The organism is Saccharomonospora sp., from assembly GCF_027317685.1.
Taxonomy (GTDB): Bacteria; Actinomycetota; Actinomycetes; order Mycobacteriales; family Pseudonocardiaceae; genus Saccharomonospora.
In genome coordinates this window covers 1-46,297 of record NZ_DAHVQP010000113.1, presented here as the reverse complement: position 1 = coordinate 46,297, position 46,297 = coordinate 1, and the positions used below count along the sequence as shown (strand labels likewise).

General features: G+C 67.2%; 42 protein-coding genes and 1 pseudogene. 23 read left to right on the top strand and 20 right to left on the bottom strand.

What is annotated here, in order from left to right:
- Positions 1-167: 167 nt before the first annotated feature.
- The 6 genes from rplI to M7H19_RS13030 all read right to left on the bottom strand — a co-directional run bounded on the left by rplI (position 168) and on the right by M7H19_RS13030 (position 3,907).
- On the bottom strand, positions 168-623 hold the full coding sequence (gene rplI / locus M7H19_RS13055; protein WP_298181076.1) for a 50S ribosomal protein L9: 456 nt from the start codon (positions 621-623) through the stop codon (positions 168-170).
- A gap of 14 nt (positions 624-637) precedes the next feature.
- Positions 638-886: a 30S ribosomal protein S18 gene (gene rpsR / locus M7H19_RS13050; RefSeq protein WP_298181075.1), complete on the bottom strand. Its 249-nt coding sequence runs from the start codon at positions 884-886 to the stop codon at positions 638-640.
- A gap of 50 nt (positions 887-936) precedes the next feature.
- A complete protein-coding gene (locus M7H19_RS13045) occupies positions 937-1,407 on the bottom strand; it encodes a single-stranded DNA-binding protein (protein ID WP_298181073.1) in 471 nt (156 codons plus the stop codon).
- A gap of 12 nt (positions 1,408-1,419) precedes the next feature.
- The gene (gene rpsF, locus M7H19_RS13040; protein ID WP_298181071.1) at positions 1,420-1,755 is read right to left on the bottom strand and encodes a 30S ribosomal protein S6; all 336 of its coding nucleotides are present in this window, start codon (positions 1,753-1,755) and stop codon (positions 1,420-1,422) included.
- Between the two features lie 115 nt (positions 1,756-1,870).
- Positions 1,871-2,833, bottom strand: coding sequence for a hypothetical protein (locus tag M7H19_RS13035; RefSeq protein WP_298181070.1), 963 nt, complete (start codon positions 2,831-2,833; stop codon positions 1,871-1,873).
- 240 nt (positions 2,834-3,073) lie between these two features.
- Complete coding sequence (locus M7H19_RS13030) at positions 3,074-3,907, bottom strand: hypothetical protein (RefSeq protein WP_298181069.1); 834 nt, start codon at positions 3,905-3,907, stop codon at positions 3,074-3,076.
- Positions 3,908-3,967: 60 nt separating this feature from the next.
- Between M7H19_RS13030 and M7H19_RS13025 the strand changes: the two genes are divergently transcribed.
- Complete coding sequence (locus tag M7H19_RS13025; RefSeq protein WP_298181067.1) at positions 3,968-4,738, top strand: deoxyribonuclease IV; 771 nt, start codon at positions 3,968-3,970, stop codon at positions 4,736-4,738.
- Here M7H19_RS13025 and M7H19_RS13020 read toward each other — a convergent pair.
- The 3 genes from M7H19_RS13020 to M7H19_RS13010 form a co-directional block, all read right to left on the bottom strand.
- Entirely contained in the window at positions 4,699-6,321 is a 1,623-nt protein-coding gene (locus M7H19_RS13020; RefSeq protein WP_298181065.1) for a glycosyltransferase 87 family protein, read from the bottom strand. The genes M7H19_RS13025 and M7H19_RS13020 overlap by 40 nt on opposite strands.
- A gap of 47 nt (positions 6,322-6,368) precedes the next feature.
- Positions 6,369-9,362 (bottom strand): transglycosylase domain-containing protein, encoded by a 2,994-nt coding sequence (locus M7H19_RS13015; RefSeq protein ID WP_298181064.1) that lies wholly within the window; start codon positions 9,360-9,362, stop codon positions 6,369-6,371.
- 106 nt (positions 9,363-9,468) lie between these two features.
- Entirely contained in the window at positions 9,469-9,867 is a 399-nt protein-coding gene (locus M7H19_RS13010; RefSeq protein ID WP_298181063.1) for a DUF5318 domain-containing protein, read from the bottom strand.
- Positions 9,868-10,149: 282 nt separating this feature from the next.
- Here M7H19_RS13010 and M7H19_RS13005 point away from each other — a divergent pair, with 282 nt between their 5' ends.
- Positions 10,150-10,695, top strand: a complete 546-nt coding sequence (locus M7H19_RS13005; RefSeq protein WP_298181061.1) for a PadR family transcriptional regulator — start codon at positions 10,150-10,152, stop codon at positions 10,693-10,695.
- An 82-nt stretch (positions 10,696-10,777) separates the two neighbouring features.
- Positions 10,778-11,866 (top strand): inositol-3-phosphate synthase, encoded by a 1,089-nt coding sequence (locus tag M7H19_RS13000; protein WP_298181060.1) that lies wholly within the window; start codon positions 10,778-10,780, stop codon positions 11,864-11,866.
- A gap of 84 nt (positions 11,867-11,950) precedes the next feature.
- On the opposite strand, the gene M7H19_RS12995 is transcribed toward M7H19_RS13000, so the two are convergent.
- Positions 11,951-12,598: an HAD family phosphatase gene (locus M7H19_RS12995; protein WP_298181058.1), complete on the bottom strand. Its 648-nt coding sequence runs from the start codon at positions 12,596-12,598 to the stop codon at positions 11,951-11,953.
- Positions 12,599-12,949: 351 nt separating this feature from the next.
- Between M7H19_RS12995 and M7H19_RS12990 the strand changes: the two genes are divergently transcribed.
- The 9 genes from M7H19_RS12990 (at position 12,950) to M7H19_RS12950 (ending at position 21,736) form a co-directional block, all read left to right on the top strand.
- Positions 12,950-14,173, top strand: coding sequence for an MFS transporter (locus M7H19_RS12990; protein ID WP_298181057.1), 1,224 nt, complete (start codon positions 12,950-12,952; stop codon positions 14,171-14,173).
- Positions 14,174-14,317: 144 nt separating this feature from the next.
- The gene (locus tag M7H19_RS12985; RefSeq protein ID WP_298181055.1) at positions 14,318-16,399 is read left to right on the top strand and encodes a PhoX family phosphatase; all 2,082 of its coding nucleotides are present in this window, start codon (positions 14,318-14,320) and stop codon (positions 16,397-16,399) included.
- A gap of 83 nt (positions 16,400-16,482) precedes the next feature.
- Entirely contained in the window at positions 16,483-17,175 is a 693-nt protein-coding gene (locus M7H19_RS12980; RefSeq protein WP_298181054.1) for an SDR family oxidoreductase, read from the top strand.
- Positions 17,176-17,204: 29 nt separating this feature from the next.
- Positions 17,205-17,786, top strand: coding sequence for a hypothetical protein (locus tag M7H19_RS12975; protein ID WP_298181053.1), 582 nt, complete (start codon positions 17,205-17,207; stop codon positions 17,784-17,786).
- A gap of 102 nt (positions 17,787-17,888) precedes the next feature.
- Positions 17,889-18,449, top strand: a complete 561-nt coding sequence (locus M7H19_RS12970; protein WP_298181052.1) for a copper chaperone PCu(A)C — start codon at positions 17,889-17,891, stop codon at positions 18,447-18,449.
- A complete protein-coding gene (locus tag M7H19_RS12965; RefSeq protein ID WP_298181051.1) occupies positions 18,449-19,654 on the top strand; it encodes a Dyp-type peroxidase in 1,206 nt (401 codons plus the stop codon). The genes M7H19_RS12970 and M7H19_RS12965 overlap by 1 nt, the downstream gene beginning before the upstream one ends.
- Positions 19,655-19,785: 131 nt before the next feature.
- Positions 19,786-20,145: a GntR family transcriptional regulator gene (locus M7H19_RS12960; protein WP_298181050.1), complete on the top strand. Its 360-nt coding sequence runs from the start codon at positions 19,786-19,788 to the stop codon at positions 20,143-20,145.
- Entirely contained in the window at positions 20,142-21,041 is a 900-nt protein-coding gene (locus tag M7H19_RS12955) for an ABC transporter ATP-binding protein (protein ID WP_298181049.1), read from the top strand. Before M7H19_RS12960 ends, M7H19_RS12955 begins: the two co-directional genes overlap by 4 nt.
- Positions 21,041-21,736: a hypothetical protein gene (locus M7H19_RS12950; RefSeq protein WP_298181078.1), complete on the top strand. Its 696-nt coding sequence runs from the start codon at positions 21,041-21,043 to the stop codon at positions 21,734-21,736. The genes M7H19_RS12955 and M7H19_RS12950 overlap by 1 nt, the downstream gene beginning before the upstream one ends.
- 14 nt (positions 21,737-21,750) lie before the next feature.
- Here the strand turns inward: M7H19_RS12950 and M7H19_RS12945 are convergent, their stop codons facing one another.
- Genes M7H19_RS12945 through M7H19_RS12935 form a run of 3 tightly spaced genes read right to left on the bottom strand, consistent with a single transcriptional unit; the run spans position 21,751 to position 25,556 of the window.
- On the bottom strand, positions 21,751-23,064 hold the full coding sequence (locus tag M7H19_RS12945; protein WP_298181048.1) for an amidohydrolase: 1,314 nt from the start codon (positions 23,062-23,064) through the stop codon (positions 21,751-21,753).
- A gap of 15 nt (positions 23,065-23,079) precedes the next feature.
- Positions 23,080-23,736 (bottom strand): response regulator transcription factor, encoded by a 657-nt coding sequence (locus M7H19_RS12940; RefSeq protein ID WP_298181047.1) that lies wholly within the window; start codon positions 23,734-23,736, stop codon positions 23,080-23,082.
- Entirely contained in the window at positions 23,733-25,556 is a 1,824-nt protein-coding gene (locus M7H19_RS12935) for a histidine kinase (protein WP_298181046.1), read from the bottom strand. Before M7H19_RS12935 ends, M7H19_RS12940 begins: the two co-directional genes overlap by 4 nt.
- A gap of 90 nt (positions 25,557-25,646) precedes the next feature.
- On the opposite strand from M7H19_RS12935, the gene M7H19_RS12930 reads away from it, so the two are divergent.
- Together M7H19_RS12930 and M7H19_RS12925 are read left to right on the top strand one after the other, a co-directional pair.
- Entirely contained in the window at positions 25,647-26,357 is a 711-nt protein-coding gene (locus M7H19_RS12930) for an ABC transporter ATP-binding protein (RefSeq protein WP_298181045.1), read from the top strand.
- Positions 26,354-28,582, top strand: a complete 2,229-nt coding sequence (locus tag M7H19_RS12925; protein ID WP_298181044.1) for an ABC transporter permease — start codon at positions 26,354-26,356, stop codon at positions 28,580-28,582. The genes M7H19_RS12930 and M7H19_RS12925 overlap by 4 nt, the downstream gene beginning before the upstream one ends.
- A gap of 63 nt (positions 28,583-28,645) precedes the next feature.
- Here M7H19_RS12925 and trmB read toward each other — a convergent pair whose 3' ends face one another.
- The 4 genes from trmB to M7H19_RS12905 all read right to left on the bottom strand — a co-directional run bounded on the left by trmB (position 28,646) and on the right by M7H19_RS12905 (position 31,817).
- The gene (trmB, locus tag M7H19_RS12920) at positions 28,646-29,344 is read right to left on the bottom strand and encodes a tRNA (guanosine(46)-N7)-methyltransferase TrmB (protein ID WP_298181043.1); all 699 of its coding nucleotides are present in this window, start codon (positions 29,342-29,344) and stop codon (positions 28,646-28,648) included.
- Between the two features lie 30 nt (positions 29,345-29,374).
- Entirely contained in the window at positions 29,375-29,869 is a 495-nt protein-coding gene (locus tag M7H19_RS12915) for a hypothetical protein (RefSeq protein WP_298181042.1), read from the bottom strand.
- Between the two features lie 212 nt (positions 29,870-30,081).
- Positions 30,082-30,849: an ABC transporter permease gene (locus tag M7H19_RS12910; protein ID WP_298181041.1), complete on the bottom strand. Its 768-nt coding sequence runs from the start codon at positions 30,847-30,849 to the stop codon at positions 30,082-30,084.
- A 14-nt stretch (positions 30,850-30,863) separates the two neighbouring features.
- Complete coding sequence (locus M7H19_RS12905; protein ID WP_298181040.1) at positions 30,864-31,817, bottom strand: ABC transporter ATP-binding protein; 954 nt, start codon at positions 31,815-31,817, stop codon at positions 30,864-30,866.
- 358 nt (positions 31,818-32,175) lie between these two features.
- Between M7H19_RS12905 and M7H19_RS12900 the strand changes: the two genes are divergently transcribed.
- The 7 genes from M7H19_RS12900 to M7H19_RS12870 all read left to right on the top strand — a co-directional run bounded on the left by M7H19_RS12900 (position 32,176) and on the right by M7H19_RS12870 (position 41,565).
- Positions 32,176-33,876 carry a dynamin family protein gene (locus tag M7H19_RS12900; protein WP_298181039.1) on the top strand — a complete coding sequence of 567 codons (1,701 nt, stop codon included), beginning with the start codon at positions 32,176-32,178 and terminating at the stop codon, positions 33,874-33,876.
- On the top strand, positions 33,873-34,322 hold the full coding sequence (gene grpE / locus M7H19_RS12895) for a nucleotide exchange factor GrpE (protein WP_298181038.1): 450 nt from the start codon (positions 33,873-33,875) through the stop codon (positions 34,320-34,322). The genes M7H19_RS12900 and grpE overlap by 4 nt, the downstream gene beginning before the upstream one ends.
- 57 nt (positions 34,323-34,379) lie before the next feature.
- Positions 34,380-36,233: a dynamin family protein gene (locus tag M7H19_RS12890; RefSeq protein ID WP_298181037.1), complete on the top strand. Its 1,854-nt coding sequence runs from the start codon at positions 34,380-34,382 to the stop codon at positions 36,231-36,233.
- A gap of 101 nt (positions 36,234-36,334) precedes the next feature.
- Positions 36,335-37,033, top strand: a complete 699-nt coding sequence (locus M7H19_RS12885) for a hypothetical protein (protein WP_298181036.1) — start codon at positions 36,335-36,337, stop codon at positions 37,031-37,033.
- Positions 37,034-37,356: 323 nt separating this feature from the next.
- Positions 37,357-39,183 (top strand): phosphoenolpyruvate carboxykinase (GTP), encoded by a 1,827-nt coding sequence (locus M7H19_RS12880; RefSeq protein WP_298181035.1) that lies wholly within the window; start codon positions 37,357-37,359, stop codon positions 39,181-39,183.
- A gap of 459 nt (positions 39,184-39,642) precedes the next feature.
- A complete protein-coding gene (locus tag M7H19_RS12875) occupies positions 39,643-40,659 on the top strand; it encodes an asparaginase (protein WP_298181034.1) in 1,017 nt (338 codons plus the stop codon).
- 18 nt (positions 40,660-40,677) lie between these two features.
- A complete protein-coding gene (locus tag M7H19_RS12870) occupies positions 40,678-41,565 on the top strand; it encodes a polysaccharide deacetylase (RefSeq protein ID WP_298181033.1) in 888 nt (295 codons plus the stop codon).
- A gap of 23 nt (positions 41,566-41,588) precedes the next feature.
- On the opposite strand, the gene M7H19_RS12865 is transcribed toward M7H19_RS12870, so the two are convergent.
- On the bottom strand, positions 41,589-42,878 hold the full coding sequence (locus M7H19_RS12865) for an Nramp family divalent metal transporter (RefSeq protein ID WP_298181032.1): 1,290 nt from the start codon (positions 42,876-42,878) through the stop codon (positions 41,589-41,591).
- A gap of 73 nt (positions 42,879-42,951) precedes the next feature.
- Positions 42,952-43,869: a septum formation family protein gene (locus M7H19_RS12860; RefSeq protein ID WP_298181031.1), complete on the bottom strand. Its 918-nt coding sequence runs from the start codon at positions 43,867-43,869 to the stop codon at positions 42,952-42,954.
- A gap of 401 nt (positions 43,870-44,270) precedes the next feature.
- Here M7H19_RS12860 and M7H19_RS12855 point away from each other — a divergent pair, with 401 nt between their 5' ends.
- Both M7H19_RS12855 and M7H19_RS12850 read left to right on the top strand, forming a co-directional pair.
- On the top strand, positions 44,271-45,341 hold the full coding sequence (locus M7H19_RS12855; RefSeq protein ID WP_298181030.1) for a glycerophosphodiester phosphodiesterase: 1,071 nt from the start codon (positions 44,271-44,273) through the stop codon (positions 45,339-45,341).
- Positions 45,342-45,408: 67 nt separating this feature from the next.
- Complete coding sequence (locus M7H19_RS12850) at positions 45,409-46,125, top strand: DoxX family protein (protein WP_298181029.1); 717 nt, start codon at positions 45,409-45,411, stop codon at positions 46,123-46,125.
- A gap of 27 nt (positions 46,126-46,152) precedes the next feature.
- Here M7H19_RS12850 and M7H19_RS12845 read toward each other — a convergent pair.
- Positions 46,153-46,297 (bottom strand): annotated as a pseudogene (locus M7H19_RS12845) (ABC transporter permease); the annotation flags it as partial.

Genomic DNA, 46,297 nt, shown 5'->3' with positions numbered 1-46,297 from the left:
GTGAGAAGCAGTCTGCTCAGGGCGGTCGAAGCGCGTCAAGCTTGTTGTGTTCGCCCGATAAGTCCGACGTGGCAGGGGGGACCCGGGTTCCCGCTTTGGGTCTCGAAATGGCAACGGCGGGACCTCATGTACGAGATCCCGCCGTTGCCGTCGAAGAGGTAAGACCCCTACTGGGACACGACCTCCAGCTGCAGGTCCACCGTCACCTCGGGGTGCAGGCGGGCCTGAACCTGGTGCTTGCCCAGCGTCTTGATGTGCTTGCCCGTGTCGATGATCCGCTTGTCGAGCTGCGGGCCACCGGCGGAGGAGATGGCACCGACGATGTCGGCCGCCGTGATCGAGCCGAACAGCTTCTTCGAGCCCTCGGCAGCCTTGCCCTGAACCTGGATGGTGCCGAGGTTCTTCAACGTGGAGCGAATCTCCTTGGCGTGGTCGAGGTCGCGGATGCGCCGCGCCTCCTGGGCCCGCTGGATGGTGCGGATGTTCTTCTCCGCGCCCTTGGTCGCCGTGATCGCGAGGCCACGCGGCAGCAGGTAGTTACGCGCGTAACCGTCCTTGACCTCGACGATGTCACCGGGGCCGCCGAGGTTCGCCACGTCGGTCGTCAGGATGATCTTCGCCATGTCTGACTTCCTCCTCAGCGAGCCGTCGACGTGTAGGGCAGCAGCGCCATCTCCCGCGAGTTCTTGACCGCGATGGCGATGTCGCGCTGGTGCTGGCTGCAGTTACCAGTGACCCGGCGGGCACGGATCTTGCCGCGGTCGGAGATGTACTTCCGCAGCATGTTCGTGTCCTTGTAGTCGATCGGCTCGGGGTGGCCCTGCTTCTCGGCCTTGCAGAACACGCAGACCTTCTTCTTCGGCTTGCGAACGGGTGGCTTCGCCACGATGTACTCCTGAGGAACGTCGTGTGTGGTTGCTTTGCGATGTGAGGCCGCTAGAACGGCGGTTCGTCGGAGAAACCGCCCGCGCCGCCCGCGGGAGGTGCCGACCCCCACGGGTCGTCAGCGGGAGCGCTGCCGAATCCGCTACCGCCGCTGCCTCGACTGACCTTGTTGACCTTCGCCGTCGCGTAACGCAGTGAGGGACCGATCTCGTCGACCTCGAGCTCGACGACCGTGCGCTTCTCGCCTTCCTTGGTCTCGAACGACCGCTGCTTCAGCCTGCCCTGCACGATGACCCTGGCGCCCCTGGTCAGGGACTCGGCGACGTTCTCAGCCGCCTGGCGCCAGATGTTGCACCGCAGGAACAGTGCCTCGCCGTCCTTCCACTCGCCGGTCTGGCGGTCGAAGATGCGGGGCGTGGACGCGACCGTGAAGTTCGCGACAGCGGCGCCCGAAGGCGTGAACCGCAGCTCCGGGTCGGCGGTGAGGTTGCCGACCACAGTGATGATGGTGTCTCCGGCCATCCGGTATCAGCCTCAGGCCTTCGCGCCGGCCTTGGCGGCGGCCTTCTTCGCGCCGCGCGGCGGACGCCTGCGAACGACCTTGGTCCGCAGCACGGTCTCCTGGAGCGAGAGCTGACGGTCGAGCTCGGAGACGGCCTCGGGCTCGGCGAAGAGATCCAGAACGGCGTAGATGCCTTCGGAGTTCTTACCGATGTCGTAGGCCAGCCTGCGGCGACCCCACACGTCGACCTTCTCCACGTTGCCGCCGGACGAGCGGATGACCTCGAGGAACTTCTCCAGGTTCGGGGCGACGGTGCGCTCATCGAGCGATGGGTCGAAAATCACCATTATTTCGTAATGGCGTGACACAACCACTCACCTCCTATGGGCTCATGCGGTCACGGACGGTCCGTGACAGGAGGGTTGTTCGACCGCACAGTCTAATCGCGGGGCCCGACCAGGCACCTCGCGGGCAGGCGGTTTCTCAGGAGGCCCGGCGCAGCGCCCAGGTGCGGACGAGTCCCGCGGTGACGGCGGCGAGCGCCACGACGGCGAGCAGCATGGGCAGCTGTACCGCCTGCTGTCGGTCCTGCACCGCCAGCGCGTCGGCGTCACCGGCGTTCCGGAGATCGGAGCCGTGCGCGCTGTTTCCCGAGTCCTCGTCGCCGAGAGAACCGTACGAAGGAGTGAGGGGTTCGCCGGGGACACCGCTGGACGGGGCGTACTGCAGGTCCTCCGGCACGGAGATGCCCGCGCCCGGCGCTTCGGCGGCCGGGATGCCGTCGTAGTCCCTTCTCTTGGCCATGGCCTCGCCGGTGTTCTGGAAGCCGCCGTCCCGCCCGTCGGCGTCCGCGTCACCGGAGTGCGGGTGCGTGCCGGCGGAGTTCTCGTCCGAACGGTCGGGTGAGTCGGGAGTCGGTTCGGAGGAGGGCTTGGGCTGAGTGGACCGCTGGGTGTGGTTGGTGGCCTCCACCGTCAGTTGACATGCGGCCGAGACCGTCTCGGCGATGCTGTCGAGCGTGGTCCGCTGGGTGGACGGCAGGGCACCGAGCCCGGCCTTGCCTTCGAGTGCCTGCCGGACGGCCGCGCCGATCGCCTCGCCGCTGATGCTGCTGGTCGGGGCATCGGGGACGGTGCCGACCTCGACCTGGGTGTCGGAGATCTTCCTGGCCAGGTGGTTCGGCCAGATGGTGAGGTGGTGGACCACGACGATGGTCCTGGCTTCCTCGGCACCCGCTCTGACCAATTCGGACACCGATGCGCCGTCCAGGGCCACCATGTCGCCGACTCTGCCACCGACCGCGCCCGTGCAGTTGTCCGCTACCGCGGTCGCAGCCGCCGCCGTGCCCGCCGTGAGGACGGTCATGCCGCCGACCACCGCTGTCGCGGCGATCGTGGCGAGCGCTCTGCGGGCCACCCGGGAGAAAGCGGTGGGGCTGATCCGCACTGGACTGTCCTCCTCGTTGACTCCGTGTCGATTAGGAACAACGACGGAGGGACGTGGGAAGTGACGCGAATCGGGGAAGTGACCTGAACTACAGCGCCGGTCCCGGGTGAACGCCCGCAGCGTCCGGCGGTCCGGCGCTGTGTCGGTCCATCGCCGATGGCTTGCCGATGGATTCCCGACAGATCGACTTGTCGACATGTCGGCGTATCGGTTTGTCGGCGTGTCTGCGTGTCTGTCTTATCAATGGAGCAACTTACGGCGAGCCCACGTGTGCGCCAGCGCGGCGGCCACCACCACCAGCGAGATCACCGCGAGCAGGAACGGCAGTCGGTCCAGTGTTCCGGGCTCCTGCGCATCGTGGTTGGTGTGCTGTTGAGCGGCGAACGTGTCGCCACGGTCGCGCTCCGTCGTGGAGGGCGCCGAAGTGGTGCCTTCCAGCCGGTCGATCGTCGCCCGTGCCGGGCCTCCGCCCTGGGCGCCAGTACCCGGAGGCGACGCCGTGGGGGTGCCCGCCACCGAGGTGTCGGAGTCCTCGGCGCTCTGGGAGTCCTCGGTGTTCTCGGATGTGTCGGTGGACGGGGAAATCGTGTTTTGCGGAGGTGAGGTTGTGGTGGTCTCACTTTCACCGTCAATCTCACCTTGTTGTGTGTCACCTGAATCGGGATTCTTTGTTTCGTTTTCCCCGAGGATGTCCTGAAAGGGTTTCTTGATCGCGTCTACGGTGTTTTTCCCGGATTCGCACAAGGCACTCAACGCCTCGGCGAGCGACTCCGGCTGGTTGAGACCGAACTCGGCCCAGAGGTTGAGCACCTCCGCGTCCAACGCGAGCAGCTCGTCGTCCTCGTTCTTCTCGAGTTCTCTGCAGATACCAGCGTCGATGGGGTTGGAGTCCTGCGCGTACGCGTTGCCCGGGAAGAGCAGCAACGCCAGCAGGCCAGCCAGTGCCAACGTGGCGCTCGTCGAGCCGATATGCCTGTTGTTCCGGTCCACGCTTTCCATGAGCTTTTTCGCCCTCACTCCTCGGGTGCGGTCGAAGTCCCGCGCCTTTTCCCGCTGATATGTGATCTTGGTCAAATTCCTGGGACAGGGTCACGGTACTCGATTTTTCGGCGGATGAATCGTTACCCTCGCCGAATGCAGATCGGCGCGCATGTCCGTGATGACGCTCCTTTGTCGGCGGCCCGCGAACGAGCCGCGGACGCCGTACAGTTCTTCCTCGCGGATCCGCAGGGCTGGAAGAAGCCGCAGCCGCACCCACAGGCGGCCGACCTCGCCGACGCGGGTATCGCCGTCTACATCCATGCGCCGTACGTGCTCAACGTGGCGTCGCTGAACAACCGCATCCGCATCCCCTCGCGCAAGGCCGTGGCCCAGCACGCCGCCGCGGCGGCCGAGACGAAGGCGCGCGGCCTCGTCGTGCACGGCGGCCACGTCCGTCAGGGCGAGGACCCCGCGGAAGGGTTGGCGAACTGGCGCAAACTGTTCGAGCGGCAGGCCGAACAGGGCGGTTTCGAGGTGCCGTTGCTGATCGAGAACACCGCTGGTGGCGCGGGTGCGATGGCCCGCGAACTGGACATGATCGCGAGATTGTGGGACGAGGTCGCCGACTTCGGCGCCGGGTTCTGCCTGGACACCTGTCACGCGTACGCCGCGGGTTGGGACCTGGCCGAGACGGTGGAGCGCGTGCAGGCGATCACCGGCCGGATCGACCTGGTGCACCTCAACAACTCGCGCGACGCGTGGGGTTCACAACGCGATCGTCACGCGGGCATCGTCAGCGAGGCGGGAACCATCGACCCCGAGCTGTTGGTCGAGGTGGTTCGGGAAGCCGCGGCACCGGTGATCGTGGAGACGCCCCAGGACGATCAGGCCACCGACATCGAGTTCCTGCGCGAACGGCTCTGATCGGAATCGAGGTGCTCACCTCGCGACTTGTGCCGCTTCCTCTGTCCACGTCGGAGCCGGGGTAGGACGATGCGGTCCTCGGCCCCGTCGAGCACCCCGCCCGCGGGATCGTCCACACCGTGGATCCGCACCAGGTCCTGAGCCGGTCGGTAGATCTCTCGCAGGATCAACACACAGAGCAGGACCACCACGACGTCACGCACGACGACCGTGCCGAGGAACCAGCCCTCCGGCAGGCCCTTGTTGTCCATGCCGAGGTAGTAGAACATGCGCGGGGCCCACACGAGCGCGTCCACGACCATCCAACCGAGCAGCAGCCGCCACCGTGGGATGGCCAGCACGGCCAGCGGCACCAGCCACAGCGAGTACTGCGGGCTCCATACCTTGTTGGTCAACAGGAAGGCCGCCACGACGAGGAAGCACAGCTGCGCCACTCTTGGCCGGCGCGGGGCCGACAGCGCGACGTAGGCGATACCCGCGCACAACGCCAGGAACAGTGCGCCGCTGACGGTGTTCAAGATCGTCGGTGCCTGTCCCTGGGCGAGCGGGCCGTCGAAGCCCTGCCAACCCGTGAAGTACGAGACCACGTTGTACAGCGAGTCGGGGTCCATGTCCCGCTGGGTGTTGAGACGGAAGAACTCCGACCAGCCTTCCCGAAGGAAGATCATGAAAGGCAGGTTGAGGACACCCCACGTCACGGCCGCGGCTCCGGCCGTACGCGCCCACGCGCCGAGCTTCCCTGCCCGCAGACACAGCACGAGCAGCGGCCCGAGGAAGAACAACGGATAGAGCTTCGTCGCGGCCCCGACACCCAGTAATACGCCCGCGAGGACTGGTTTTCTGCGAGCCCAGGCCAACAGTCCCGTGGCCGCCGCGGCGGTGGCGAGCGCGTCGAAGTTCGTGAAGGCGTGCACCACCACCAGCGGTGACACGGCCACGAGCGCCGCATCCCAGACACGGCGCTGCGCGGTCCGGGCCACCGCCCAGACCGTGACCAGCCAGGCCGCGGACAGAAAGAACGCCGTGATGTTGAAATACACCGCGACGGGCAACGCGCCCGGTAACCAACCCGACTGGGCCGCGGCGCCCCAGCCGTGTGTGAGCGTGGCGTTGACCCACTGGAACAGCCCGCTGAGCACGGGATATTCCATGTAGCGGACCTGCTCGTGCTCGGTTCCCTCGTTTTCCACCCAACTGGTGGCGTACGGGAAGGTGTCCTCCTGGTCGAGCCGCTCGGCGGTGTAGAGCGGGACGATGTCCGAGTAACACATCGCCACGTACTGCCTGTCCGAGCGCCAGTCGAGCTCGACGTCGCCTTGCTCGGTGACGTACTGCTGGATACAGGCGGCCTTGCCGAACCAGCCCGCCGTCAGACCGAGGACCGCCAGCAGCAGACAGACGCGCAGCGGAGTCCAGAACCAGTGCCGACCCACGGCCGCGTGGCAGCCGAGCGGCCCGCCCACGGGGCGGGTGACCGCCTCCGCGAGCGGATCCGACCAGCTCGGAATCACCCGCTGTGATGCGTCCAGCGACGCGGTGTCGGGCGTCGAAGTCTGCTGCGAGCCATAACTATCGCTGGACACGTCGCGAATGTTACGTGTCGGTGCTCAGCGATGTGTGCGCAATCCCATCAGGACTCCTCGCGGTCCTGCCGATCGAACGGCCAACCGCCCGGATCTCCCGGATCCTCGTCGTCCCCGCCACCGTCACCCGGTGGCTCCGGGACCTCGGGGTTGCTCGGCATCTCCGGCACCGTGACGTCCGGGTCCTCGTCCTCCGGAGGCGCCGACGGATCGGTCGAGGGGGTCTCCGAGGTCTCGCTTTCCTCGGAGTCCTCGTCGGGCGTTTCGGTCGGCGACGCGTCGTCCTGCACCGGCGGGGGCGGAGGAACGGGCCTGCCGATCGGCTCGACCTGCTCGAACTGCTCCATGGGTTTGCCCTGGAGGTAGGAGTCCATGAAGGTCTTCCAGATCTCGCCGGGCAACCCACTGCCGTAGATCGGGGCGTTGTTCGCGTTCCGGATGGGTTGGTGTTCACCACTTCCCACCCAGACGGCCGCGGAGACCTGCGGGGTGTAGCCCACCATCCAGGCTTCGGAGTTCTCGTTCACCCGCATGCCGTTCTGGTCCTCGTACTGGTGCGTGCCGGTCTTACCCGCGCAGGGGCGTCCTCCGGCACAGGCCAGCCTCGAGTCGCCCTCCACGACCGGGATCAGCGACTTGGTGACGTTGCCCGCAATCCGCTTGCTCTCCTCGGGGTCGTCGGAGAAGGCGGGCTCGCCCTCGGTGGCCACCTCGGAGGTCTCGTCGAACACCACCTCGCCGTCCGCGGTGGTCAGTTTGGCGACGAAATGGGGCTCGTGTCGGATTCCGTCGGCGGCGAAGGTGGCGTACGCGGAAGCCATGTGCAGCGGCGACACCATGATGTCACCGCCGCCGATGGAGATGTTCCCGTCGAGCTTGTCCATCGTGGGCAGGGGGTTGACGCCGTCGCCCTTTTCGGGGATGCCGGCGTCCGAAGCCGCGTCGGCCACCGCCTGCGGACCCACTTCGTTGACGACGATGTCGAAGAACACCGTGTTGATGGACCGTTCCATCGCCTCGGCGACGGAACACGGGTATTCGCACTGGGCGTTTTCGGAGTTGCGTACCTCGCGGCCACCGAATTCCCTCGGGGAACTGCCGTCGTAGACCTCTCCGAGGCCCTTGCCCTGCTTCAGTAGCGCCACGAGGTCGAACGGTTTGAACGACGAGCCCGGGTTACGTTGCGCGGAGGCCCAGTCGTACTGGTTCCCGTCCGCCTCGTAGGGGCCGCCGTAGTAGGCCAGTACTCCGCCGGTGTCCGGGTCGACGGCCACCAATGCCTCTTTCAGCATGTCCGGCTGGCCTTGCATGACCTGTTCGACGGCCTTCTCGGCGGCTTCCTGCGCCTCCTTGTCGATGGTCAGGTGAACTCTGTAGCCACCCGACTGGAGATCCTCCTCCGGGTAGCCCTTGTCCTCCAGCTCCTGCTTGACCCGCTGCTGGATGTACTTCTTGGGACCGCTGATGGTCTCCGGCCTGGCCTCTTCGATCGGGATCAGCTCAGGCAGCGTCGCCTTGTCCCGCTCGGCCTGGCTGAGCCAGTTGTTGGCCACCATCTGGTCCATCACGTAGTTCCAGCGCTTTTCCCGTACCTCGGGGTTCTCCGACCGGCTGGGCTGCTGGATCATCCCGGCGAGCAGGGCGGCCTCGGAGGCGTTGAGGTCCACGGCGTCCTTACCGAAGTACGCCTGGGCGGCCGTCTGGATACCGGACGCGCCCCGACCGAAATAGATCGTGTTCAGGTAGGCGGTGATGATCTCGGACTTGGACTGCTCGTTGCTCATCTTGAAGGCCTTGACGATCTCAGTCCATTTCCGAGTGATCGAGTAATCGTCGTTCTCGGTGGCCACCTTGATGTACTGCTGGGTGATGGTGGAACCACCACCGACGCCCCCGGTCAACTGGTTGTACACCGCGCGCAGGATGCCGCTGATGTCGAAGCCGGGGTTGGTCTCGAACGTCGAGTCCTCGGCCGCGTAGACCGCGTGTTTCACCACGGGCGTGATCTCGTGGGGCTTGAGCAGGATGCGGTTACCGCCGTCGGCCGGGATATCGCGCCCCATCTCGGTCTCCCCGTCGGAGTAGAGGTAGGTCACGACCTTGTCCTGCTGTGCGGCCACGGACTCGGGCGTGGGGACGTCCACGAGGAAGTACGTGATCGCGAAGGCACTGGCCGGAAGCACGAAGAAGAGGCAGATGAAGGCGTAGAGACTCCGCCGGATGATCTTCCAGCGGCGTTTCCGGCGTTGCGCCGGAGTGAGCGCCTTGCCCTTCTTGCCCTTCTTGCCCTTCTTGCCGTTACTCGGGGCGGGCGTGTCGTTCGGGTCGTCGATTCCGGGTTCGTGCAGCCGGTCTCCGGACCTGGGACGGTCGGGGGCGTCGAAACGGTCGTAGCCGTCACCGTCGAACCCGCCGTCGGCCGTGCCGTTGTAGGCGCGGTGGGTGATCAGCTCGGGTTCGCGTTGCTCTGCCTCGTCCGGCGCGCCCGGCACCGCCGCGGCGGCCGCGACCGGTCGCTCACCGGGCCTGCGGGGTGGCCGTTGCCCACCGGGAGGCGGGGCCGGCCTGCGGGGCCCGCGCGGCGGCGCCTCCTCCCCGGAACGGGACGTGGGCTGCGGGTGCTGTCCGCGCCTTGCGGGAGGGCCCGGAGGATGCTCTCCCGGCGCTGCCTGGGGGCGGCGGGGCCGTTGGTCGGGCGAACGCCGACCGTGCGGGTCCGGCCCGCCGGGCCGCGGCGGCTGCTGTCCCCGGACGCCGGGTGGTGGCTGGGGCGAACGCTGTGGGTTCTGAGGGTTCTGTGGGTTCTGGGGCCTGCGAGGTCGTTCGGGGTGCCGGTTACCGGCGGGCGGGGGGCCTTGGGGCGGATGCGGACGTTGCCCGGGGTGTGCGGGGCGACGCTCCGGGGGACGGGGAGCGCGAGGCCGTTCATCGCCCGTCGGCCACTGCGGCCTGGCGGAGTGCCCTTCCGGACCACCGGAACCGGGCCAGCGCCTGTCGCCGGGTTCTTCCTCCGGCCAGGGGTGGTTTCTCTGGTCGTTCACTCAAGACCCTCCCAGATCGGCGCTTGCTGGCACGCCGTTCTGTGAACCGAACCTACGTGCACCGCGGCAACGCGTGTGGCCACAAGTGTGCAGCCGGTGTCGTGTGTCACTGCTCCGCCGTCCTCCGGGACGGCGGGTGCGGGGACCCGGTTCCGAGGACGTACGACTTGACGAGATGGTTCCAGCCGCACAGCCGACACACCTCGACCACATACACGGTGAACTCGCTGAACAGGTTGGCCATGCGGTCCAGCTCTTCCGGAGCCTTGGCCGAACCGGCCACATGCTTCAGTTCGTCGCCGTACACCCAGCGCACGTCGGTCAACACGTCCCGGTGACACACAGGACATGTCGCCGAGCTGGGAGTTCCGTGGAACTTGGCAGCTTTGAGCAGGTAAGGCGTGGCATCGCAGACGTCGAGAGTGCTGACCCTGCCGGAGTAGAACTCGGCCAGCACCGCGCGCCGCTGGAGCGCGTAGTCGACAACCTGCCGCTGGTTTCGCACGCTCACAGGGTACGGGCTTTTGATGGTCGGATGTCTGAGAGTCGCGAGAAGAACCGCGGCGGGAACTGCGAAGAGAACGATGCGTAACCGTGCAGACACGCCGACATCCGGGTAACGATTCGATGAACACCATCGGTGATGGCGGGTTCGATCCCCCGTTAGATCCGCCACTTCGATGTATCGGCTCGATATAATCGCGCTGTAGGTTGGGTAGTCGAGTAGCGGCGATCCACGATGGCCAACGCCGACGGTGTGGCCGACGTTCCCGGGAGGAGGTGCACTGTGCTGGAGCTCGCGATCCTCGGGCTGCTGCACGAGGCACCGATGCACGGGTACGTGCTGCGCAAACGTTTGCACGAAACGCTCGGCATGTTCCGCACCTTCTCGTACGGCTCCGTCTATCCGACTCTGCGGCGAATGCTGCGGGCCGGGTTGATCGTCGAGGAACCGGCTGAGGTGTCCACCGGTTGGAATCGCCGCGCGAAGCGCGTTTACAAGCTGACGGCCGAAGGGAAGGAACGCTTTTCCGAACTGTTGGCCGACGCCGGCCCGCAAACCTGGGACGACGAGGGATTCGGTGTCCACCTGACCTTCTTCTCCAGGACTCCGGCCGATGTGCGGATGCGGATCCTGGAAGGCAGGCGACGCCGTGTCGAGGAACGCCGCGAAGGTCTGAGGGCCGCGTTGGCGAAGGCCGAGGAGAAGATTGACCGCTACACCCGTGAGCTGCACCAGCTCGGGCTGGAGGCGAGCGAGCGGGAAGTGCGCTGGCTCAACGAGCTGATCGCACACGAACAGGCCGAGCAGCGAGGGCAGGAGCAAGGCTGACGTCCACCGACGTCGACCGACATCGCCATCGCCGCTCGACATCACCTACCACACCAGCAATGACAAGTAAGGAGATACCGGCATGGGCGACAACCGCCGCGTGAAGGTAGCCATCGTTGGCGTCGGCAACTGCGCGGCGTCGCTTGTTCAAGGCGTCCACTACTACCGCGACACGGACACGAACACGCGCGTGCCCGGCTTGATGCATGTGCAGTTCGGCGACTACCACGTGGGTGACGTCGAATTCGTCGCGGCGTTCGACGTGGACGCCAAGAAGGTGGGGCGGGACCTGTCCGAGGCGATCCTCGCCAGCGAGAACAACACGATCAAGATCTGTGACGTCCCGCCGCTGGGTGTGACCGTGCAGCGTGGACCCACGCTCGACGGGCTGGGCCGGTTCTACCAGGAGACGATCGAGGAGTCGGACGACAAGCCGGTCGACGTCGTGGAGGCACTGCGCGCCGTCGAGGCGGACGTGCTGGTGTCGTACCTGCCCGTCGGGTCCACGGAGGCGTCGCAGTACTACGCGCAGGCCGCGCTCGACGCGGGTGTGGCGTTCGTCAACGCCATCCCGGTGTTCATCGCCTCCGACCCGCAGTGGGCGGCGAAGTTCGAGCAGGCGGGTGTGCCGATCGTCGGTGACGACATCAAGTCGCAGGTCGGCGCCACGATCACCCACCGTGGGTTGGCGAAGCTGTTCGAGGACCGTGGGGTCCAGCTCGACCGCACCATGCAGCTCAACGTGGGCGGCAACATGGACTTCAAGAACATGAAGGAGCTGGACCGCCTGGAGTCGAAGAAGATCTCCAAGACTCAGGCCGTCACCTCGCAGATCGACCGCGACCTCGGCAAGGGCAACGTCCACGTGGGGCCGTCGGATCACGTGCAGTGGCTCGACGACCGCAAGTGGGCCTACGTCCGGTTGGAGGGGCGCGCGTTCGGTGACGCTCCGCTGAACCTGGAGTACAAGCTGGAGGTGTGGGACTCGCCGAACTCGGCCGGCATCATCATCGACGCCGTGCGCGCGGCCAAGATCGCGAAGGACCGCGGTGTCGGCGGCCCGCTGTTGTCGGCTTCGTCCTACTTCATGAAGTCGCCGCCGGAGCAGTACGACGACTCCACCGCCCGCGACTCCGTCGAGAAGTTCATCCAGGGCGAACTGGAGCGCTGAACCGCGTTCCGGACGCTTGCTCGATGATGTCGTGAAAGCGATGTCGCGAAGGCCACCTCGCGCGTATCCGCGGCGGGGTGGCCTTCACCGTATTCGGCGCAGGGCCTCCGGTAGTTCGGTGATGTCGTCGATGACGGCGGCGGCTTCGGCGAGGACGTTGGGGTCCGGCGGGAAGTGCGGATTGGGCACGGCGACCACCGCCATCCTGGCCGCCAGCGCGGCACGCAGGCCGTTGGTCGAGTCCTCGACGGCGGCGCAGCGCATGGGCGCGATGTCGAGCCGACGGGCCGCCTCCAGGTAGACGTCGGGCGAGGGTTTGCCCGCGTCGACCTGTTCGCTCGACACGGCCACCCGCACGAGGTCCGTGAGGCGGGCGGCGGAGAGAAAGGCCTCGATCAGCACCGGCGGTGACGAACTGGCGATGGCGACGGGGTGACGCTCGGCGACGGTCCGCACTGTTTCCTCGGCGCCCGCGAGGATGGGCGGCCCCGATTCGTACCTTGCCGCCATCCTGCCGATCACGGTGTCGGCGACCTCGTCCGCGGTGAGGCGGGTGCCGAGTTCCTCGACGAGGTAGCGCGCCCATTCCGGTGTGCTCATGCCCTGGATCGCCCGTGTGGCTTCTTCGCGCCACTGCCCGCCGTGTTCGGCGACCACGGCCCGGCGTACTTCGTCCCACATACGTTCGGAGTCCACGAGGACTCCGTCGAGGTCGAACACCACTGCATCCACCCGGATCACCGTACTCACGATGCCGCGGTCCGACACTTCGTGGAACTTCGGTTCCGCTCGCGGAGCATCACTTCGGCAGACGAGCGTTCTGTCGCCGGAGCCCGGTCGGACGCGTTCGGTACTCACGTGTCGGTACTCACCTGTCCACCTTCGGGCGTGAAGGTCACGGCGAGGTCGCACAGGGTGGCCAGACAGTGGCCGAACGGGGTGAGGACGACTCCGCCGAGGAATGAAGTCGACGAATACCGCTCAGATCCTTGCCTGAGCTAACTATTTTCCCTTGGCATGGCTAACGGAATCGCGGCGGAATGTCGTGAGTTACTCCGATGCGTACGAAGGATTTCGCTGTCTGTGAGTACTCGAAACCATTCGACTCTGTTCTCAGCCGTCAAAGAGCAACCGAAACAGGTATGGATCACCGCATTCGCGGCCGTCATCGCCTTCATGGGCATCGGGTTGGTCGACCCGATCCTGTTGTCCATCGCCGAGGGTCTGGACGCCTCACCGTCGCAGGTGACACTGCTGTTCTCCTCCTACCTCGGCATCCAGGTGCTCGCGATGCTCGTCACCAGCGCGTCCAGCGCGCGATTCGGTGCCAAACGCACGGTGCTCATCGGCCTCACCCTGATCGTGCTCGCCACATTCGCGTGTGGACTGGCGGGCAGTATCGAACAGCTGATCGGGCTACGGGCCGTGTGGGGACTGGGCAATGCCTTCTTCATCGCCACCGCCCTATCGGTGATCGTCGGCGCGGCCACCGGTGGCCAGGCCGGTGCCATCCTGTTGTATGAGGCAGCACTCGGCCTCGGACTGTCCGTGGGACCGTTGCTGGGCGCGTTCCTCGGTGACATCTCGTGGCGGGGCCCGTTCTTCGGCACGGCCGTTCTCATGTTGTTCGCTCTTGTGCTGTGCGCCGTGTTCCTACGTTCCGACGCACGGGAGGATCGTCCCCGCGTGCGCATCACCGATCCGCTCCGCGCGTTGGGGCATCCGGGCCTGCTCCGCGTGTCCGTCGGTTCCGCCCTCTACACGGCCGCGTTCTTCACGGTGCTCGCCTGGTCGCCGTTCGTACTGGAATGGGGCGCGATCGCGATCGGACTGGTGTTCTTCGGTTGGGGCGCGTGCGTGGCGGTGACCGGTGTGCTGTTGGCTCCGCGGTTGTCGGCCAGGCTCGGGGAGACGAGTGCCACTGTGGTGTCCGTACTCGGCTACGCCGTACTGCTGCTCGTCATGATCGTGCCCAGCAAGCCGTTGCTCGTGGTCGCCATCGTGGTCAGCGGTCTTGTCTCCGGTCTGTTGAACACTCTGTTCACCGGCACGGCGATGTCGATCAGCAGCGCGCCACGGCCCGTCGCCAGCGCCGGGTACAACTTCTGTCGCTGGCTCGGCGGGGCCGCCGCAGCCACGCTCGTGGGTCATATCGCCGAATGGTTCGGATTCGCCCAGGCGCCGTTCCTGGTCGCCGGGGTGCTGTGTGTGCTCTCGGCCGCTCTGCTCGCCGCGGGCCGAGGGGCGGACCGCGGTGCTGTGCCGAAGAGGGCCTCGTCCGCCGAGGGGGCAGCCGAGAAGGTCTAGATCCTTACGGTCCGTATGCGCGCAGCCGATTCGGCGGACCAGGGCTTAGACCGTTCGCCTGATGTTCACCGACAGGCATACCGTGGCTCGCTTTGAGCACTTAACGTCACCGGCGCTTGCCTTGTTCGAGTGACTGGAGGCCGTGTGTCCACAGAGCCGAGACGTCTGCTGCCCTTGCTGAGTTCTCATCGTCCTGGTCGTTCGGCCGTCACGTGCGAGTACCGCTGCGGCAACGCGTGCGCGCACCCCGCCCCGAACACGTCGGACAACACCTACTTCGGTGACGTCGCGAAGAGTGTGGTGTCGCGTCGGGGCGCACTCAAGGCGACCGCGGTGATGTCCGCGACCGCCGCGGGTTTCGCGGCTCTGTCCGGGACCGCGGCCGCCGAGGGCACCGTTCCTCCAGCCCTGGCGGGCCGGGGACGGGGCGGGAGGCCGTCGTGGCCGGTGCCGGGTACCGACTTCGAACCGGTCGAGCCCAACACCGCCGACGCGGTGGTGGTCCCCTCCGGCTACGACCAGGAAGTCGTGATCCGGTGGGGTGATCCGGTGTTGCCGGGCGCGCCGAAGTTCGACTTCCACAACCAGACCGCCGAGGCGCAGGCCAAACAGTTCGGCTACAACAACGACTTTGTCGGCCTGATCCCCCAGGACCCCTTCGGCCGGCGGAACCTCATGGTGGTGAACCACGAGTACACCACCGAGTCGCACATGTTCCCCGCCGGAACCTATGACGCCGAGAACCCGACCGAGGAACAGGTGCGGATCGGGTGGGCCGCACACGGCCTGTCCGTGGTCCAGACCGTGCGGGACCGGCGTGAAGGACTGCGGGTGGTGCCGAGCAGGTACAGCCGACGCATCACCACCGACACCGAGTTCGAGTTGCGTGGCCCGGTCGCGGGCTCGGACCACCTGAAGACCTCCGAGGACCCCGAGGGCCGCACGGTCCGCGGCACGTTGAACAACTGTGCCGGTTCGGTGACGCCGTGGGGCACGGTGCTGTCGGGTGAGGAGAACTTCAACCAGTACTTCGCGAACGCGGAAACCGTCACCGACCCCGTGCGGTCCGAGCGGTTGCAGCGGTACGGCATCTCGGGCGGTGCGACCACGCGGAAGTGGGAGCGGTTCGACAAGCGGTGGGACATCGCACAGGAACCCAACGAGTCGAACAGGTTCGGTTGGATCGTCGAGATCGACCCCAACGACCCGCACTCGACGCCGGTCAAGCACACCGCGCTCGGCCGGTTCAAGCACGAAGCCGGCAGCGTGAAGATCACCAAGGACCGTCGGGTCGCCGTGTACTCCGGTGATGACGAGCGGTTCGAATACATCTACAAGTTCGTCTCCAAAGGCAAGTACAAGCCGGGACGCAGCGCACACGCCCGTAAACACAACTCGCGCCTGCTCGACGACGGCACCCTCTACGTCGCGAGGTTCACGGGCAACAGCCCCGAAGAGGAGATCGACGGCAGCGGCGAACTGCCCTCGGACGGCCAGTTCGACGGTCGTGGCGAGTGGATCCCGCTGGCCAGCGGCAATACCTCGCACGTTCCGGGGATGACGGCGGAGGAGGTCTACGTCTTCACCCGTCTGGCGGCCGACAAGGTCGGTGCGACGAAGATGGACCGTCCCGAGGACATCGAACCCAACCCGCGCAACGGCAGGGTGTACGCGGCGCTGACCAACAACAGCGACCGTGGTGCCGCGGGCAAGGGCGCCGCTGACGAGGCCAACCCGCGTAACGGCAACCGCAACGGCCACGTGCTGGAGTGGGAGGAGGACCACGGCGACGCGGCGTCGACCACGTTCTCGTGGCGGCTGCTGCTGGTGTGTGGTGACCCGGCCGAGGCCGACACCTACTTCGGTGGTTTCGACAAAAGCCAAGTCAGCCCAATCTCGTGCCCGGACAACGTGGCTTTCGACAGCTACGGCAACCTGTGGATCTCCACCGACGGAAACGCCCTCGGCTCGAACGACGGCCTGTTCTCCGTGCCGGTCGAGGGCCGGGAACGGGGGAAGGTCAAGCAGTTCCTGACCGTCCCGATCGGAGCCGAGGCCTGTGGCCCCGTGGTCACCGACGACGTCGTGCTGGTCGCCGTGCAGCACCCCGGTGAGGGCGGAACCCCCGAAAACCCGCAGTCCCACTGGCCCGACGGCGGCGACTCGCCGGCGCGGCCCGCGATCGTGGCGGTGTGGAAGAAAGGTGGGGGCCGCATCGGTCGGTAGTCGCCGGTACGGCCGGTGACTACTGCCCGCCTTCGACCCGGTCCGCCAAGAGGTCGGTCGGCTTACGCGTTTACCGTAGACGCATGGCTGACCGACCTCTTGCTCTCGTCACAGGAGCCACCCGCGGTATCGGCGCGGCCGTGGCCGCTGCTTTGGCCCCCACGCATCGGCTGCTGCTCGGAGGGCGGGACGCCGACGCGTTGCGGGGGCGGGCGCGGGAGTTCCCGCAGGCGGAACCGTGGGTCGTGGACCTCATCGACGCCGACGCGCTGGCCGAGGCGACCACCTCCATCGGGAGTCTGGACGTGCTCGTGCACTCGGCCGGGGCGGCGAAGCTGGGTTCGGTGGCCGACTCGGAGGCCGCGGTGTGGCGGCACAACCTGGAGCTCAACATCGTGGCCGTGGCCGAGCTGACCCGACTGGTGTTGCCCGCGTTGCGTGAGGCCAAGGGGCACGTCGTCTTCATCAACTCCGGCCAGGGCCTGGCCGCGCGAGCGGGCTGGGGCCCGTACGCGGCGAGCAAGTTCGCCGTACGCGCCTACGCCGACGCGTTGCGGGCCGAGGAAGAGCCTCGGGGCGTGCGGGTCACCACGGTCTACCCGGGCCGCACCGACACCGACATGCAACGAGACGTCGTGGCGCACGAGGGTGGGCAGTACACGCCGGAGAAGTACCTGCGTCCGGAATCCGTGGCCGCGGCCGTGCGGGCCGCCGTGACCGCCGGTCCCGACGCGCATATGACCGAGGTGACCATTCGACCACGTCCCCACCGGTAGCCGGAATATTCCCTGGTAGCGTGCTTGTCGTGGGCGCGCACCGTGTTGGGACACCGCTCACCGGATCCCTGAGGTTCCTACGCGTCACCGTGGTGACGGTGACGGTGGTCGTGCTCGCCGCGGCCGCGCACCTGTTGGGCGGTGCGCCCGTCCCGTCCTCGGCCCTGTTCGCCGGGATGGCGATCGTGCTGCCGTCGGTACACGTCATGTCACGTCGGCGGTTGTCGGGCCGGACGTTGTTCCTGCTGCTTCTGGCAGGGCAGGTCGTGCTCCACCATGTGTTCTGCTCGGTGGGGGTACATCATGGCGTCGAACCGTCGATACTGGCGCCCGAGATGGCGGTCCCCCACCTCGCGGTGACCGGGTTGACCGCCGTGCTCCTGGCGCGTGGTGAGCACGTGCTGTGGGCTCTGTGGTCCTGGCTGCGGCGCACGGTCGCCGTCCGCGTGCCGCGGGTGTCGCCGTGCTCGCCGGTGATCTCCGTCCGTCCCCGGCCGCGTCGCGGGAGCTTCCGTGAGCTCCTGCTTCTGTCGACCACCGTCCTCAGGCGAGGACCTCCCGGGTTCATCTCCACCCACGCGGGCCGTGTCCGGATGACGCGGACCGCCTGAACCGTCGCGTCGATGACGGCACCGTCCGGACACGAACCGTCCGGACGGCTCGCGCGTGCTCGCGACGCATTTTCCGTATGCGCTTTTCCCAGGAGATGACCCATGCATTCCACCCGTTCCCGTATGCCCGGTTTCGTCGGCGGACTGGCGATCACCGTCGCCGCTTGCCTCGGCCTCGCCGGCTGCGGCTCCTCCGACAACGGTGAGGGGACCGACGAGGCCACCGCCACAGAGGTCACAGCCGGAGCCGAAGCGCTGTCGCTGAACGACGGCTGGGCCAAGGCCACCGAGAACGACGAGGACATGACAGCCGTCTTCGGCACCCTGACCAACGACTCCGACAAGGATGTCGTGGTGGTGGGCATGAGCTCGCCGGTGGCGGAATCGGGCGAGCTGCACGAGATGGCGGGCGGCGACAGCCTGGAGCCGACGATGCGCGAGAAGGAAGGCGGCATCGTCGTGCCCGCGGGTGGCGAGTACGAACTCGAACCCGGCGGGGACCACTTCATGTTGATGAACCTGAAGGAACCTGTGCTCCCGGGCCAGGACGTGCAGATCACCGTCACCGCGGAAGACGACTCGACCGTCGAGTTCACCGTGGTGGCGCGGTCGTTCAGCGGTGCACAGGAGGAGTACGAAGGCGATCACGAGGGTGATCACTGATGAAGGACCGGCGATTCGGACGCCGGGCGTTTCTGGCCACCGGTGCGGCGGCGCTGGGCGGCGCCGCCGCGCTGGGCGGTCGGGAACTGCTGGCCGACGATGACGGCGGTTCGAGCTCGGAATCGGTCGACATCGGAAGGGACACCGTCGCCTTCCACGGCGATCGGCAGGCCGGTATCGCGACACCGGCCCAGTCCTTCGCCACGTTCGTGGCGTTCGACCTGCTCGACGGGGTGGACCGGGAGGCGCTGGTGCGCCTGATGCGGGTGTGGACCGACGACATCGAACGGCTCACCCGTGGCGAGCCCGCGTTGACCGACACCGAGCCGGAACTGGCGTTGCTTCCGGCGCGGTTGACGGTGACGGCCGGTTTCGGCCCGGGCTTTCTCACCGCGGCGGGGCGGGAGGACCTGCGGCCGAGTTGGCTCGCGCCGCTGCCCGAGTTCTCCATCGACCGGCTTCGGGAGGAGTTCACCGGTGGTGATCTCGTGGCGCAGGTGTGCGCCAACGACGAGATCACGGTCGCGCACGCGGTGCGGGTACTCACCAAGCAGGCTCGTTCGTTCGCGCGGCCTCGCTGGGTGCAGAGAGGTTTCCAGAACGCGCCGGGAACGGTGCCCGAGGGTGCCACCATGCGTAACCTCATGGGCCAGTTGGACGGCACGCGGAACCTGCGGCCCGGTCCCGACGACCGGTTGATCTGGATCTCCGACGGGCCCGAGTGGTTGCGTGGCGGCACCGGGATGGTGGTGCGGCGCATCGCCATGAACCTCGACACCTGGGACGAGCTGGACCGGCCCGCCCGGGAACTGGTGGTGGGCCGACGGCTGGACAACGGCGCGCCGTTGACCGGGGAGAACGAGCACGACGAGCCGGACCTGGATGCGGTGGACGAACGGGGACTGTCGGTCATCCCCATGTTCGCGCACATCCGCCGAGCGCGTTCGGACAATCCCGATGAGCGGTTCCTGCGGCGTAGTTACAACTACGACGATCCGCCGCCTCCCGGGGAGCTGTCCAACAGCGGGCTGGTGTTCGTCACTTTCCAGGCCGACATCGAGGCCCAGTTCACGCCGATCCAGCGCAGGCTGGCCGAACTGGATTCGCTGAACGATTGGACCACGCCGATCGGCTCGGCCGTGTTCGCCGTTCCGCGTGGTTGCCGGCCCGGCGAGTACCTGGGGCAACCGTTGTTGGAGGCCTGACCTTTCGAGTGAGAACCGCCCTCGTCGTTCGCGGCGAGGGCGGTTTTTTCTTGACCCGACCACTCCATGGGTGGCATGGTTACCCACATGACTAATGAACCAACTGAGTGGTTCACCGGGTGGTCGCCTTGATGGATGACGGTCGCCCACTGTTCCTGCAGATCGCGGAGCAGATCGAGGACTCGATCATCGACGGCTCGTTGCCGGAGGAGGGCAAGGCGCCGTCGACCAACGAGCTCGCGGCCTTCCACCGGATCAACCCGGCCACGGCGGCGAACGGCATCAACAAGCTCGTGTCCGACGGACTGCTCTACAAGAAAAGGGGGGTCGGAATGTTCGTGGCAGCCGGTGCTCGCGAGACGTTGCTCGAACGCCGCCGCAGCGCATTCGCCGAGAAGTTCATCGCGCCACTGCTGACGGAGGCGCGCAGGCTCGGTATGGACACCGAGGACCTCAAGAAGATGATCGACACCTGGAGGGACGACGCATGACCGTGGCAAGCGTGCAAGGCGTGACCAAACGCTACGGGTCCCACACGGCCGTGTCCGACGTGTCCTTCGACCTGCACGCCAACCGCATCCACGGCCTGCTCGGCCGTAACGGTGCGGGCAAGAGCACCGTGATGCGTCTGCTCACCGGCCAGGACGTCGCGACCGAGGGCAAAATCGAGGTGTTCGGGGCCTCGCCGTACGAGAACGCCGACGTGCTGCGGCGGGTCTGCTTCATCAAGGAGTCGCAGAAGTACCCCGACACCTTCCGCGTACGGCACGCGTTCGAGGCCGCGAGCCTCATCTTCCCCAACTGGGACGCCGACTTCGCCGCGGAACTCGTCGACGAGTTCCACCTGCGCACCAACCAGCGGATCAAGAAGCTCTCCCGTGGCCAGCTCTCGGCCGTCGGCGTGATCATCGGGCTGGCGGCCCGGGCTCCGCTGACGCTGTTCGACGAGCCGTACCTCGGGCTGGACGCCGTGGCCAGGCAGTTGTTCTACGACCGGCTGCTGGCCGACTACGCGGAAAACCCCCGCACGATCGTGCTCTCCACACACCTCATCGACGAGGTCGCCGACCTCATCGAACGCGTCATCGTGATCGACTCCGGGCGCATCCTCATGGACGACAGCTCCGAGTCGCTGCGGTCGCAGGCGGTCACGGTGACCGGGCCGGCGCAGGCGGTGGAGCGCTTCGCCTCGGGGTACACCGAGCTGCACCGGGAGCAGCTCGGCGGCGTCCTGCGCCTCACGCTCCAGGGGGCGGCCCCGCAGCATGAGTCGGAGAACCTCCAGTTCGAGCCGGTCTCGCTTCAACAACTCGTGGTCCGAGCGACCCAGACGGCGGGCCGGGAACAGGCACTCGCCGGTACGGCCAACGGGAAGGAGGCCCGGTGATGGGTCAGCTCGTACGGGTAGCGAGGATCCAGCTCGTCAACGCGTTCTCGGTCCTCGTTCTCCCTCTGGTGATCGTCGCATCCATCCTGGTGGGCAACCTGCTGATCTCGATGATCAACAACACGGAAGGCGGTGAGGGTTTCGTCACCGGGGGGTTCCTCTCCCTTTACGTGATCATGCTCGCCGTCCACCTCCAGACGATGACGCAGATGTTTCCCTTCGCCCTCGGTCTCTCGGTGACGCGGAAGGCGTTCTTCGGTGCCACGACGCTCGTGGTGCTCGGCCAGGCGGCGGGTTACGGCTTGCTTCTCACAGTGGGCAGGTTCGTCGAGGAGGCCACCGACGGCTGGGGTGTTCAGCTCACGTTTCTCGCGCTGCCGTTCCTGACGCACGACAACGTGCTGTTGCAGTTCCTCGTCTACACGGTGCCGCTGGTGACGCTGTCGTTCCTCGGTGTCTGGTTCGGCATCGTGTTCAAGCGCTGGGGCCAGTACGGGGCATGGACGCTCGGCATTTCCCTCGGCGTGTTGCTCTTCGGAGTCGGATGGATCATCACCTGGCAGGACTGGTGGGACGCGGTCGGCCGGTTTTTCGCCTCCCAGCCCGTCATCGTGTTGCAGGCCGGCTATCCCACGGTGCTCGCGCTGTTGTTCGCCGGTGCCGCCTACCTGACCACGCGCCGCGCGGTTCCCTGATCCGGGGGGAGGGGTCAGCGCAGGCGGGCGGCGGCTTGGGCCACGTCCGCCTGCGCCTTGGCGCGGTCGACGCGGGTGGGCTCGCCGTCGGCGACCACGTGCTCGCCGGCGACCCACACGTCGGTGACCTTCCGCGACCCGGCCGCCCACACCAGGTTGGCCAGTAGCTGGTCGTCGGGCACGTCGAGGCCGGTGGCGAACGCGGGATCGTCCACATCGATGTGCACCAGGTCGGCCCAGCGGCCGGTTTCGAGCGCGCCGATGTCGTCACGGCCGAGTGCGTCGGCGCCGCTCCTGGTGGCCAACAGCAACGCGTCGGCGGCCCTCACCGCTGTAGCATCCTGAGTAGACAGACGTGCGAGCATGGCCGACAACTGGACCTCCTCCCACAGGTCGAGGTCGTCGTTGCTGGCGGGGCCGTCGGTTCCGAGGCCGACCGCGACGGAAGCCGCTCGCAGGTCGGTGAGCCTGGCGATGCCGGAGGCGAGCTTGGCGTTGGAACCGGGGCAGTGCGCCACCCCGGTGCCGTTCGCCGCGAACAAAGCGATGTCTGAATCGGACAAATGTACGGCATGTGCGGCGAGCAGCCTGCCGTCGAGCAGCCCCACCTTCTTCAACAACGCGGGCACAGATCCGTGCTCGGCGCGTTGGTCGGCGTCCTCGTCGGCGGCCTCGGCCACGTGGATCTGGACGAGCGCGCCACGCGCGGCGGCTGACTCCGCGATGGCCTCCAAAGCCTCGACGGGCAGCATGTACGCCGAGTGCGGCGCGTACGACAGCTCGACGCGGTCACCGTCGCCGAACCGCAATCCGTCGGTGTCGATCCAACGGTCGGTCGTGCGCAGCATCGCCCGCCAGTCGATTCCGGGCAGGTCGATGATCGGCCCGCCGAGCACCACGCGTGCGCCCGTGGCGAGCACACTCTCGGCGACCCGCTCGGGATGGAAGTACATCTCGGCGCTGGTGGTGACACCCCGGCACAGCATCTCCACCGAACCCAGCGTCATCCCCACCCCGATGTCGGTGGCGCTCAACTTGGCCTCGGTGGGCCAGATGACCTCACGCAACCAACGCAGCAGCGGCAGGTCACCGCCCATGCCGCGCAACAGCACCATCGGACTGTGGGCGTGGGCGTTGATCAGGCCGGGAAGCAGGATGCCGGGCAGGGTCCGGGCCTCGGTCGGGGCGTCGGCTCCCGTCGGAGCGGCGTCCGCGGGCCCGCAGTAGGCGATCCGCCCGTGCGCGTCGATGTCGACCACGGCGTCTCGGAGCACGGAGCAGTCGGGGTCTGCGGGCAGGACGACGGCGGAGCGGAGGCGGAGCGTCATGATTCGATCCTAGGGCTACGACACGTCGTCCATGATCCCGTTTCGCCACGCCCACGCCGCGATCTCCACCCGGTTGCGCACCCCGAGTTTCTGCTGCACCGACGCGAGATGGGTCTTCACCGTGGACAACGACAGGTACAGCTCGGCGCCGATCTCACCGTTGGTGAGTCCCCGCGCCGCGGCACGCACGACGTCCAGCTCGCGCTCCGTCAACTCCTCCGTCGCGGGGCGCCGGTCGGACCGCTGTTTGCGGCCGAAGTGCTTCAACAGCCGCACCGTCACCTGCGGCGACACCAGCGCGTCACCTCGGGCGGCCGCTCGCACGGCCTCGATCAGCAGCGTCGGACCCGCATCCTTGAGCAGGAACCCCGAAGCTCCGCCCTGCAACGCCGCGTGCACGTACTCGTCGAGATCGAACGTGGTCACCACGACGACCTTGAGCGGGTCCGCGGCGCCGGGACCGGCGAGTTGCCGGGTCACCTCCAACCCGTCGAGCCCCGGCATCCGGATGTCGAGCAGGCACACGTCCGGCCGAAGTTCCCGCGCCTGCCGCACGGCCTCCACCCCGTTGCTGACGTCGGCCACGACCTCGATGTCCTCCTGGGCACCGAGGATCATCCGAAAGCCCGCACGCACCATGTCCTGGTCGTCGGCGATCAGTACCCGGATCACTCGCCGTCCTTTCCGGTTATCGTCAGGGGGAGCCACGCTTCCACAAGCCAGCCGCCTTCCGGGGACGGCCCCGCCGACAACCGGCCGCGCAGGAGGTCGACCCGTTCCCGCATACCGATCAGACCGTATCCCGAGTCGTCGGACGGTCGCTTCGCTCGGGGCCTCTCCGGGTTTCCGGTGCCGTCGTCGCTGACCCGGATGTGGAGTTCGCCGTCCACCGTCTCGACGACGACGATCGCCTTGCTCGCGTCCTTGGCGTGCTTGCCCATGTTCGTCAGTGACTCCTGCACCAGGCGCAGCGCCGAGCGCGCCACCTCGGGTGGCAGTTCGCGGGGCACGTCGACGGTGAGTTCGGTGGTAACCCCGTGGTTTCCGGTGTCGACCAGCCGACGGAGGTCCGCGGCGAGGTCGGTGGTGGCCTGTTCGCTGAACTCGCTGGCACCGGCGGGGGCGTCGCTGCGCATGCTGCGAACCAGCCGTCGCATGGCGGTCATCGCGTCGGTGCCCGCGCGCTCGATCTGCGCTAGCGCGTCGGTGACCACCGCGGGATTCTGTTCGGCGAGCATCCGCGCGGCCTGGGCCTGCACCACGATGCCCGTCACGTGATGGGCCACGACGTCGTGCAGTTCTCGCGCCAACGCCATGCGTTCGGCGGTCTGGGCATCACCCACGGCCGTCTCGATGATCCGGTTCCGCTCGGAGTCCCTGGCCTTCAAGTACATGCCGATGGACACGCAGATGCCGAGGACGAGCAGGGCCTGGGCGAACGGCGTCCGCAGGGCGGGGAGGGAGAACGAGCCGTGCAGGGCGACGACGAAGCCGATGGCGACGGACTGGAGGCCGACCACCCAGGTCGCGCGCATCGTGGGTTCGTAACGGAAGACCTGTACGACCAGGATCATCCCGCTGGCGATCTGACTCAACGTGAGGCCGTAATGGGTGGAGTAGAGCGGCCCGGTGAACTGGTAGAGAATCCCCGAGACTGCGACGAGCGCGCAGTAGTACACCACCGTCTGAAAGGGGAACTTGGAACCCAACAGAGCGCTCAGGGCCGCCCCGCAGCTGCACAGCAGCACGAGGATGTCCAGGCTCGGTGGCGGCTCGACGTAGGAGAGTTCCATGAACAGCAGGACCGTCAGCAGGGTGACCAGCGGCCACCGGTGGCGCAGGAATGCCACGAGTTCGTTGTGCTCGCGGCCGGGAGCTCGACCCCTGTGGTTGTAAGCGCCCGCGAGCACGGTCAGGATGAGCAGCGCGGTGCCTCCGAAGGCGGTCGCCAGCAAGTTCTCGGAGCTGCCCCAAAGCCTCGACCGCAGGCCGGAGGAGACGACCGCGGCGAACATCAGCGCGACGGTGACGAACACCGCCCGGAACGGACGAAGCTTCGACACCGCGTAGTACACGAGCTGGACTCCCGCCACGGTCTCGCCGAAGGTGATCTTTTCCAGCAGTGCCGTGTACGAGGGAACGCCCACGACGACGGTCAGGGCGGTGGAGGTCAGCAATACGACGGAGCCGGTGAGTCCGGCCGGCAGCGGGTCGCGGTACGACCACACGGCACACGCCGCTAGCGCCACGATCCCCGGAAGCAACAGCAGGTCGATGCCCGTGGGACCTAGTTCGTCCACAGAGGACTTGACGATGATGGAAACGTCGCAGAGCACCGCGGCCAGCAGCACGATGCCGGGAAGCCCGATCTGTCTGAAGTGGGACGCGACGAAGTCGTGGACAGGCTGCGTGACGCGTTCGCGGAAGGACCGGGTGGGCACGACACGACGGTAGAGCAGTCGGGGCGCGTCCCAGCGCGGCCATTCGGTCATCTCTGTCTCGGTCGATCGGCCGAGACAGCGGCCCCGCTTCCGCCCGTTCGCCCGAGGTGGGGAAGGCCCGCCGCGCGGGAGGCTCCCGGTATGCGTTCGAAGACACAGACGATTCAGCCGCTCGGTGGGCAGGGCGGTGCCGGGCCCGTCCTCGTGGGCCGGGGACTGACCAAGACCTACGGCACCCAGCGTGCTCTCGACGGAGCGAACATCCAGATCAACGCGGGAGATGCCGTGGCGATCGTCGGACCGTCGGGGTCGGGCAAGAGCACGCTGCTGCACGTGCTCGCGGGCATCCTGCCCGCCGACTCCGGTGAGGTGTTCCTCGCCGGACAGCGGATCGACGAACTCGGCGAGGCCCCGCGTAGCGAACTGCGCCGCAAGGAGTTCGGGTTCGTCTTCCAGTCGGGCATGCTCGTGGCCGAGCTGACGGCCCTGGAGAACGCGGCGTTGCCGTTGCTGCTCGGCGGTGCATCACGGTCGGAGGCGATGGACACGGCGCGGGAGTGGCTCGGCAAGCTCGGGCTCGCGGGCAAGGAGAAACGGCTGCCGGGGCAGCTGTCCGGGGGTGAGGCCCAGCGCGTGGCCATCGCGCGGGCACTCGGACACCGGCCGAGCGTCATCTTCGCCGACGAGCCGACCGGCGCGCTCGACACCCGCACCGGGGCGGAGACCATGCAGGCACTGCTCGCCGCGGCCTCCGCCACCGATGCGGCGGTGGTTGTGGTGACCCACGACCGTGATCTCGCCGCGTCGATGCCGCGGATGGTGTCCATGCGTGACGGCAAGGTGCAGTTGTGATCACGTTCCGTATCGCGCTACGGGTGTTGCGCCGCGATCGGCGCACGAGAACGTCGGCGATCCTCATGGGGGTGGGGGTCGCGGTCGCCGCCGGGCTGATGCTCCTCCTCGTCTCACTGCCGGGAGCCGCGCAGGCCCGCGTCGACCGGGCCGCCTGGCAGGAGCTGGCCGCCGCCGACTTCGTGGAGAACGGCGAGGAGGCGGCGATGTCCCTGATGGTCGTCGAGGACTACTACGCCGACCGCACGATCACTCGGATCGACGTCGCCGCGCACGGCGACCCTTCCGCGATCGAGCTGCCGCCCGGCGTCGAACGTTTCCCCGCTCCCGGAGAGGTCCTCCTCTCACCCGCCCTGCGCAAGCTCAGCGGGAACCTGCCCGCCTCGGAACTCGCCGACCGGTTTCCGGGTGAGGTCGTCGGGACACTCGGCACCGAGGCGTTGACGCATCCCGACCAGCTCGTCGCGCTCGTGGGCCACACCCCGAGCGAGCTGGAGAACGTGGCCCCGCTGGTCGACGGCTTCGCCGAGGCGGGCACGGTGTGGAACCCGAACCTGGACCTCCTCGCCGGCGTGGGCGTGGTCGTGCTGTTGGTCCCGAGTCTCGTGCTGGTGGCCTCCGCCTCCCGGCTCACCGCCGCGCGTCGGGAACAGCGCCTCGCGGCGTTGCGGCTGGCGGGTGCGACACCGCGTCAGGTGGTGGCTGTGGTGGCGGGCGAGAACGCGATCGCCGCGGTCGGGGGCGCGCTGCTGGGATGGGCCGTGAGTCCGTTGGCCCGCTGGGCGGCGTCCCACGTGGAGTGGGAGGGGGGAACCTGGCAGGCGAGTGACTTCGTCACCTCGCCCGCGCTGACCCTCGCCGTGCTCGTGATGATTCCGCTGTTGGTACTGGCGGCCGCCGTGGTCGGGATCTGGCGGGTGGTGCGCAGCCCGTGGGGCGCCGCCCGTAGCGAGCGTCCCCGGCGACCGCACTGGCTCCGGCTGCTGACGTTGCCCGTCGCCGGGGCGGTGTTCTTCGTGCTCCTGCACAACATCAGCGGCGAGCTCGGGCTTTTGCTGTTGCTCGGTGCGTTGGGGCTGGTCGTCGCCTCGTGGATAGTCATAGGGCCGTTCCTCACGGCGGCGTTCGGGGCGTTGTTCTCCCGCGTCTGGCGCAAGCCGTCGATGCTCATGGCGGGACGCAGACTGCGGCACGATCCGAAGGGGGCCTTCCGGTCGTCGGCCGGGGTGGTGCTGGCGGTGTTCACCGGGTCGATGGCGCTGACGGTGCTGCCCTCGCTCGAAACCCTCGCCGGGTCGTCGTCGCCGTTTCGGGACTCGGTGCTGTACGTGTACGCCGATGCCGACGCCGACGCGGTGGCCGAGCGCACGGACGCGGCGCTGGCCCGATACGGCATCGAGCAGCGAGCCGAACGGATCGCGGCCGTGGAGCTGCGGACCGACGGCATGGGGTGGGAGGCTTTCGTCGTCGAGTGCGACTCCGCCGCGCGGCTGTTCAGCGTCGACATGGGACGGGCCTGTGAGGAACCGGGGATCGCCGTCACGGATTCGCCCGAACTCGTCGAGGGCACGGCCGTATCGAACTTCAAGGACCCCGATGTGGTCCTCCCGGAGGGCGTTCCGGTCCACGTGATCAGCTCCGAGAGCAGCAGGGCCACGATTCCGCCGCTGATCGACCCGGCGGCGTTGCCCGCCGGGCTGGAGACCGAGCCGTCGATCGTCGCGGTGTCCGTCACGCCCGAGACCGCCGAGGTCGTCCGCACGGCGCTCGCCGGCGCGGCGAGCGGACTGAAGGTGGAGAGCGTGTCCACCAGGCTCGCCTCCCAGCAGGCACAGCTCGACGACCTGCGCCGTGTCACCGTGATTGGTCTCCTGGCCGCCGCGCTGTTGAGCGGTTGCAGTGCTGCGATCACCACCGCAGGCTCGGTGATGGACCGGCGTCGCACCTTCGGCGCGCTCCTGGCAGCGGGCACTCCGGTGCGGTTGCTGGGCAGGGCGTTGCGCACGGAGGCCGCCATGCCCGCGCTCGTGGCGACCGTGGGCGCGGGAACGACCGGTGTCGTGGTCGGTGGGGGCCTGGCCGGGTTATTCACCCAGTCGTTGCCCGTGGTGACACCGTGGGTGCTGGCGCCCGTGGTGCTCGGCGCCCTCACCGCCCTGATCGCCGCGTCGGTGTGCGTGCCCGCGCTGAAGCGGGTGAGCAACGAACCGCTGTCCGACGACTGACGACGTAATGCGGTGACGCGTCGGGGCCGCCTCGGTTCGGGGCGGCCCCGCGTCAGGCTCTTCTCACGGCAGCTTCTCGAAGATCAGGTCGCGGCTTTCCCGGCCCTCCTCGCGGGCCCGCTGTTCGAACTTCGTCACCGGACGGAAGTCGGGTCGCGGCGACCAACCGTCGTAACGGTTGCGCAGCGTGGGTTCGGCCGAACACACCTCGAGCATCTGCTCGGCGTAGTCCTCCCAGTCGGTGGCCAGGTGCAAAGTGGCTTTCGGAGCCATCCTGGAGGCCACCAGCCTCACGAACGACGGCTGGATCAACCTGCGCTTGTGGTGGCGCTTCTTGGGCCACGGGTCCGGGTAGAAGATCCGCACCGCCGACAGCGACTCCGGGGCGATGTGCTCGGAGAGCAACACGACGGCATCCCCCTGGATCAGCCGCAGGTTCTCCACACCGAGTTCCTCGGCCCGCCGCATGAGCTGGCCGAGCCCCGCCTCGTACACCTCGACGGCGACGTAGTTCACCTCGGGCTCGGCGGCAGCAAGCTGCGACGTGGCCTCCCCCATACCGGAGCCGATCTCCAACACGACCGGGGCCTGCCTGCCGAACCAGTCGGTGAAGTCGATCGGCCCTTCCGGCAGTTCCGAGACGGTCCGGCCCCACACGGGCCACCACCGATCCCACGCGCGTTGCTGACCGGGTGTCATCCGCCCGCCGCGCTTGACGTAACTGACGACGCTGCGCAGACCCGGCTTGTGCTCGCTTCCCACGAGCCGCACGATAGCCGTGCCGTCCGCGTCTCAACGCAACGCCTCGAACTCTCCCGCCAACCGCCTCAACTCGGTGATGCCCGCCACCGCCACCGGTTCGGGCGGTGAACCGCTGTGCGCGGCCAATACGTCGATCCAGCCGTCGTGGCGGTCCGTGAGCAACACGGTCGTAGGAATGTGATGACCTGAAACACCGTGTTCGGAAGGCGTGAATTCCCAATAACCGGATTCGCCGTCGGCGGCCCACGGCACGTATTCCCACCCCGGGCGTTTCGTCAACAACGCATGAATACGGTCCTCCGCCCGGAAACCGTCGTCCCGGCAACGAAGTCGACCGGAGGCCACGGCACGTAGCCACCATGGCGAAGGAATGGGCCCCGAATGTATCCGAGTCGCCCGGTACAGCGCCAGCACCTTGCGTTCAGAAGCCCGGTGTATCCAGGCCATTCGCGCATCTGCGGGACAGCACGCCGTCGTGAGGTGAAACTGTTGTTCAATCGCCGCCGCCCATGCGAGCTCGGCCATCGGCTCCAAATGTAGAAATCGTGTCGCCGTCAAGGGGCACCTCCGGGCTTGTCCTGACGCCGAGATACCCACTATTACGTGCCGTTACGTGTCGTAACCGCATCGAGTGGGAGTACTCACGAAAACTTTACCGATAATGAACCCGGTTGGGCGCACAAAAAAGTCGTGGGCGCCGATTCGTAGTTCGGCTCCCACGACGTGATATTTGCGTTTCAGGCGTCTCGTTTGTTCGTGACGACGATCGCCGCGAACAACAGCACAGCCGCCACCGCCGCGAAGTACACGAGAGCCCAACCGGGGCTCAACGGCGACGTCGACAGCGTCTGGGCCACGAAACCGACATCGCCGCCACTGGATTCGCCGTCCCCGGTGAGGAACTTGTGAGCCACGTTGAACGGCAGCCACTCGTAGATGTCGTCACCGATCTCCGGGATGACCATCACCAGACCCTCGGCCGCGAACACGTAGATCAGCAGCAGTGAGATGGCGCCCGCGCTGTGCCGCACCAACAACCCCACCGCCACGGCCATCACCGCCGACAGCGCGTAGACGGCCCCGACACCGACGACGTTGATGACATCGGCGGCACTGTCGAGCGCCAGATCGGCATCGGGAGCGAGCAACAACGACACGCCCCACGAGGCGAACGCGGTGATCTCTCCGATGATCAGCGCGAGTATCGCGACCACGGTCGCCTTGGCCAACAACACCGCTGTCCGGTTGGGTGCCGCCTGGAACGTGGTGCGGATGGTGTTGAAGCGGTATTCCGTCGTCACCGCCAGCGCGCCGAGCACCATGATGACGGCGAGCCCCATCGTGTAGCTGTACTGAGTCATGGCGACGGTCGCCGGGAATGCGTCCGGCGCGTTACCGACCATGAGCGCTGTGAAAGCACCTGTCAGCGCAATGCAGACGATCGCGCACCACCACGGTGAGCGGGTGGTGAGCAACTTCATGCGTTCGACCGCGAGCAGAGTCATTCGTCCTTGCCTCGTCAGTTGTCCGCCGTGGGAAGCGGGTTCGAAATCTCGGTTTCGGAGTCGGTTCCTGCGTCCGCGTGGTACTCCACGGAGTCACCGGTGATGCGCATGAACGCCTGCTCCAGTGAGCCGCGCTGCGGGCTCAGCTCGTGCAGCACCACGTTGTTCGCCAGCGCTATCTCGCCGATACGTCCACTGTCCAATCCGGACACCAGGAGGCCGTCCTCGACGTCGGTGAGGTCGGCTCCCTCGGCGCTCAACGCCTTGCCGAGCACGTCGAGCTGAGGGCTGCGCACCTTCACGGACTTGCCGGAGGCACGGGAGACGAACTCTTCCGTGCTGCTCTGTGCGACAAGTTTGCCCCGCCCGATGACGACCAGTTCGGACGCTGTCAACGCCATTTCGGACAGCAGGTGGCTCGACACGAACACCGTGCGGCCCTCATCGGCGAGCCGCTGCATGAACTGACGGATCCAGAGAATGCCCTCCGGGTCGAGCCCGTTCACCGGCTCGTCGAACAACAACACCTCGGGGTCGCCGAGCAACGCGCCCGCGATGCCGAGCCGCTGGGACATGCCGAGGGAGAACCCGCCGGCGCGTTTGTCGGCCACGGAGCTCAACCCGACGATCTCCAGGACCTCGTCGACCCTGCGGGCCGGGATCTTGTTGGACCGTGCCATCCACGCCAGGTGGGCTCGTGCCGAGCGGTTGGGGTGCACCCACTTGGCGTCCAACAGGGCGCCCACCGTCCGCAGTGGATGCTCCAGGTCCTCGTAACGTTTGCCCCCGATCCGCACGCGGCCCGCCGTGGGCTTGTCGAGTCCGAGAATCATCCGCATCGTCGTGGACTTCCCCGCGCCGTTGGGGCCGAGGAATCCGGTGACCTTGCCCGGCGTGACGCTGAAGGACAGGTCGTCGACAGCGAGTTTCTTCCCGTATCGCTTTGTGAGGCTCTGCGCCTCGATCATCGGTCCTCCTTGATCGCCCGTGTCCACGTCAGCATGCCGCATCCGTCTCGACGCGACGTCGGTGATGCCCCTGACCCCAACCCTGAAAACACCCCGACGGCCCCCGCAGGTTGTGTCGTCGTGTCCGCAGCCTGTGTAGGTGTGTCCGCAGGTTGTGTCGTCGTGTCCGCAGTCTGTGTCGCTGTGTCGTCGTGTCCGCAGTCTGTGCGTGTGGGGTGTCCAGAGGTTGGGCTGGGAGCTGATCTCTACATGAACTGCGGACACGCCTACGTGAACTGCGGACACAGCGACGTGGGGTGCGACGCGCCTACGTGGGGTGCGACGCGCCCTACGGCCGGTCTTCCTGGTACGTGGGAAGATGCCTGTCGTGGCACAGGGGGCAACAGTGAGCACGACGGCACAGCAAGGCGGCAGGCTTGCGGGGCCACTGTCGGCATCGGTGGCCAACCTCTGCCGCAGGTTGCAGACGCAGGTGTCGCCGCGCACGGCGGCGGGGTTCGCGCAGGTGTTACGCCGCCTCGGCGCGCCTTTGCAGGTGGCTGTGGCGGGCCGGATCAAGTCGGGCAAGTCCACGCTCGTCAACGCGCTCATCGGCAGGCGGGTGGCGCCCACCGACATCGGTGAGTGCACGCGGCTGGTCACGCGGTTCCAGTACGGGACCGTGGACCGGATCGAGGTGGTCTTCCGGGACGGGCGGAAGCAGGTGCTCCCCTTCGCTCCGGACGGGATGATCCCCGCCGAATTGGGCGTGGACATCGACACCGTGTCGCACATCGAGGCATATCTGACCAACGCCGCGTTGCAGCACATGACCGTGATCGACACGCCGGGGTTGGGGTCGCTCGATGCCGCGTCGGTCGCGCGCACGGAGCACTTGTTGCGGGACGCGAGCCAGGGAGCCGATGCGCAGAGCTGGGGGGAAGGTGACCTCGGCGGCGACCTCGACGACGGTGCCGGCGGTGCGAACGGCGCCGGTGGTGCCGGTGAGGCCGGTGGCGCAGACGGTGCCGGTGGCGAGTCGGACGAGCTGGACGAGACATCACGTAACGCCGTGGCCGGGGCCGAGGCGGTGCTGTATGTCATGACTCAGGGGCTGCGTGCCGACGACGAGCAGGCGTTGGCCGCGTTCACGGCGGCTACCGCCAGTCGGGAGGCGGGGCCGGTCAACGCGATCGCGGTGTTGAACAAGGCCGACACGATCGTGCCCGAGACCGTGGAGGGCTCGGACGGTGACGTGTGGAAAGCGGCGACATTGCTGGCGAGGAAGCAGGCCGACACCTTGAAGCCGCGGGTCGCCGACGTGTTGCCGGTGATCGGGCTGATCGCCGAGTCGGCGGAGGCTGGGCAGTTCACCTCGTCCGACGCGGAGGCTCTGCGTCAGGTCGCCGATCTCGACGACGACGTGCTCGACGTGATGTTGCTGTCGGCGGACATGTTCACCAGCTGGGAATGCGATGTTCCCAACGGGGTGCGGGCGCGGCTGTTGGCAAAGCTAGACCTGTACGGCATTCGGCGGGCGGTCGAAGCGATCCGCGCACAGCCGGACATCACGGCGGGCGCGTTGCGGCGACTGTTGCTGGACGCCTCCGGTCTGGCCGCCGTGCGCGCGAGGCTGAACACGGTGTTCGCGGCGCGGGCCGACGGCATCAAGGCGGCGGCGGCGTTGGCGTCGATCACCGCGTTGGCGCATGCCTCGGGTAACGCCGCGGAGCGGCAGCGGGTGCACGATGCCATCGAGGTGTTGTTGGCCAAGCCCGAGGCGCATCAGCTGCGTGTGTTGGAGGCGTTGACGCTGGTGGCTTCCGGTGCTGTGGAGATGCCGGACGACCTCACCGAGGAGGTGCTGAGGGTCGGCAGTAACGCCGACATCCCCGCTCAGCTGGGTAAACCGGATGCCACGCGGGAGGAGCTTGCGACGTATGCGCTCGAACGGGCCGGGTGGTGGCGGTCGTTCGCGTCGTTCGGTGCGACACCGGCGCAGAGTCGGGTGGCGCACGTGGTGCACAGGGCGTACTTCCTGGCCTGGCAACAGTTGAAGGCACCTGGGGCCGGACGGTGAGTACGCACTCCGAGGACGTCCCGACGGGGCGCATAGGGCCCGTCGCCGGGACGCCTCCGGCCGACCGGGTGACGGAGGGAACCGGTTCGCGGTCGGCTGCGTCGAACTTCGACGTGGAACCCGTGGGAGTAACTGTGGCGCCGATCGACCACGAGCGGGCGCTCGCTGATCGGCACGCGCTCATCCAGTTGTGCCTCTACGCGATGGATCGGGCCCGTAGTGGGGGGGTGGCCGAACGGATCGAGCAGGGACTGGCGAACATCGGGGTGCACGCTTTGCGGCCCGAGGGCCAGCGTTTCGATCCGTCGTTGCACGAGGCCGGGGGTGCCGTGCCGACCGATGACCCGACTTTGGAGGGCACGGTGGCCGAGACCGAGGTGGTGGGCTTCGTCGACCACGACCGGCTGTTGCGCGCTCCGATCGTCACCGTCTACACCCGTCGCTGACGCTTCGGCCGAGCGGTCGGACGGGCACGGGGGGATACCACGATAGGGTGTCGCCCCGTGAGCACGGCACCTTCGATCGGCAAGCCGAGCCTGCCCGCACAGGTGAAAAAGGCGCGCGAGTCGCTGCTCGCTCTGCTGCGGGATCTCGATTCACAGGCGGCGAAGTGGGTCGAGGAGCAGCGTGAGGCGAGGACGACCAAGCCGTCGGTCGTCGTGGTCGGTGAGACCAACCGGGGTAAGAGTTCCCTGGTCAACGCGTTGTTGGCCAAGCCGGGGTTGTCTCCTGTGGCGGCGGAGGTGGCCACGGCGACGTACTTGGTTTTCGACCACGCGGACGAGTGGCGGGCACGGGCGTGTTATCCGGGCCAGCTGGCGCCGGTGGAGTTCGGGCTGGACGAGCTCGAACGCTGGGTGAGCATGCGGCACGACCTGCCCGAAGGGCAGTTGCCGCCGCGTTATGTCGAGGTGGACGGCCCGGTTCCGCTGCTGGAGCGCATCAGCGTGGTGGACACGCCGGGGGTGGGCGGGTTGGATTCCGCGCACGGCGAGCTGGCGATGGAGGCGGCGGCGGGGGCAACCGCGTTGCTGTTCGTGGTGGACGCTTCGGCTCCGTTCACCATGCCGGAGTTGCGTTTTCTGACGACGTTGGCCGACCGCGTCGAGACGGTGGTGTTCGCGTTGTCGAAGACCGACCAGTTCCGGGGTTGGCGTCAGATCCTGGAGGAGAACAAGAAGCTGCTGGCCGAACACGCTCCGCGGTTCGCCGACTCCCCGTTCCATCCGGTGTCGGCGCGGATGTTCGAGTTGGCCGGCAAGGCACCCAACGAGCAGGCCGCCGCCATGTTGCGTGAGAAGTCGGGCGTGGCCGAGCTGCAGACGGCGTTGCAGGAGTTGTTGGTGGGCCGCTCGGCGATGTTGGGTGAGGCCAACACGTTGCGGGCGTTGTCGAGTGCGTTGGCCGAGCAGCAGGTGAGGTTGGCGGCCAACGAGCGGGCGTTGACGTCGGGCGAGTGGGAGGCGCGGCAGTTGAGGCAGCGCCGGGACCAGCTCGTCGCCGATCGGCGTTCCTCCACGAAGGGTTGGCAGCTGCGGCTGCGCGGTGAGGTGCAGCGGGCGCGCATAGACCTGGGGCACGAGGTCGGCAGGCGGATGCGGGACGCGCAGGCGTACTTCCGGCAGCGGATCGATGCCGCGGGGCGCGAGGAGTTGGCCGCGCTCCCCCAGCAGGTGGACGCCACGTTGCAGAGCGTGTCACAGCGGGTGTCGGGCCTGCTCGCGTACCGGTTGAACGAGGTCACCGACGCGGTGTTGGCCGACCTGTTCTCGGCGGAGGAGCTGGCGGTCATTCGGTCGCAGTTCGCCCGTGGTGGTGGGCCGCCGGTGGTGTTGCGGCCGCCCGACAGGCGACCGCCGAGCGCCGAGGACAAGTTGCTCGTGTTCATGGGTGTCTCCGGCGGTGCGGGTGCGGCCAAGCTCGTCGCCGCGCCGTTCGTCAGCGCCGCCCTGTTCACGCCCGTGGTGTTGCCGGCCACCATCGTGATCGGCCTCGGTGCGGGTTGGTGGATGGCCCGTACCCGCCGTCACGCCGCCGACAAGCAGCACGCGAAGCAGTGGCTCATCGAGTCGATCGCCGATGCGCGGTCGACGCTCGACCAGTTGGTGTCCGAGCAGCTCATCGAGGCCGAACAACAACTCGCCCTCGCCCTCGACGACGCGTTGAGCCGGCGTATCGAGGCGATCGAGACAGAGCTGAAGGAACTCGACACCACGATCAAGATGGACGAGAAGGAGCGCACGAGGAAGCTCGCGCAGGTGTCGAGGAGGGCCAAGGAGGTCGAGGAGGGGCGGCGACAGGCGGAGCGGTTTTTGGAGCGGATCAGGGCGTTGAGGGACCGGCCGAGGCAGGGGTGACCTGTTGTTCACTTCGACGTCTTGGTTCGGGAACCGAATGTGCCTACGGTGAGTCCTAACACTGAGCAAGCCGCGCTCTGACCGGAGGGGGAGTAACGCCAGTGTGGGTCGAGGAGAGTGGCGGGGCTGAGGTCCCCGGCCCCGAAGGGACGTCGGACGACCTGTTGATCACCGTCGAGGGTGAGCAGTATTCGGCCGAGATCAACCTGGACATCGACGAGGACGGCGTTGCCGACACCGCTGTGATCGAGCACGCGGACGGAACCGCGCAGGTGTTCGTCGACGAGGACGGCGACGGCGAGGCCGACAGCTACTTCATGTTGGACGAGCAGCGGAACGTCGCGGCCTACGCCGAGTACGACGAGGACACCGGTAACTGGGTCGGCGAGCCGGCCGGGAGTGGTGGCGCCGATGCCGAGACGCAGGCCAGCACGGGGGCCACGATCACGGCGGACCTGCCCGATGGTGATGTTGAGGTGGGCCCGGCGACGGTGGACACCGACGAGGACGGTGTCAACGACACGGCCGTGGTCACCACCGAGGACGGCACCACGTTGGCTTTCACGGACGTCGACGGTGACGGTGACGCCGATGTGTTGGTGGAGATCGACGGCGGCGGTAACGCGGTGACCTACGAGCACACCGGTGACGGTGAGTGGGTCGAGGTCGACAGTGTTTCCCCGGCTGGCTCGGCCGGTGTGGGCGATGGGGGTGCCGACAGCGCATGGGGCCGTCCGGAGCCGTTGGAGGGTGTGGCCAGGATCGACGCGACCACCGGCCAGTGGATCAGTCAGAACTGAATTTCGGCTAACGCCCCCAGTGGGATGAAACGGATGATGGGAATCGACCCGGTGTGTTACCGCCGGGTCGTTTTCATTTGTTCGAAAACATCTTTCACACTTGCGCGATTCAGCTAAATCTGAATCGATTCCCTTATCGTTCTTGTGAGAGAAGTGACAGGTCAGGGCTCGGATCGACCTGTGTTGGACCGTTACTCTCGGGGAAACCCAACGCCAGCACACCGCTTCGACGGTGCGGCTTTGAGCCATTCGGTCGCGGCAACGGAGCCCGCATCCGGACTTCTGTCCGGTGTGGGCTCTTGTCGTCGAAGACAGGAGTAGAGATGACTGCAGTAGCCATCCCCGGTCTTGAGAAGGCACCAACGACACACAGTGGCGTGCTCTCCTGGGTACGGGAGGTCGCCGAGCTCACCACGCCCGACCGAGTCGTGTGGGTGGACGGCTCCGACGAAGAGGCCGAACGCATCAATGCCGAGCTCGTCGAGGCGGGCACGTTCGTCCCGCTGAAGGCCAAACCCAATTCGTACTGGGCGGCCTCCGACCCCAGCGACGTCGCCCGCGTGGAGGAGCGGACGTTCATCTGCTCGGAGCGCGAAGAGGACGCGGGTCCCACCAACAACTGGATGGACCCGAAGGAAATGAAGGCCACCATGACCGAGCTCTACCGGGGCTGCATGCGTGGTCGCACGATGTACGTCATCCCGTTCTGCATGGGGCCGCTCGGTGACGAGAACCCGAAGCTCGGCATCGAGATCACCGACTTCGCGTACGTGGTCGCGTCGATGCGTGTCATGACGCGGATGGGCAAAGCGGCGCTCGACAAGTTCATCGCCGAAGACGGCACCGAGCGGGAGTTCGTGCCCGCGTTGCACTCGGTCGGTAAGCCGTTGGAGCCGGGCGAGAAGGATGTGCCGTGGCCGTGCAACGACACGAAGTACATCAGCCATTTCCCCGAGACGCGCACGATCTGGAGCTACGGTTCCGGTTACGGCGGTAACTCGCTGCTCGGCAAGAAGTGCTACTCGCTGCGGATTGCCTCGGTGATGGCTCGGGACGAGGGCTGGCTCGCCGAGCACATGCTGATCCTGAAGCTGATCTCTCCCGAGAACAAGGCGTACTACGTCGCGGCGGCGTTCCCCAGCGCCTGCGGCAAGACCAACCTGGCGATGCTCCAACCGACCATCCCGGGCTGGCGTGCCGAGACGCTCGGCGACGACATCGCGTGGTTGCGCTTCGGTGAGGACGGCAGGCTGTACGCCATCAACCCCGAGTTCGGCTTCTTCGGTGTGGCACCAGGCACCGACTACCACACCAACCCGAATGCGATGCGGACCATCGAGAAGGGCAACACGGTGTTCACCAACACCGCGTTGACCGACGACGGCGATGTGTGGTGGGAGGGCATGTCGGAGACGCCCGAGCACCTGACTTCGTGGAAGAAGCAGGACTGGACGCCCGACTCCGACGAGCCCGCCGCGCACCCGAACTCGCGGTACTGCACGCCAATGTCGCAGTGCCCGATCCTCGCGCCCGAGTGGGACGACCCGAAGGGTGTGCCGATCTCGGCGATCCTGTTCGGCGGTCGTCGTGCGACCACGGTGCCGCTGGTGAACGAGGCTCGCGACTGGCAGCACGGTGTGTTCATGGGCGCCACGATGTCTTCCGAGAAGACCGCCGCCGCTGCGGGCAAGGTCGGCGAGGTGCGGCGCGACCCGATGGCCATGCTGCCGTTCCTCGGCTACCACGTGGGTGACTACTTCCAGCACTGGCTGGAGATCGGCAAGAAGACCGACAGCGACAAGCTGCCCAAGATCTTCTACGTGAACTGGTTCCGCCGTGGCGACGACCGGCGGTTCTTGTGGCCGGGCTTCTCCGAGAACTCCCGCGTGCTGAAGTGGATCATCGAGCGCATCGAGGGCAAGGCGTCGGCCACCGAGACCCCGGTGGGTTTCGTGCCCAGCGCCGAGGACCTCGACCTGGAGGGGCTGAAAGATCCGCTGTCCGACATCCAGGCGTCCCTGGAGGTCGACCCCGAGGAGTGGCGTCAGGAGATCCCGCTCATCGAGGAGTGGTTCGACAAGATCGGCCGGGACAAGATCCCGTCGGAGCTGCTCGATGAGCTGGAGAGGATGAAGCAGCGACTGGACTGAAGTTCGGGCTGAGTCGCATCAGGACATCGGAAGGCCGCTGTTCGCTCGTCGCGAAGGCGGCCTTCCATCATCTTCCGCTCTTCTACCGTGCTCATGTGACAGAAATCGAGTGCAAGCCGTTTCCGTTTCGGTGTGAGCCTGTTTCGATTCACCACGCGCGACGAACTGGCCGACAGGGCACGCCAGGCTGAGCGACTTGGGTACGACTGGGCACGTTCGTACTCAACGCGGGATTCTACAACCCGTTGTTGCTGGCTCGCGACGCCGCGAGGGAAGCCGACATCGTCGGGTTCACGGGTATTTCGTTCCGGCCTTCCGGACCGATTCGTTCGAGACCGTGCTCGTTGCGTTCGTGGTCGTCGAGGTCCGTCCGGGCGGGTGACCGTCGTCGGTCGTCCCACGGTTTCGTGTCGATGTAGCCGGACAACTCTCCGGTAAGCGCAGGAGGGTTGTCCGGAGATGTTCGTGGGTTCGCTGTGTCTGTTGGCGGCCGGTGGCACCATCGCCACCCGCACGACCTCCGAGGGGAGGGCGGTGGCTGCGGACGCGGCCGAGTTGCTGGACGCGGCGAAAGCGTTCGGTGGTGTGGCCGTCGATGACGTCGATGCGCGGGACGTGTCGAGGACGGCGAGCTTCGCCGCCACCACCGCCGACGTGCTCGCGCTGGCCGAGCAGGTTCGGGCCGCGGCGGCGGAGTACGAGGGCGTGGTGATCACCCACGGCACCGACACCATGGAGGAAACGGCCGCGTTGCTGGCGGTCATGCATCAGGGGTCGGTCCCCGTCGTGCTCACCGGCGCACAGCGGCCCTTCGACGACCCAGCGACCGACGGGCCGCGCAACCTCGCCGCCGCACTGCGCTGGGCGGCTTCTCCCGACGCGGTGGACACCGGCGTGACGGTGGTGTTCAACGATCGGGCGTTGCCCGCCATCGGCGTGCGCAAAACCCACACCCTCTCCGTGGACGCTTTCCACGCGCCCGGCAGGGGGCCGATCGGTTATGTCGGTCAGGACGATGTTCGACGGTATGCGATGCCACGGCGGCCGTCGCCGCTGCTGCCGTCCGGCGTCGACGAACTGCCCCGAGTGGATGTCGTCCCGCTGTATCTGGGAGCTGACGCCACCGCGGTCGAGGCCGCGGTCGCGGCCGGTGCGCGAGGCATCGTCCTGGCCGCGTTCGGTGCGGGCAACACCACGCCCGCGATCACCGAGGCCTGTGTGCGGGTGTTGGAGGACGGGATTCCGGTGGCCGTGACCAGCAGGGTCGGGGAAGGGCGGGTCGCCGGGCTCTACACGGGAGGCGGCTGGGACCTCGCCGAGGCGGGTGCCCTCTTCTTCGGTGACCTCTCCCCCTGGCAGGGCCGCATCGTTCTGGCCGCCGCGTTGGCGGCCGAGGGGACGACGGCGGACGTGAGGCGCCGGTGTCGTGCCTGGTTGCAGGAAGCCGGGGCGATCCCTGGGGACGTCGATGGCTGATGTGAGGCGGAGTGGACCATGGCCAAAGAGATTCTCGTTGCGTTCGGTATCGACGTCGACGCGGTCGGCGGGTGGCTCGGCTCGTACGGTGGTGAGGATTCTCCGTGCGACATCTCGCGCGGATTGTTCGCCGGTGAGGTCGGTGTCCCTCGGATGCTCGAACTCTTCCGCAGGGCCGAGATACCCACGACATGGTTCTGGCCGGGGCATTCCATCGAGACCTTTCCCGAACAGTTCGACGCCTGTGTGGCGGCGGGCCACGAGATCGGGGTGCACGGTTACAGCCACGAGAACCCCATCGCGATGAATCGCCAGCAGGAAGCCGCCGTCCTGGACCACTGCATCTCGCTGATCACCGAACGGGCGGGGAATCGGCCGACCGGGTATGTCGCACCGTGGTGGGAGTTCTCGCCGGTGACGAACGAGTTGCTGCTCGAACGTGGAATCAAATACGACCACTCGTTGATGCACCGCGACTTCGAGCCCTACTACGTTCGGGTCGGCGATTCCTGGTCGAAGGTCGACTACTCGCAACCGGCCGACACATGGATGAAACCCCTGAAAAGGGGGAAGGAGACCGACCTCGTCGAGATACCCGCGTCGTGGTACCTCGACGACCTTCCTCCGATGATGTTCATCAAAGCCAATCCGAACAGCCACGGGTTCGTCAGCCCGCGCGATCTCGAAATACTGTGGCGGGACCAGTTCGACTGGGTTTACCGGGAATGCGAGTACGCGGTCTTCCCGATCACGCTGCATCCGGACGTGTCCGGCCGTCCGCAGAACCTGCTCATGCTGGAACGGTTGATCGGACACATCCGCAGCCACGACGGTGTCCGCTGGGCCACGTTCGACCAGGTCGCCGACGATTTCCTTAGTCGTAGGCCTCGCGCTTCGACGACCTGACGAAAAACGGACGGCCGCGTCGGTCAGCCGAACAGGCCGACGATCTGGTCCACGGCGAGGTAGGCGAACAGGACCAGACAGACGGTCAGCAGAGTGTTCGACACCCACCGCGACCTGTCCACGCTCGGCATACGGCGGGAGTTCAGCAGCACCAACAACGTGCCCGCCAGAAACGGCATGAACAACGCGCCGAGGAGACCGTAGGTGACGGTGAGCTGGAACGGCCGGTCAAGGAACAGCAACGCCATCGGCGGGAACGTCAACCACACCAGGTAGGCGCGGAAAACGGGGCTGCGCTCGCCCGCCCGGCGTTCGTAGTCGTCGATGTCCTCTTCGGTGTTCGCCGGTAGCCGCCAGGTGCGCCACCAGTCCGAGAACAACAGGCTCACGCCGTTCCACACCCCGATCAGCGAGGTGAACGACACGGCGAAGAAACCGATGAGGAACGGGATGCGCGCCCAGTGTCCGTAGTCCTCCGCGAGCCGGTCGCCCAGCATCAGCAGGCCCTCGTCGCCGGTCACGATCTCCTGGTGGAGCAGCAGCTCCGAACCGACGATCAGCATGGCGACGACGAAGACGCCGGTGGTGACGTAGCCGACCGCGTTGTCGAGACGCAGCATCGGCAGCCACCGCGAGGAACGCCAGCCCTTCGCCAACGACCAGTAACCGTAGGCGGCCATCGTGATGGTGCCGCCGACACCACCGATCAGGCCGAGAGCGTAGATCAGCGAGCCGTCCGGAAGGCGGGGAACCAGACCCTTGCTCGCGTCGAGCAGGTTCGGTGTCACGAGCACGGCGGTGCCGACGACCGTGACGAACATGATGGCCACGAACACCGTCATGATCTTCTCGATGACGGTGTAGCGCCCGAACCACACGAGCACGAAGCCGAGCACACCGCAGATGATCGCCCAGTAACGCACGGACAGGCCGGGCACGAGAGCGTTCAGCGGCAGTCCCGACGCCGACATCGCCGTGGCGCCGTAGACGAATCCCCACACGACGGCGTAGGCGCCGAAGTAGACCAGCACCCACCTGCCGAGAGTGCGCCAACCCGCCAGCAGCGTCCGCCCCGAGGCGAGGTGCCAACGGCCGACGGCCTCGCCGAGCGCGAGTTTGAAGACGGTCCCCAGAATCACCGCCCACAGCAGGGTGTAGCCGTAGCGGGACCCGGCCACCATCGTGGCGACGAGGTCACCGGCACCGACCCCCGTCGCGGCGGCCATGATGCCCGGCCCGATCTGGCGCACCCGAGCTCTCCAGTTCTCGGGCACGTCCTCGACCACGTCATGGGGGCACGTGTCGTTCGACATGCGAGCACGCTAGACCGGTGGCGGCCGAGAGGGAATACGGCAAAAGTGCAGTTGATCGTTACTTCGGGGAGTCCTACCGAGGCAGAGGACTGTTTTCGATGCCGCGCAGTGATTTGGTGACGGGTTCTTCGGTCTGCGCGTAGCATGTGAAGTTGTTGAACCCGCGCTGCCACGCCACCTCGTCGGGCCACCGCCACGTGGCCGCCACGTCGCGGCGCTGTGCCCCCAGGTACTCGACCACCGCTTTCTCGCACTCACGCTTCGCCGCGGCGGTGAACTCCTCCTCGCTGGGCAGTGGGTCGGTGGGTTCGCCCATCGGCACCACGGCGACGGCCTCGGCGCGATGGGGTCGGTCGCACGGTTCCGGCACGGGCGGTTCCTCCGACGGCGCCGGCAGCGAGCAGAGGCGGAAGTTGTGCACGCCGTCGCCTTTCAGCGCGCCGCGGATCGACCCGGTGCGCTGTTTGGCTTCGTTGGTGTCGTCGAGTTCGACCACGCCGCAGCGGTACCAGCGTTCACCGCGGGCCCACGCGTCCTCACCCGCCCACAGCAGCCACGCGGACAGGGTGGTGAGGTCGTACTCGTCGCTGCCGAGGTAGTTGGCGGCTTCCTCGCGGCAGGACGGGAACACCGTTTTGAAGATCTCGTCCCGGCCGGGCGGGCCGTCGGCCATCGCCCCGCCGAACGTGCCGGATGCGGTGATCTCGACGGTGTGAGGTTCTTGGCAGTCCACAGGGGTGGGTTCGTTCCCGTTCACGCATTCACCGGGCTCGGCGACGGCGACGGAGTCGGCCTTCGAGTCGGCGGCCTCGGGCGAGTCGGTGGTGGCCGACTGTCCGGATGGTCCGGCCGTCGGTCCGGCCGTGGTGTCGGAGGCAGCGTGATTCGCGGTCTCCGGGGCGGCCGTTCCCCCGACCTGAGCTGTGCACGAGGCCATGGTGAGGGCGGCCAGCAGTGTGGCCCCGGCTAGTACTAACCCCTGTCTCGACATCGGTTCGACTCTATCGAGTGGCGTCGGACATCACTTGGCACCGCCACCCATTCGATACGCGAGTCTGTGGTGCGTCGCTTCGGGCATCGGCACGGACCGGTCTGCGACACCGGAAAAGACACCGGAAACGACACCGGAGAAGACATTGGAAACCCCGTGATGCTGCCAGGTCGGGGGTCCGCCAGCATCACGGGGTCATCCGGCTTATCGACCCCGAACCCGGCTGCGTTACACCTGAACACGTTTGTTGTGTGAATCACACTTGGAAGTGTGCGTACAGGTCCATACCGTCCCGTTTCCACCGGTTCGGACCAAGGACCGGAACTGGCGGGCGGGCCTTCGCCTGCGATTCCCTTGGCCGTCACCTTTCCGTGCGACGGTGCGCCGGGAGGTTGATGCACATGTTGCGACAGAGACCGGCTGTCCTCGTGGCCGCACTGGTGATCGCGCTCGCGGGCACCCTCGGCGTTCCGGCCGCCGCGCAGCCGCACCGAGGTGGAGATGACCACTTCGACATCCAGGCGCATCGGGGCGGACTGGGGCTCACCGTGGAAGGCACGCTCGCCGCCTTCTCCCGCGCGATGGAACTCGGAGTCACCACTTTGGAGTTGGACATCCAGATCACTCGCGACGGGCGGGAAGTCATCACACACGATCGCCAGATCAGCGCGGAGAAGTGCCGAGACACGCGTCCCGCGTGGCCGGGCGACCCGCAGTACCCGTACGTCGGCTCCTACATCAAGGACCTCACGTTCGCGCAGGTACGCACGCTCGACTGCGGCTCGCAGCGGCTGCCGGATCACCCCGACCAGGAGCTCTCCCCGGGAGCGAGGATGCCGACGTTGGCGGAGTTGTTCCGCCTCGCCCGGCAGCACGGCGCCCACTCGATCAGGTTCAACATCGAGACCAAGGTGGAGGCGGCGGCCCCCCACGAGACCGCGCCACGTGAGTGGTTCGTCGACCGGGTGATCCGGGAGGTCGCCCGCTCGGGCTTCGCCCGCAACGTGACCATCCAGAGTTTCGACTGGGGCGCACTGATGCAGGTGCGGCAGAAGGCGCCCTGGTTGCCGGTGGTGGCGTTGAGCCAACCGGAGTTCCTCGAAGTGGGACGACCCGGCGCCTCGCCGTGGCTCGGTGGTCTTGACATCGACGACTTCGGCGGTAGTCCGGTGAAAGCGGCGGCGTCCTTCGGAGCGTCCGCGTTGTCGCCGGTGCACGGCAACCCCCAAGGTGGGTCCGTCGAGGACGACGACTACGAGCCTTTCACGACGAAAGAGCTGGTCGACGAGGCGCACGCGGCCGGTATCAAGGTCATCCCGTGGACGGTGAACGACAAGGCCACTATGCACAAACTCATCGACGACGGGGTGGACGGGATCATCGCCGATTACCCGAACCGGCTACGCGAGGTCGCGAAGGAAAGGGGATTCACCCTGCCCGAGTCGTACCCACTGCGTCCTCGGCGCGGATGAAGACGGTCGGGAGTGGGTAGCTACCAGACGGTGAGTTCCCAGACCGGACTTCGAACAAGGAGGTCACATGATTCTCCGTCGGGTGGCACGCCCACTCCTCGCCTCGATCTTCATCTCGGGCGGCATCAACGCGTTGCGGCAGAAGGAGGCCCATACCGAGGCCGTCAAGCCGTGGTTTCAGAAAGTCGCCCGCAAGACCATGGGAAACAAGACCGGTGACCCAGCGGATTCGCTGCCGGCCGACCCGATGACGCTCGTTCAGGTGGATGCGGCGGTGAAGGTCGCCGCGGGCACCATGTTGTCGTTCGGTGTCCTGCCCCGGATCTCGTCGATGATGTTGCTGGGCAGCCTGATCCCCACGACATTGGCGGCGCACTCCTTCTGGGAGTACGAGGACGCGGAGCAGCGGCAGCAGCAGACCGTCCAGTTCCTCAAGAACGCGGGCCTCGCGGGTGGACTGTTGCTGGCGATCGCCGACACGGGTGGCAAACCTTCGCTCGGTTGGCGGGCGCGTCATGTGGCCGAGGGCGCGAGTCACCAGATGCAGGGTGCCGCGGGGACCGTGCAGCGCAAGGCCGGGAGGGCGGCGACCAAGGCCGCCAAGGCGAGCAACAAGGTGAGCGGCAAAGCGGGTAAGACCGTCGGCATGGTGGGAGGCACCGCCAAGGGCAAGGGCAAAGCCGCCAAGGCGATGAAGAAGTCGGCGAGGATGGCGACGAAGCCCGCCAAGTCCGCCATGCACTCCAAGCGGCACCGCGGCCGGATGCCGATGCCCACGTCCTGACCCCGCGCAGGCCGGGTGGCCGGGTTACTAGCTGGCCACCCGACGGTAGCGGGCCGTCGCGAGCGGCGCGAAGATCGCGACGATGACGACGCAGCTGAGGATCGCGTACAGGGCGGCGTTCTCGGCGGGCCACCCGGACGGTTCGGGCCAGCCGGTGGGACTCGTGTTGCCG

Coding starts and splice junctions, on each gene's coding strand:
- rplI (WP_298181076.1), bottom strand. CDS start 623: ATGGCGAAGATCATCCTGACGACCGACGTGGCGAACCTCGGCGGCCCC.
- M7H19_RS13045 (WP_298181073.1), bottom strand. CDS start 1,407: ATGGCCGGAGACACCATCATCACTGTGGTCGGCAACCTCACCGCCGAC.
- M7H19_RS13025 (WP_298181067.1), top strand. CDS start 3,968: ATGCAGATCGGCGCGCATGTCCGTGATGACGCTCCTTTGTCGGCGGCC.
- M7H19_RS13000 (WP_298181060.1), top strand. CDS start 10,778: ATGGGCGACAACCGCCGCGTGAAGGTAGCCATCGTTGGCGTCGGCAAC.
- M7H19_RS12980 (WP_298181054.1), top strand. CDS start 16,483: ATGGCTGACCGACCTCTTGCTCTCGTCACAGGAGCCACCCGCGGTATC.
- M7H19_RS12970 (WP_298181052.1), top strand. CDS start 17,889: ATGCATTCCACCCGTTCCCGTATGCCCGGTTTCGTCGGCGGACTGGCG.
- M7H19_RS12965 (WP_298181051.1), top strand. CDS start 18,449: ATGAAGGACCGGCGATTCGGACGCCGGGCGTTTCTGGCCACCGGTGCG.
- M7H19_RS12960 (WP_298181050.1), top strand. CDS start 19,786: ATGGATGACGGTCGCCCACTGTTCCTGCAGATCGCGGAGCAGATCGAG.
- M7H19_RS12955 (WP_298181049.1), top strand. CDS start 20,142: ATGACCGTGGCAAGCGTGCAAGGCGTGACCAAACGCTACGGGTCCCAC.
- M7H19_RS12950 (WP_298181078.1), top strand. CDS start 21,041: ATGGGTCAGCTCGTACGGGTAGCGAGGATCCAGCTCGTCAACGCGTTC.
- M7H19_RS12945 (WP_298181048.1), bottom strand. CDS start 23,064: ATGACGCTCCGCCTCCGCTCCGCCGTCGTCCTGCCCGCAGACCCCGAC.
- M7H19_RS12935 (WP_298181046.1), bottom strand. CDS start 25,556: ATGACCGAATGGCCGCGCTGGGACGCGCCCCGACTGCTCTACCGTCGT.
- M7H19_RS12930 (WP_298181045.1), top strand. CDS start 25,647: ATGCGTTCGAAGACACAGACGATTCAGCCGCTCGGTGGGCAGGGCGGT.
- M7H19_RS12915 (WP_298181042.1), bottom strand. CDS start 29,869: ATGGCCGAGCTCGCATGGGCGGCGGCGATTGAACAACAGTTTCACCTC.
- M7H19_RS12910 (WP_298181041.1), bottom strand. CDS start 30,849: ATGACTCTGCTCGCGGTCGAACGCATGAAGTTGCTCACCACCCGCTCA.
- M7H19_RS12905 (WP_298181040.1), bottom strand. CDS start 31,817: ATGATCGAGGCGCAGAGCCTCACAAAGCGATACGGGAAGAAACTCGCT.
- M7H19_RS12900 (WP_298181039.1), top strand. CDS start 32,176: ATGCCTGTCGTGGCACAGGGGGCAACAGTGAGCACGACGGCACAGCAA.
- M7H19_RS12880 (WP_298181035.1), top strand. CDS start 37,357: ATGACTGCAGTAGCCATCCCCGGTCTTGAGAAGGCACCAACGACACAC.
- M7H19_RS12875 (WP_298181034.1), top strand. CDS start 39,643: ATGTTCGTGGGTTCGCTGTGTCTGTTGGCGGCCGGTGGCACCATCGCC.
- M7H19_RS12870 (WP_298181033.1), top strand. CDS start 40,678: ATGGCCAAAGAGATTCTCGTTGCGTTCGGTATCGACGTCGACGCGGTC.
- M7H19_RS12865 (WP_298181032.1), bottom strand. CDS start 42,878: ATGTCGAACGACACGTGCCCCCATGACGTGGTCGAGGACGTGCCCGAG.
- M7H19_RS12860 (WP_298181031.1), bottom strand. CDS start 43,869: ATGTCGAGACAGGGGTTAGTACTAGCCGGGGCCACACTGCTGGCCGCC.
- M7H19_RS12855 (WP_298181030.1), top strand. CDS start 44,271: ATGTTGCGACAGAGACCGGCTGTCCTCGTGGCCGCACTGGTGATCGCG.
- M7H19_RS12850 (WP_298181029.1), top strand. CDS start 45,409: ATGATTCTCCGTCGGGTGGCACGCCCACTCCTCGCCTCGATCTTCATC.